The following is a 57671-nucleotide window of genomic DNA, read 5'->3' as shown; positions in this document are numbered from 1 at the left end:
CTCATGCTCAGAACGAAGGTCTGACCATTGCCGCTTCCAGTTATGTCTATGAAACGTTGGTCGCCTACGATAAAAATTTCGAGCTGGCGCCTGCCTTGGCGCTTTCCTGGCAGCAGGTCGACCCCACCACATGGCGCTTCAAGCTGCGAGAGGGGGTCAAGTTTCACGATGGCTCGCCTTTTGCTGCCGATGACGTTGTGTTTTCGTTGCGACGCGCCATGGCGCCCACTTCAAACTACAAGGCGTACGTCAATGGTGTGGCCGACGTTAAGCAAGTAGATGACAGCACGGTCGAGGTCATTACAGATGGCCCCAACCCTGTTCTGCTGCGCCAGCTCACCAATCTGTTCATAATGGATCGTGACTGGGCCCAGAAGAACAACGCCGATGCACCCCAGGATTTTGCCAAAAATGAAGAAACCTTTTCGGCACGTAACGCCAATGGCACCGGGCCATACAAATTAAAGTCGCGTGAAGTCGACGTTCGCACCGTGTATGTCGAAAACCCCGAATGGTGGGGTAAAGACGGCAAGGTGGGTAATGTTACCGAAATCGTCTATTCGCCCATTAAGCAAAATGCCACCCGAACAGCGGCACTTTTGTCCGGCGAGATCGATTTTGTGCTTGACCCTCCGGCGCAAGACCTCGCACGTATCCGTCAACAGGCCAAGGTCGTAGAGGGTAACGAGTACCGCACCATTTATCTGGGGCTTGACCAAAAAAGCCCCGAGCTCAAATATTCGTCTGTAAAGGGCAAAAACCCCTTTGCCGATGTGCGGGTGCGAGAAGCGCTGTATCGTGCGATTGATGTAAACGCCATCAAAAAAGCAGTTATGCGTGGCTCGTCTGCACCCACTGGCACCATGATTGCGCCGCAGGTACACGGCTGGTCCGAAGAGCTGGCCAAGCGCGTGCCGTATGACCCCGAAAAAGCCCGAAGCCTGCTCAAAGAGGCCGGGTACGAAAATAATATCGACTTTACCCTCGACTGCCCCAACAACCGTTATATCAATGACGAAGCCATTTGCCAGGCCGTGGTCGGTATGTGGGCCAAAGTGGGTGTCAAGGCAGCGCTAAACTCCATGCCGCGAGCCACCTACTTTCCTAAAGTGCAGTCTTACGATACCAGCGCCTATTTGTTTGGCTGGGGCGTGCCTACTTTCGACGCGCTGTACACCTTGCAAAGCCTTATCCACAGCAAGGGCCAAGGCGCCGATGGCTCGTTCAACTTTGGCAATTACAGCAACGCCGAGGCCGACAAGCTTATTCAGCAGATCAAGACCGAGGTTGATACGAATAAACGTGATGCGGCCATTCACAAGGTGCTTCAGATCCATGCCAGTGAGTTCGGCCATATTCCTTTGCATGATCAGGTTATCCCCTGGGCCATGCGCAAAAACGTAAATGTGGTGCACCGCGCTGACAACCGTCTTACCGCCGAATGGGTGGTTATTGATTAAGCAGGTGTTCTGCTGAAAACCTGTCGCACAGCCGGCTACAAGCCGGCTGTGCGCATTGTGATGATGCCACCCTATGTTGCCTTTTATATTACGTCGCGTCGCCCAGGCCGTGTTGGTCATGCTAACAGTCGCGCTGCTGGCTTTTGTGCTGTTTCGATATATCGGCGATCCGGTCACGATAATGCTGGGGCAAGACGCCACCGAGCAAGATCGCATTCAATTGCGTCACAGCTTGGGTCTGGATCAATCTGCGCCTGTGCAATTTGCCCGCTTTGTCGGTAATGCTGTGCAAGGTGATTTTGGCCTTTCCTTGCGTCAAGGGCAAAAAGTCTCTGAGCTGCTGCGCGAGCGCTTGCCGGCCACGGTTGAGTTGTCTTTGGCAGCTGCGCTGCTCGCCCTCGTTGTCGGCCTGCCACTGGGGGTTTACACCGCGCTGCGTCGCAAGGGCGCGGCCTCGCAAACCATACTGGCGCTGTCTTTGCTGGGGGTGTCGCTCCCCACTTTTCTTATAGGCATTCTGCTTATTCTTGTGTTTTCGGTCATGTTGGGCTGGTTACCCAGCTATGGGCGCGGTGACGTGGTGCGTATCGGGTGGTGGAGTACCGGCCTGCTAACTGCCAGCGGCTGGCAACACCTTATCTTGCCGGCGATCACGCTTTCTTTGTTCCAGCTTACGCTGGTGCTGCGCTTGGTACGCTCAGAAATGCTTGAGGTATTGCGTACCGACTACATCAAGTTTGCACGCGCTCGTGGCTTGCGCAAGCGCTCCATTCATTTTGGCCATGCGCTTAAAAATACGCTTGTTCCTGTCATCACGATTACCGGTCTGCAGCTTGGCGGCATTATTGCGTTTGCCATTGTTACCGAAACCGTGTTTCAGTGGCCCGGCATGGGGTTGTTATTCATACAGGCCGTGCAGTTTGCAGATGTCCCCGTCATGGCCGCTTATCTGTGCCTGATTGCCCTGGTGTTTGTCTGTATAAACCTTATCGTCGATCTGCTGTATTTTGTGGTTGACCCCAGATTGCGAGCCGGGCTGGGCCGGGCAGGGGGGCATTGACATGAAAGCCCTTATTCTGCGCTGGTGGGACAGCGACCTGGCATGGTCATGGCGGAATACGCCCGTCGCCTACTTATCTACTATTTTATTTGCGTTGTTGCTGGTCGGGGCGTTCGGAGCCCAATGGGTTGCACCGCATAATCCATTTGACCTTACCACTGTTGAACTCCTCGACGCCTTGTTGCCTCCTGGTTGGATGCAAGACGGGCAATGGAATTACCCTCTGGGTACGGATAGTCAGGGGCGTGATCTTTTTTCGGCATTATTGTATGGTACGCGGGTGTCTTTGCTTATTGGCTTGGCCTCGGTGGTTCTGGCCATGACGGTGGGTATTTTTGTGGGGCTGATTGCCGGATACGTGGGTGGCCGCCTTGATGCCTTTATTATGCGTGTCGCCGACGTGCAGCTATCCTTTCCGGCCATACTCATCGCCTTGCTTATTGACGGTGTTGCCCGTGCCGCAATGCCCCAGGGTATGCATGACATTCTTGCGTTTCCTGTGTTGATCGGGGCCATAGCGCTGGCGGGCTGGCCACAGTATGCCCGCACCGTGCGCGGCTCTGCCATGGTCGAAAAAAACCGTGAGTACGTGCAGGCTGCCAGAGTTATCGGTGTGGCGCCACCCGTCATCATGTTTCGTCATGTGTTGCCCAACGTCATGGGCCCGGTGCTGGTGCTGGGCACGGTGCATCTGGCAACAGCCATTATTACCGAGGCAACACTTTCGTTTCTTGGGGTGGGGGTACCTCCCACATCGCCTTCACTGGGCACACTCATACGCATAGGCAATGACTTTTTATTCTCGGGAGAGTGGTGGATCACGATATTCCCGGGTGCCATGCTGGTATTGCTGGTGCTCTCGGTCAACCTGCTGGGCGACTGGCTGCGCGACGCGCTAAACCCCAGGCTGAATTAGAGGGTGTCTCATGACCGAACTGCTTGAAGTAAAAAACCTGTGTGTGGAGTTTCCGACCCGGCGCGGGACCCTAAAAGCCTTGCATAACGTGTCTTTGTCGATTGCTCCGGGCGAGGTGCTTGGCGTGGTGGGCGAGTCAGGCGCGGGTAAGTCACTGACGGGCGCCGCCATTATCGGGCTGCTTGATCCACCGGGGCGTGTGTCAGGGGGGCAAATTCTGCTGGAGGGCAATCGCATCGATAACCTGCCTGATGAGCAGATGCGTCGCATTCGTGGGCGACAGATCGGGGCCATTTTTCAGGATCCGCTTACGTCGCTTAACCCTTTGTACACGGTGGGGCAACAACTGGTCGAAACCATTGCCACCCACTTGCCGCTTAACCGCGCCCAGGCGCAGCAACGCGCCATCGAACTGCTCGAAGCTACGGGCATACCTGCTGCGCGCGAGCGCATCAACCATTACCCCCATCAGTTTTCAGGTGGTATGCGTCAGCGTGTTGTGATCGCCCTGGCGCTTGCCGCCGAGCCCAGGCTGATCGTGGCCGATGAGCCCACAACGGCGCTGGATGTCTCCATACAGGCCCAGATCATCGACTTACTGAAAAATCTGTGCAAGTCGCAGGGGGCTTCTGTGCTGCTGATCACCCATGATATGGGCGTAATTGCCGAAACGGCCGATCGTGTGGCCGTCATGTATGCAGGCCGTATTGTCGAGATCGGGCCGGTTGCCGATGTCATCCAGCGCCCACAGCATCCCTACACGGCAGGTCTGATGGGGTCTATTCCGTCCATTGACCGACTCAGCGCACGTCTGGTGCAAATCGATGGCAGCATGCCGCGTTTAAATGCCATTCCACCAGGCTGTGCCTTTCATCCGCGCTGTTCCCAGCGCATGCTTCGCTGCGATCAGGAGCGCCCCGATCTGATGCCCGCCTCTACCAGTCAGGCCGCTTGTTGGCTGCATACGCCGGAGGTTATATGAAACCCCCTGCCCATACCCCTCTTATTCAGGTCAACCAGGCAGCTCGCTGGTTTGATGTATCTAGCCCATGGTTAGATCGTGTTATCCATCGACGACCCCGGTTACAGCTGAAGGCGGTGGACGGCGTAAGCTTTCATATTGATAAAGGCGAAACGCTGGCGCTGGTGGGTGAGTCAGGTTGCGGTAAATCGACGATAGCGCGCATGCTTGCGGGGCTGTATGGGCTGACGCAAGGCAGTATTAGTTTTGACGGCCAGCCCGTGCAAAACATGAGCCGCCAGCAGCGACAAGCCATGCGACGTCGTTTGCAGATGATTTTTCAAGACCCATACGCCAGCCTGAACCCACGCTGGCGGGTCGGACGCATTATCGCCGAGCCTTTGGCAACGCACACCCGTATGAGCAAGGAGGAACAGCGCAACAAGGTGGATGAGCTGTTGCTTCAGGTTGGGTTAAGCCCCGGCGATCAAAGCCGCTACCCGCACCAGTTTTCGGGTGGCCAGCGCCAGCGAATTTCGATTGCACGAGCTCTGGCGCTGGGCCCCGATTTTCTGGTCTGCGATGAGCCTACCTCGGCGCTGGACGTGTCAGTACAGGCCCAGGTACTTAACTTGATGAAAGACCTGCAGCGTCATTTGGGGCTGACGTATTTGTTTATTTCTCATAATCTGGCCGTGGTGCATCATGTGGCCGACCGCATTGGTGTCATGTATCTGGGCCGACTGGTTGAGGTTGCCACCCGCGATGAGCTGTTTGCCACGCCGCGGCATCCCTATACCCGCATGCTGCTGGGAGCTATTCCAGACCTGACCGGAGCGGGGCGCACACGGGTGCCTGTGGGCGGCGAGGTGCCTAACCCGCTCAACCCGCCATCAGGCTGTACTTTCCATCCGCGCTGTCCTCACGCCAATGAACGTTGTCGCCAGGAAGCGCCGCAGATGATTTCATATAGTCATAGCCAGGCCGCCTGCCATGCGCTGGAAGAAGGCAGGCTATAACAATCAGCTCACTGTTGTAGTGCCGCGCGCAGCGCTGCTGCAGACTCATTGAGCGCCTCGGGTGACGCCTGGACGGCGGGGCCAATGGTGAGGTGCTGTTCTGAGATATAAGCGGGCGAGGTAATGTCTGCCTTGGTGTGCATGGGCACGATGTGCGCATGGGCGTGGCTGATATCGGTGCCGGTAAACAAGAATGCGACCCGCTCAACGCCAAAGTGGGCTTTCATGGCCTTGGCAAGTTTCTGGCCAAGTTGCATAATTTCTGCGGCAAGTGACGCCGGCAGGTCATCAAAATAATCAAAATGCTCGCGAGGAATAATCAGCACATGACCGGGCCTGATGGGCCGGATGTCCAGAAACGCCACCAGGGTTTCGGTTTCGTAAACAATGGTTGCAGGTATGGTCTTTTCGGCAATGGAACAGAAAAGACACGAATGGGACGACGGCATGGTGCAGGGCTCCTGTGCATGTCCCACGGCGCCCTTGGGCGCCGTGAGCACATTAATAGTTATTGTTGCTATAGACGATATAGCATTATGTTGCTGTCATCGTCTAGCTGGGGGGCTGGGCACCAGGTTTTGGCTGCAGGGCTGACACCCTACATCGTGGGACAACGTGACACCATACATTGCTACACGCTTTGACCCCGCCCAACAAGTTGTCGCCATTTCTGGGCCCTGGTCTTGTTTCAGGACCCAGATTTCGTTTTAGGCCCTGAACTTGACCTGAAATGTTAACCGGATATGAACCGTTAGGCAGCTGCGCTGTTGCGTAATGCGGCGGCGCGTCGAGTAAATACCATGCCCCATGCCAGGCCTGCCACGGCGGCGATTGTCGAGGCTATCAGTACAGCAAGCTTTGCGGCACCCAGCAACGTGGCATCATCAAATGCCAGGTTGGCGATAAAGATAGACATGGTAAAGCCGATGCCAGCAAGCATGCCGACCAGCATCATGCCAGGCCATGTGACGCCGGGCGGCAGAGAGCACAAGCCCAGGCGCACTGCCAGCCAGCTTGCAGCCATGAGCCCTACTGGCTTGCCAAACACCAGGGCAATGATAATGCCGGCCATAACGCTTTGCGCTGCACCCGAACCCAGATCAAACCCGTCGAGCGTTACCCCCGCATTAGCCAGGGCAAACAGCGGCATGACCCCATATGCAACCCAGGGGTGCAGTGCCATCTGCACGCGTGTAACGGGTGCCAGCAACTCGCGCTGCGCTTTGCGCAAGGCTTTGAGCGGCTGGGCGATTTCTTCTGGCGATGTGTTGGTGGGTGACTCATCTTGCTTACTCAGGCCGGAGACGGCACCGCGCAGCATATCGAGTGGGCGTTCGCGGGTGTGACGCGGTACCACGGGCGTCATCAGGCCCAGCACCACGCCTGCCAGCGTCGGGTGTGCGCCAGTTTGCAGCATGCCTGTCCAGAGTATGGCTCCCGGTACGATGTAGGCCCATGCCGAGCCTATGCCCATACGTTGAAGGGTAAGCACCATAATGATGCCAACCGCCGCGACAATAAGGCCAGAAAAGTCGAGACCGCCCGAGTAGAAAACGGCAATGATCAGTACGGCGACAATGTCGTCAATAATGGCGACAGCAAGCAGGAAAATGCGCAAATTGCCCGGTATAGACTTGCCCAGCAGGGCCAGAACCCCTACGGCAAAGGCGATATCAGTGGCAGTAGGTACGGCCCAGCCCTGACGCTGCAGGGGTTCGCCGTTGAGCGCAACGTAGGCAAGGGCGGGTATTAATACACCACCCATGGCGGCTGCCAACGGTAACGATGCAAGTCGCAAGCTGGACAGCGCGCCTTCGTGTATTTCTCGGCGGATTTCCATACCCACAACAAGAAAAAACACCGTCATCAAGGCGTCGTTTACCCAGAAATGCAGCGACTGCGCGACCTGGAAGTCGCCAATGCCAAAAGATAGTGTGGTGTGCCAGATGGCGTGATAGCTGTCGGCGGCGGGCGAGTTGGCCCAGATTAGCGCAACTGCAGCGGCCAGCAATAAGGTGATGCCACTGACGGCTTCGATATGAAGAAAACGCTCTATGGCGGAGAAAGCGCGCTCGGTGACGGCTTGGGCGCGTGGAATAGATTGCCCGGACGAATGTCTGTGCATGGTCGACGTGTCTCCGCGCGGCGGCCCGACCTACGCTTTAACCTGCCGAGCCGCAACATGCAGCCCTAACACCCGGGGCGAAGTATACAAGCATAACCACGTGTTTCTGGTTGGGGAAAACCCGTATATAACGTATAAGAAATCACCAACATCTTGCCGTCAGCGCAGTGGTTCAGCCGTCTTTTAAACGTTGTGCAGCGTGATGCGAAATGGGTTGCACTCGTCCATATCGCGCACTTGTTGTAAATTGATGCCTCAATATGACGAAGCAATCAGGTTAGGAAATTATGTCCACTAAGCAAAATCAAAAATTCGAGGTTGCCACCCAACTGACCAAGCTGGGGCGCGATCCCGCAGAGCAGTTTGGGTTCGTCAATGCCCCGCTGTACAAAGGTTCTACAGTCATCTATAAGACTATGGATGATCTGGAACACAGACGCAGTAGGTTTACCTATGGCACAGCGGGCACGCCGACCATCGCTAATCTGGAAGACGCTTGGACGCAGCTGTCGGGCGCTGCCGGTACGGTGCTTGCACCTTCTGGGCTGGGTGCAGTGGTGCTGGCATTGCTAAGTACAACCAAGGCCGGTGATCACATTCTGATGCCTGATTCGGTCTATCGTCCAACCCGCAATTTCTGCAACGGCATGTTGGCCAGGTACGGTGTGCACACCACGTATTACGACCCCATGATGGGTGCCAAAATTGAAGGCCTGGTGCAGCCAGAAACTTCGACCATTTTTCTGGAGGCACCGGGATCCCAAACGCTTGAAGTGCAAGACGTGCCAGCCATTGTGGCTGTCGCCCGCAAACACGGCGTCAAGACCATTATCGACAATACTTGGGCAACGCCTGTTTTCTTCAAGGCGCATGAGCACGGCGTAGATCTTTCTGTTGAAGCGGGCACCAAATATCTGGGCGGTCATTCAGACATACTGCTGGGGCTGGTCTCTGCCAACGCTGAGAGCTGGCCAGCGCTGCGTGCCACGTATGACTCCATGGCCATGCTGCCGGGCGCTGATGACTGCGTGCTGGCCTTGCGCGGCATGCGCACCTTGCATCTGCGTCTGAAAGAGGCTGAACGTCGCGGGCTCGAGATGGCACAGTGGCTGCAGGCCAGGCCCGAGGTCAGTCGGGTACTTCACCCTGCATTCGAAAGTTGCCCAGGGCACGAAAACTGGAAGCGTGACTTCAAAGGTGCTTCGGGCCTGTTCTCCATCATCCTCAAGCCTGGCTATGGCCAGCAAGATCTGGCGAAAATGTTGGATGGCATGTCCATCTTCGGCATGGGGTTTTCGTGGGGTGGTTATGAAAGCCTGATCATTCCTTTTGACTGCGGGCAATACCGCACAGTCACTTCCTGGAAGCCCGAAGGGCTTGCATTGCGCCTGCAGATCGGGCTTGAAGATGTGGAAGATCTGAAGCAGGATCTCGAACAGGGCTTCGCGCGGCTCGGTTCGGCATAGCACCTACCGGTGCTGAGAGCGGCACGGCATAATTTGCCGTGCCCGAACCGTACTCGTACCCGCACGCCAGCTGAAGGCATCGGCATTTTCGAGCGCCGCGCAGCCTGGTGAGCGTCAGGCTTGATGGCGCGGCGTCCTAGACCTGCCCGATTAAAAGTCTTGGGTGGTCGCCAACAAGGCTTTTGCCTGTGTAAGCAAGCAACCCAGATCGCTGCCGATGGCAATAAACTTTGCTCCTGCTTCGTAATACGCCCGTGCGACTGAAGGGTTGGGGGCCAGTACACCCGCCATTTTTCCTGCTGCGGTAACTTGCTTGATTGCGGCAGCAATGCTTGCCCTAACGTCGGGGTGCTCAGGCTGGCCCAGCAGGCCCATGTCCGCAGACAAGTCTGCAGGGCCAAAAAACACGATATCTATTTCAGCCAAAGCAACAATAGATGGGATAGCCTGGATTGCTGCGGCGGTTTCTATCTGGATGGCGATGACGATTTCGTCGGCAGCGACCTTCAGATAGTTTGGGTAGTCACCGTAAAGGGCGGCTCGCCCTGCAGTTGAAACTCCGCGCACGCCATCCGGCGCGTAACGCGTCGCACGGATGATATCTCTTGCTTCGTCCGCATTCTGTACATACGGGAACAACAGGTTTTTGGCACCGGCATCCAGCAGCCTTTTGATGACAACACTATCGTTGCATGGCGGCCTGACGAAGCCGCAGGCGGCCGAGGAGTCTAAAACGCGTAGTTGATCAACGATATCACCCAAGCTGTTGGGCGCATGTTCCATGTCAAGCAGGAACCAATCGTAATCAATGGTTGAGAGCACTTCGACTGACGTGGCTGACGTCAGCGAGCACCATAATCCGATCAGCTTTTCGCCAGCAGCGACGCGGGCTTTAAATGTATTGGGTTTGCAGGGCATGGCTGGCCTTAATCAATCGATACGTTAGCGTCGGTGGCGATCTGTTTCCACTTCGCATCACTATCGGCGACATACTGCTTGAACTGCGCGACGGAGCCTGTGGTGACGTCGTCGCCCTGTTCTTCGAGCCGCTTTTTCATTTCAGGATTTTCCATAACCTTGGAAAATGCCGCATTTAGGCTTTCGATAACGGGTTCGGGCGTGCCCGCTGGGGCAAAAATACCTATCCAGCCTGACAGTTCAAAATCCTTGAGCCCGGCCTCAGCCATGGTGGGTAGATCAGGTAATGCTGAAGACCTTGTTTTCCCGGTGGTTGCGACGCCGATGAGTTTTCCCGCCTTAATCTGGCTTAATACATTGGGGATATTGGTAATGGAAAATGTCGCATCGCCAGACATCAGTGCCAAGGTTGCCTGTGAGCCGCCAGAATAGGGAATATGCTCAAAATCGGTATGCGTCTTGTTCTTGAAATACTCGCCTGCAAGATGAACAAGGGTGCCATTACCTGTAGAGGCATAGTTGTATTTTCCGGGGCTCGCCTTAAGAAAGGCTGTGAAATCGTCAAGCGATTTACCTTTGAACTCTTGGGATGTCACAAGCACGAACGGCGATGTCGTTAGCTGAATGACAGGCGCGAGGGCCGTGGCGGGATCGTATCCAAGGTTTTTGTAAACAGCGGGGGATATCGAGATAGGGCCAACGCCGGAAAGCAACAGCGTATAGCCGTCAGGCTTGGATTGTGACACAATGCGCCCGCCCAATGTTCCACCCGCGCCTGGCTTGTTTTCTACGATGAACTGCTGGCCTGTCTCTTTGCTCAAGCGCTCTGCAGCCAGCCTGGCTACTACGTCAAACGCGCCTCCCGGAACGAACGGAACCAGTATTGTCACGGTGCGCTCTGGAAACGTTTGTGCCTGCACACTTTGCATACAAAAAGGCACGCTGGAAGCCAGAATCAGTGAAATAACGTTTTTTAATGAAGGCACAGATGTCTCCGGAACAAGGTGTTTGTAATTGATTTTGTAGTTATATCATAAAAATCGATACGTAATGTTCCAGTTTTTGTGTCTATTTTGATTGCCTATGGGGTGTTTGCTAAGTACTGCCGTGCCTTCCAGGCCTTCCGCCTCTGCCATTCTTATTTTCATTGTTATGGTGGCCGTCTGTTTTTTACATCATGGCGAGGGTTGGTTTGTTCATGACTACCTCCGGCGGTATATCCGTAGGCATACCTTGGAGGGCTGGCTGGCATGTCTGTCGGCCTACTTCGGAGGTATACCCGCTGGGCATACCCGCCGTTCAAACTCCCTACAGAAGTATCTGGGGGAAAACAGGCCAGACGCTAAATATGGCAGCATCCAGGAAAAGAATATGTCGGCACACCTCGGCAGCCTGGCTCGGTGGCATACCCGCCGGAAATTAGGCAACATGAAAGCGTAAAGGTCAGTTTTTCGCCGGCCGCTTGTGGAGACGGAGGCCGGCGAAAACCTTATCAAGCCCGGTGGTAGATTCTTGCGCCTTTCTCGCGGAACTCTATGGATTTTTCCTGCATGCCATCCTGCAGGGCCTGCGCTTCGTCCAGCCCCTTTTTGTGTGCATACTCCCGAACGTCCTGGGTGATTTTCATGCTGCAGAAATGCGGGCCGCACATAGAGCAGAAATGCGCCACTTTCATGGAGTCTTTGGGCAAGGTTTCGTCGTGGAAGGCGCGCGCTGTGTCAGGGTCCAGGCCCAGATTGAACTGGTCCTCCCAGCGGAATTCAAATCGCGCCTTGGACAGCGCATTGTCGCGTATGGCCGCGCCCGGGTGCCCTTTGGCAAGGTCGGCGGCATGAGCGGCGATCTTATACGTGATGATGCCATCCTTGACGTCCTGCTTGTTGGGCAAGCCCAGATGCTCCTTGGGTGTGACATAGCACAGCATGGCGGTGCCATACCACCCGATAAGCGCGGCGCCTATGCCCGAGGTGATGTGGTCATACCCTGGCGCGATGTCCGTGGTCAGTGGTCCCAATGTATAGAAGGGCGCTTCGTGGCAGTGCTCAAGCTGCATGTCCATGTTTTCTTTGATCAGGTGCATGGGCACATGGCCAGGGCCTTCGATCATTACCTGCACATCGTGCTTCCACGCGACTTGGGTTAGTTCGCCCAGCGTCTTGAGTTCAGCGAACTGCGCTTCGTCATTCGCGTCATACCCGGAGCCCGGTCGCAGACCATCCCCCAGCGAGAAGCTTACGTCATAGGTTTTCATGATTTCGCATATCTCGTCGAAGCGTTCGTACAGAAAGCTTTCCCGATGATGCGCCAGGCACCACTTGGCCATAATGGAACCACCGCGCGAAACAATGCCCGTCATGCGATCAGCGGTCATGGGGATAAAGGGCAAGCGAACACCGGCATGAATGGTGAAGTAATCCACGCCCTGTTCCGCCTGCTCAATCAGGGTGTCGCGGAATATCTCCCAGGTCAGCTCTTCGGCCTTGCCGTCCACTTTTTCGAGTGCCTGGTAAATAGGCACAGTGCCAATGGGCACGGGTGAGTTGCGCAGTATCCATTCGCGTGTTTCATGTATGTTCTTGCCTGTCGACAGATCCATGACGGTGTCGCCGCCCCAGCGTATTGCCCAGGTCATTTTTTCTACTTCGTCACTGATGTTCGACCCCAGCGCGGAGTTGCCGATGTTGGCGTTGATCTTGACCAGGAAATTGCGGCCTATGGCCATGGGCTCGATTTCAGGATGATTGATGTTGGCGGGGATGATGGCCCGCCCGCGTGCAATTTCATCACGTACGAATTCAGGCGTGATAGATGCCGGAATGGCGGCGCCGAACGATTGCCCTGCATGCTGGCGCAGCAGGCGTTTGGCCAGCTTTTCACCGTCAGGCCCGCTGTGGCGCAAGGCTTCTACATATTCCTCGCGGCGCAGGTTCTCGCGCAGGGCGACAAACTCCATTTCCGGCGTAATGATGCCGCGGCGCGCGTAATGCATCTGCGAGACATTACAGCCGGGCTTGGCGCGACGAGGGGGGCGCACGCGCGGAAATCGCATGCTGTCCAGACTGCTGTCATGCTGGCGCATACGGCCGTAGTCGCTGCTGATGTCGCTCAGGACTTCGGTGTCGTTGCGTTCGGTAATCCAGGCTTCGCGCAAGGGGGCCACGCCCTTGCGCAAGTCTATGGTGGCGGCCGGGTCGGTATACGGACCGCTGGTGTCGTAGATTGTTAGCGGTGGATTCTTTTCACCGCCGAACATGGTCGGCGTGTCGTCCTGGGAAATTTCCCGAAACGGTACGCGCAGGTCGGGCCGCGAACCAGTTACATACACTTTGTGTGAGCAGGGAAGGGGGGTGATGGCAGCCGTGTCGACGGTGGCATCAAGGGCAGAAAAGGTGGAATTGGACTTCAAGGCGTGCTCCAAAAAACATTAATGGAGCCGATAGGGAATTGTCTCGTGACTATAGAAAATATGACGCAAGGTCGGCGGACGACGCAAGGTCAGTAGAGGAACGAGCACGCTCCCAGCATCGGCGTTATCCGTACTGGTACGAAGGGTTTTATCTCAACCCGCCGGACAAAGCCCGGTGAGTACCCCTGCGTGTTGCGTAGTATAGGTGATATATGCAGTCGTATCCTCTCGGATATAAAAGAGGCTTTTTTTATGCTTATGACCTGCAACGTGTATAGAAAAATACGTTTTTCTATACACGTCTTCTGTAAAATGTATAAAAAATTGGGTTTTCTATACATGTCGTCAGGCAAGGTGTTAAGCATGTCATCACTTCCCTCATTGTTCGCGCTCGATGTTGACCAGTTTGATACGCCACAAATCCTCAAGAAGCTGACGGCTGCCGGGCGAGCGCTAGCAGAACTGAAGGGGGTGGCTGCCTCCATTCCTAATCAGGGCATATTGATAAACGCGCTTGTGCTGCAAGAGGCAAAAGACAGCTCCGAGATCGAGAACATCGTCACCACGCACGATGAGCTGTTCAAGGACGAACTGGTGCTGGAAGACGCAATGCACCCAGCTACAAAGGAAGTGCTGCGCTATCGGCAGGCATTACGCTTGGGGTATTCTCGGGTGCGTGAAACCGGGCTGATCACCGCCAATGCAATCGCGGACATTCAGGCCGAACTGGAGCGCAACAGTGCTGGCTTTCGAAAATTGCCCGGCACGACATTGAAGAACCAGGACGGGCTGACGGTATACACTCCTCCGCAGGATCCGATCGAGATCGTCCAGTTAATGGGTGATCTCGAAAGATTCATCAACGAAGAGGACAGCTTCGCGGCCGACCCTCTGATAAAGATGGCATTGATCCACCATCAATTTGAGAGCATTCACCCCTTTTACGATGGAAACGGCCGTACAGGGCGGATTTTGAATGTGCTGTATCTCGTACAGCAGGGGTTGATGGACACCCCAGTCTTGTATTTGAGCAGCTATATCGTGAGAAACAAGGCCAATTATTATCGATTGCTTCAGCAAGTTCGCGAAGAAGGCGCCTGGGGGGACTGGGTGCTTTACATGCTTGAGGCCGTTGAACAGACTGCCGGGCATACGATGTCGACCATCCATGAAATCAAGCGCACACTCTTTGATTACAAGCATCGTATTCGTGCTGAGTTCAAGTTTTATAGTCAGGATCTCATCAACAACCTGTTCATGCATCCCTATACAAAAATCGACTACCTTCAGCGCGACCTTCAGGTGTCGCGACTGACAGCCACCAAATACCTCGACGCGCTCGCAGAGGGTGGGTTTCTGGTCAAACAGAAAGTCGGACGGAGCAGTTATTACGTGAATACGGCATTGACCAGCGTATTAACCCAATCGTTGCCGTGATCCTGTATTCGCGCCCAATTTGCGGCGCTGCTTGCACTCAGGGCAGTTTACCAACCGCCTTTTTGGCTTCGAGCAGCGTAATCAGTAGCTGATCACGCTTGGCCTTCAGGTCGGCATCGTCGTAAGACGACAGCTCTTCCTTGACCCCTTGTTCTATTTTTTTTCTGGTGGCTTCGTTCAGCGGCACATGCCCCAGATCTGCCCACCAGTCTTCGATGGGGGGGCCCAGGTGTTCGAGCGTATGCCCAATGCCGCCCACACCGCCAGAAAAATGCAGGTTGAGAAAAGGCCCCAGCAAGGCCCAGCGTAAGCCCGGGCCATGAGAAATCGCCACGTCAAGGTCGGCAACTGACACGACGCCCTGGTCAACCAGATAGCAGGCCTCCTTCCATAGCGCTGCCTGCAGCCGATTGGCGACGTGCCCTTTGACCTCCGCGCGTATATGTATGGGTTTTTTTCCTATGGCGGTATAAAACGCCATGGTGCGTGCGACGGTTTCTGCTGAGGTTTGCTTGCCAGCCACGACTTCGACCAACGGTATAAGGTGCGGTGGGTTAAAGGGGTGGCCCAGCACGATGCGCTCAGGGTGTTTGGCGCCCTGCTGCATGTCAGACATGAGCAGGCCCGAAGAGCTGGACGCAATAATGACGTGGTCGCGTGTGGCGGCTTCGATCTGTGCCACGATGTCGTGTTTGATGTCGAGGCGCTCCGGGCCGTTTTCCTGGATAAAGTCAGCGTCCGCAACGGCGTCTGCAATACTGCTGGCAAAACGCAGGTTTTCAAGCGAGGCACCAGGAGCCAGGCCTTGCTGTTGCAGGGCTGGCCAGAACGACTGCACCAGGCGACGCAGTTCAGCTTCGGCATCGGGTGCTGGGTCGGAGGCGGAAACATGCATGCCTCGTGCCAGAAAATAGGCAGCCCAGCTTGCACCGATAACGCCTGCGCCGATGATGGCCACACGTTGAATCGTGGGTTGTTGCTGACTCATTGTTGCTTTCCTTGAAGTGAACAGGTGGGCCGCAACCGGCCCGTCATGTATGGAATAAGGTGAACGGCGCCAGCATGACCCCATGACGGCGACTCAAACTACCGAAATCATAGGCCTCGGGGGGTAGCGCAGGCAAGCATGCACGTCTGGTCAGGCTGGCGTTACGAATGGCGACTGTTACGAAATGGGGCCGTGCAGTACGATAAACATTCCAATCTTTGTTCAAGCACAGGAGCAATCATGACGTACGAATTATGGTACTGGAATGGCATTCCGGGGCGCGGTGAGTTTGTCCGGCTGGCACTGGAAGCCGGTGGCATTGAGTACCGGGACTGTGCTCGCGAAAAGGGGGGCGAGACTTCTCTATTGCTGAACGACTTAAGAAAAAATCGCAAATACCCACCCTTTGCTCCGCCTTATCTAGTGGCAGACGATATGGTTGTTTCGCAGACGCCCGCCATTTTGCTTTTTCTCGGTGAGCGGCATGGACTGGCGCCCGAAGGTACCAAAGCGCGCATTTGGGTGCATCAACTACAGCTAACCATCGCCGACTTGGTGGTCGAAGCCCATGATACGCATCACCCTATTGCCTCGGGCATGTACTACGAAGAGCAGCGCGATGAAGCATTGCGTCGGGCACCTGATTTCCGCGAAAATCGCCTGCCCAAGTTTCTGGGCTATTTTGAAGCTGTGCTCACACAGCACGAGGGCTGGCTGGTTGAAGGCCACAAGTGGTCGTATGCCGATCTGTCGTTATTCCAGGTGCTTGATGGCTTGCAGTTCGCCTTTCCTCAGCGGATGTCGCACCTGGCACAACACTATCAGCGCGTTATGGCGCTGCATGAGCGGGTAGCAGCCTTGCCAGAGCTTCAGGGGTATTTGTCCAGTGATCGTCGGTTGCCGTTTGGCGATGGCTTGTTCCGCCACTATCCTGAACTTGATGCCGCATAGAGTCGCCCAACGCCCAATGCCGCTGCGTCAGCTCTGCCAGTTGAGCTGCCAGGCGGCTGAGTGGGCGTTTTGCAACCAAAGCATGCAGGACAGGGTTTTGGCGTCGGTCACGGCACCGTTTCGGCAGGCCTCAAGCAGCTCACTAATAGGCATGCTGTGAACTTCAAGAAACTCATCTTTGTCCAGTTGTTGCTGGCCGGCCACGAGGTCGCGTGCGAAGAAAATGTGGATGATTTCGGTGGAGTAGGCAATGGCAAGATGCAGCTTACCCGCGCACGCCCATTGTCTGGCTGTATAGCCGGTTTCTTCGAGCAGTTCGCGCTGGGCGCATGCCAGGGGGTCTTCGCCGGGGTCGAGTTTGCCCGCCGGAAACTCAGTCATCACTTGCCCGACAGGGTAGCGAAACTGACGTTCAAGCAACACGTGGCCGTCGTCCAGTAACGGGATAATAACCACGGCCCCAGGGTGCACAATATATTCTCGGCTAGACACCTGGCCATCGGGCAACCGCACTGTGTCGCGGCGTGCCTTGAGAAAGCCACCTTCAAAAAGTGTTTGGCTTTCAACAAGGGTTTCAGCAAGGTGAACGTCAGTAACCTGGGGTGTTTTCATAAGCGCACAAGGTGATAAGAAGCGGCGCCTGGCCCGGAGCCAGGGTGCCGCGTGTTGGTTCAGGGGCAGTGCGCAAGCGCCTGACTTGAACGCTTGCCAGAGCAGTTAGCTCAAGATTTTTTGCTGAATCAGATGCCTTCTGCATATGGATCGGGCCGCCGCGAGAAGCGTCGGGATATTTTCCAGATATGCGCCGGAGGCAGATTGGCAATAACGGTTTCGGTGCGTCGCGCCCGCAAACCCAGGCGATCAAGCAAGCGCCTGGGTACGGGGCAATTAGGCCCGTAGGTAAAGAGCAGCATGAAACCGCCCGGCCGTAGGTGTGAAAACACGCCCTGCAGAATATCAACCTGATGCCGTGCCGACATATTTAGCAACGGCAACCCGCAGATGGCAACACCGGCGCGCTCGTCCGGAAACAGGCGAAGTTGTGCCAGTTTTGTGGCGCTTATTTCATGCACCTGCGCACCCGGGAATTCATCGCGTAGCTGGTGCGCAAAGCGTTCACAGGTTTCTATAAGCACCAGGTTTTGGGGCAGAAAGCCCTGAGCCACGAGCGCTCGGGTAAAAGAGCCTGTGCCAGCGCCGAGTTCAAGACAGGGCCCATCAAGTGGGTCGGCTTCGCGGGTAATGGCTGTAGCCAGCCGTGCACTGGATGGCCAGATCGCCCCTATGCTTCGAGGGTTGGCGCGCCACGCCTGAAGGAAACTAACGCGTTCTGCCACCCAAGGCAGGTTTGCGGCGTGTGTGAGCGTAAAGTTCAGGAAACGGCTGGCAAGTTCTAGCGGGCGCGAAAGCACAGGGCTAAACCGAAGGCTGAATGATTCTCCGGTCGAGGCTTTGAGCGGCATGCGCGATCTCCTTAAGGGCTTAGCTGTTTGCCTACCTGCAAGCTTAGGAAGGTAAACGGCTCAAAATAAAAGCGTACTACGAAGTAGATGGCACGGGCATGTGTGTTACCCATGCTAACGTAAGAAAATGCCAGCCCAAAATGACTGCAGACAACTTAAATGATACGCCTGCGAGTATGCTTGTATGAAGCCGCATCTGGGCATGGAAATTGCCTGTAACTGCATTAAACCTCAGCTGAGGCAATCCTGACGCATTTTATGATGCAGTTTGGGAGCAAACTACAGATTGATGGGCAACAAATACAGGCGGCGTGGCTGGTTGGCTACGCTTGTTTAACAGCCGGTCTGAAAATCGGCGATTTTCGGAGTATTTACATGAACGACAAAACGCAGTCTGAAGACAGTAACGACTTTGATGATCACGATAAAGTCGATAGTGCGCAAGTAAAGGCCAGCTTTGATAACCTCGTTGAGAGCGCCGAAGACTTACTCAAAACAACGGCAAGCTACAGTGGTGCAGAGGTTCAGGCAGCACGCGACAAGCTACGCGTGCAGCTAGACCTGGCTGGCAGGCAACTGGACGATTATCGCGGCACCATTGAAGAGCGCCTTTGCAATACCGTAAAGTCGGGCGAGCGCTGCATACGCCAGCACCCCTGGAAGGCAGTGGGGATGGCCGCGTTGGCCGGCATGATCTGGGCCAAGTTCATGTCTGGTGGTGACGATAGACGGCTGTAAGTGGGTGACACGGTGCAGCATGGGCACCGAGCGCAATGTATTGCGGCGGCCGACGCTAGTATGTTTTTGATTACACGTTCGGCCTGCCGCTAGTGCCCTGTGCGGGCAAAGTGTGGCTTGTCGGGTACGGCCGTATAACGCTTGCCAGCAGCACGTTTTTACTTTTGCTGACGTTTCAGCAGGCAACGTGCCGAGCGGTATTTCCCCTATCTCAGGCAGGGGTGTATTGAAGGGCCTTCAAACCATTGTTCATGGGAAGGCGTTGCAGCGCGGTTGGTTGCGCGTCAGGCCAGGTTACGCTGTGCCCAGGTTTCGGCCTCGATCGCCATGTCCATCATCCGCTTGATAATTTGGATTTCAGATTTTCCCAAAGCCCGTTGCCGGTCTGAAAAGTCTGCCATGCTGGTGTCTGTGGGAAACCAGTCTCTTTCAGGCTGAAGCTCCAGGCCGTCTGCGTTTTTAATATTGCCATTGGGCAAGATGTACCAGGTGCTCATGTGTATTCCTTTCGTAACAAAGTGCAGTGCTTTGGCCGTTGGCGATGCAGCACGCGGCAATTAAACGCCTTTATAGGCCAACCCTAGCGCGAGGCCGGTCATGATAACGGCAATAATGCCATCAAGTATGCGCCATGCCCGGGGGTTGGAGAACAACGGCGCAAACAAGCGGGAGCCTGCGCCCAAAATGGCCAGCCACACAATGCTGGCCGTAAGCGCCCCGATGGCGAAACCGATGCGGGCCTCTTCGAAGCGATCGGCCAACGACCCGACCACCATCATATCGAGCCAGAAATGTGGGTTGAGCAGGCTAAACCCCACAGCGCCCAGAAGGGCACCTCGTCGCGATGGCACGGCTTGCCGAGCGGCGACCAGCCCGCTGGTATGTGTGACGGCGCGCCGTGCAGACTGAAACGCGTACCAGAGCAGAAAGCTTACGCCAAACCAGAGCATGAACTCGCTTAGGCCTGGCAGCCAGGCGGTGACAGCTTGCAAACCCCAAACACTGGCAAAGATAAAGACGGAGTCTATTAAAGCGCAAATCAGAATAACGCTGATGAGATGGGCGCGCATTAAGCCCTGCCGCAGTATGAAGGCGCTTTGCGCACCCACGACGGCGAACAGGCCCATGCCGGTGGCGACGCCGCTGGCCCAAGCTGAAAAAAGAGGGGGATAAGATACAAGCGAAAACATAATGACTCTGCAAACCAAAAAAAGCGCCATAGCCCTTCGCTATTAGCCCCAGCTATTCTGCCTTGGTCTTGATATAAAATACAGCTAAACCAAGTTAACCAACTTAAGAAAAGCTAATGATATGAACCTGGATCACGGAAACCTGCGTGCATTAGCGGCCGTCGTGCGTGAAGGCAGCTTCGAGCGGGCTGCTGCAGTGCTCAACGTAACGCCCTCGGCTGTTTCACAGCGCATCAAATTGCTTGAGGGGCGTATGGGAAGGCTGTTGGTGCAGCGTACTGTGCCTACGGCTGCAACGCCTGACGGCCAGATACTGGTGCATCTGGCCGAGCAAGCTGCACTGCTAGAGCATGACGCGCTGAGCCGACTGGGTTTTGATGAAGACATCCCGCAGGCCAGCATCGCGATCGCCGTCAATCATGACAGCCTCGAAACATGGTTTATGCAGGCGGCGGCGCTGTTTTCAGCACGTACTAATGCAACGCTCGATCTGCAGTCAGAAGATCAGGACCATACCGCCGCCTTACTTCGCAATGGCACCGTGTTGGGTGCGGTGACCACGCTGGGCGAGCCTGTGCAGGGGTGCCATGTTCATCGATTGGGCAGCATGCGCTATGTGGCAACCTGCTCGCCGGCGTTTCATGACAAGTATTTTGCTAAGGGCGTCAGTGCGCGCACGCTGGCTGAGGCACCAGTGCTGGTGTTCAATCGCAAAGATGCCATGCAGGCGCGTTTTGCGCTAAAAGTTATGGGAGAACAACCCTGGAGACCACCTGTATGGTGGTTACCCTCGTCAAGGGCGTTTGTGCGGGCCACACTTGATGGGCTGGGTTGGACCATGAACCCATTACCTATGGTTGAGCAAGAACTGAACGACGGCCTTCTGGTGCCGCTGCGCGCAAGAGCCTGGGAAGACGTGCCACTTTACTGGCAACACTGGCGCATAAACTCGCAAGCCATGAATGTTTTGAATCAGTCTGTGCTTGAGGCTTCAAAAAGCCTGATCCACAAGCGTTAAAATACAATGCTTAGCGGGGTGCTACATGTGCAGTATGGCAGCCGACGGTTGGGCGCACTCATGCGCCGACCGTCACGGCCATGTTCGGTCAGCGGCTACCAAAGCAGCCCCCGACCTGTAACATTAATCTTGGCGCTCAGTAACTTCGAGCAGATGGTAGCCAAACTGGGTTTTTACTGGGCCTTGTACAACACCAACGGGGGCGCTAAAGACCACTGCGTCGAACTCAGGTACCATTTGGCCGCGACCAAATGTACCAAGATTGCCACCGTCGCGGCTGGACGGGCAGCTTGAGTTTTCTTTGGCGACCTGGCCAAAGTCGGCGCCATTTTCAATAGCCGTTTTGAGTTCGTTGCACTTGGCTTCGTTGTCGACCAGAACGTGACGGGCTGAGGCTTGAGCCATAAACACTACTCCTTAATTAAATAATTTTTACCACACGCCTGAGTGTCAGCCCCGACCTTCAAGACGGGGCGAGCAAGGCAGCAATCTTCTGGAGCCGAATGCTCCGCTAATCAGTGGCATAAAAATCCCGACCATAAGGCCGGGATTCCTCACAGAATAACGTACTTTTAAAGCCTATGTATCACACCACTCTCGCTCAGCGCGTCATGCGCATTCTCGTGTGCGTCCTTGTTGCGGCATATACCGTCTGGGGAGCCATGGCAATGTGGTATCAACTGCCGGGGCCTTTGCCGGTTCGATGGGTCGTCATTTCTGCATGGTGTGCGCTGGGCGTTTATATTATTTACAGATCCCGTCCTACTCGCGCCGCACGTGTACACTCGGCACGCCTGTCTTGGCTGGCCTATGCCGCGATAGCGGGTGCGTTGCTGGCCTGGTGGAGCACCTTGGCCCCGTCGCATCAGCGTTTCTGGGCCGATGATGTGGCAAGAATGCTTGAATCAGATGTAAAGGGCAATATGGTGGAGTTGCGTAATGTGCGTAACTTTGACTGGCGTAGCGAAACTGACTACACCCCACGTTGGGAAACGCGTCACTATGACCTTGATACGCTGGCAAATGCCGATCTGTTTCTGTCGTACTGGATGGGGCCGAAGATTGCCCATACGTTGGTTTCTTTTGGTTTTGACGATGGCCAGCGCGTGGTGTTTTCGCTTGAAATTCGCAAAGAACAACAAGAAAGCTTTTCGGCAGTAGGCGGGTTTTTTCGGCAATTTGAAAAGGTTATTATCGCGGCAGACGAGCGCGATATTATCCGTGTTCGCAGCAATATTCGCGGCGAAGATGTATATGTTTACCGTCTCAGCCTAAGCCCAGAGCAGCTCAAGACACTGTTTATGGTGTACCTGACTGATGCTCAGGCGCTGTTGAACAAACCCAAATTTTACAACTCGCTAACCAGCAACTGCACCACGATTGTTTACGACGTAGCTCGTCACGTTGATCCGGGCCTGCCTTTTGATTACCGGCTGCTGCTGTCAGGCTATTTTGCAAATTATGCCTATGATCATGGCGGCCTGATTGGCGGCCATTCGTTTGCAAGCCTGCGTGAGGCGGGCCGTATTCACAGCCGCGCGGTGGCGGCTGGAGACGACGATGCATTTTCTGCGTTAATACGGCGCGGTGTTCCTGGTGTTTCGCCTGCTTAACTTAACTGGCCCGTTTTTAGCGTGCTAGCGCGTATTACTGCTCTTCTTTTACGTCTTTGTCAGTGCCGTTGTGCAGCGATCGCATGGGTGGTTGGTCGCGCTGGGCACGTTCGTTAACGATACGCATAGACAGTGGCACCACATACTGTTTGACCTTCCAGTTGCGGTAAGGGGCTTCGGTAGGCTTATTCTGCAGCATCTTGAACCTCATAGTGCGGCGTTAGACAGCCATGTTTTTTTACGGTCGCGCCAGTTGAAGTGGCGACTACAGCAAAGAACAGGCGATTAACAGTTGTGAACGACGACTTGTGCAAAGCCTCGTTAGTTGAAGCCAGCGCCGTATGATGACAGCCGTATATGTCAGTGGTGCTACAGCGCTGTGATACTTTTTCCATAATGGGGCCAGACCCTATTTCCGTCAATTAGCATTAACGATAGCTATCCTTAGAGATGTTCGTGTCCGTCGCGCTGATCGGGCATCAGTTAGTCAGTCAGTTAGAGATCCTCTGAACAAGCTCGAGGTCGAAAAAAAACAGCTTCAATTAAATCAATTGTTTACGACAGCGGGCGAGGCTGAAAACCGACTTATTCAGACCTTTCTTAGTCAAGCAATCAAGCAATTAAGCCATCAAACGGGTTCTCCGCTTTTCCCCTTCCGCTCAGTCTGGCCGTCCATATGGCTTTCTGTTTGCGACATTGGGTGTTCAGCTAAGGTCCGCTTCACGCTGCCGCCGTCAGGCCTAAGGCATTGCCGGTAAATGTGTATTTCTGATAGGTTGTGGTGTTCTGCAGGCATGGACGGGTATCTTTCGTCTGCTTAGCATGGATGTATGGCGCTTTTTGTGATTTTGATCCGAATTTGCCATACACAATAACTAGGAGACATACCCATGCAAACCAAATTCTGGAGCCGTACGATGGCTTCCCTTGCGTTCGCCGCCGGTGCAACGACAGCGTCCGCCCAAACCCTGTCTGGAGACGTGCTGCGCATTGGCGTGCTTACTGACATCTCAGGTGTATACGCTGACGTTTCCGGCAAGGGGGCCATTGAGGCCGTAAAGATGGCGGTGGAAGATTACGGCGGTACCATGTTCGGTAAACCTATCGATGTGGTTTACGCAGACCATCTCAATAAGCCCGATATCGGGGCGGCCAAGGCGCGCGAGTGGTTCGACACGGGAGATGTCGACATGATCACCGACCTGGCCAACTCAGGTGTTGCACTGGCGGTCGCGGGCATCGCCAAAGACAAGAAGCGGCACATTATTGTGAATAACCCGTCCAATGTCGGCCTGACCAACGAGATGTGCTCGCCCTATACCGTTCATTACACTTACGATGCCTATTCGCTGGCTCATGGCACAGGCCGCACGATTGCTGAGCAGCCGGGGGGCGATACCTGGTTTTTCCTGACGGTTGACTTCGCATTTGGCATAGGTCTTGAGCAGCAGGTCAGTGAGGTGGTTCGGGCAGCTAACGGACGTGTGGTCGGCGCGGCAAGGCATCCGCTCGGCACCACAGACTTCTCATCCTTTGCGTTGCAGGCACAAACTTCAGGCGCAAAAATCATTGGGCTGGCTTCTACGGGGCACGACACAGTCAATGCGATCAAGGCTGCCCGTGAGTTTGGGCTGACGCCGAATCAGAAGCTGGCCGCGTTGTTGTTGTGGATTAACGATGTGCATGCATTGGGGTTGGACGTTGCTCAGGGACTGCAGCTGACTAATGCCTGGTATTGGGACATGAATGATGGTTCGCGTGATTTTGCCAAGCGCTACTACGAGCGCATGCAAAGCATGCCCAATATGGCTCACGCGGGTGATTATTCATCGACCATGCACTACCTGAAAGCCGTCGAGGCAGCCGGTACCGATGATCCAGATGCCGTATCGGCAAAAATGCGCGAGATGCCTGTTAATGACTTCTTCGCCACCAACGGAGCCATCCGCGAAGACGGACGCATGGTACATGATATGTATCTGTGGGAAGTGAAGTCGCCAGAAGAGTCGGCCAAGCCATGGGATTACTTCAAGCTGATAAAAACCATACCCGCCGCCCAGGCCTTTGCGCCGCTATCTGACAGCAAATGCTATCTGGTCAAAAAGTGAGATCAAGCCTGATTGCATCTGGCGTCGTGCCGCATCGGTGGACGCCGGGCTTAGCCTCTGGGTTTGCTGCGGTACTCAGAAGGCCGAAAGCCCGTCAGACGCTTGAACGTATTGGAAAACGTAAAGGGGTTTATGTATCCGACGTTGCGGGCGACGACTTCAATTTTTTTGGATGTCGTGACAAGCTGATGGGCAGCCTGAGCAATACGCATGGTAGTCAGCTGCTTGCCCGGGCTGCGGCCGAAGTTTTTCCAGCACAGGCGACGAAGATGTTCAGGGCTCATATTGGCAAGGCCAGCCAGGTCGTCGAGCTTCCAGTCGCGGCCCAGGTCAGCCAGTACTGCGGTCCACATCTGATTCAGTCGCGGTTCGCGTTGCCAGGGGTCGACCATGCGTGCGACATAGCGTTCAATAAGGTCAACCCAGGCGGCGCAAGAGCCGGGATCGGCACTGATGCTCATCTCTTGCGCCAGACCCAGAATGGCATGCTGGAGTGGTTGGCCATCAAAGTGGGTGAGCCCCGGCGTCATGGCGCCGGCCAGCGATCGTGGCGAAGACGGCATGAAGCGCACCCAGCAAAGCTGCCATCGAACGTCAGGCAAGCAATGGAAGGCATGCAGTGCATGGGCGGGCGCAAAGCTGGCAATACCTGCGCTCTGCCTGTGCCAACGCCCGTCAAGCAAGGTTCTGCCTTCACCTCCCAGACATACTTGCAGAAACGAGCCGCTAAGGCGGGTGCGCACAATGGTGTAGGGCGCAGCAGCATCGATGACGGCTACATGGGCGATATGGCGCGAGGCCAGGGCTTCGCAATGCTCGGCACGCACCGTGGTAAGACGCGTGTCGTCACCATAGATGTGTGTTTCGGTTTGCAGGTTGGGAGTATTGATCATAAAAAGAAAGCCACCTGTAGTCACGCGCCAGTCTGTTTGCAGATTATAGAGGTGTGGGCAAGCCCGGCGGCCTGTATGCCGGGCCATGTACGTAAAGATGTCGACGGCGCAACGTTGTTGCGACGCGACCGATTATTTAACCAAGGTAGTTTCTCAGGAGCACGCTATGGCAGGGCATGACCGCCAGACATTAATGCAAAAATTTCAGGATATGGTTTCGCGAGGCGAGCCCATTATCGGTGGGGGAGCAGGCACTGGCATCTCTGCAAAATGTGAAGAGGCGGCGGGTATTGACCTGATCGTTATCTATAACTCTGGCCGCTACCGGATGGCCGGACGTGCGTCTTCGGCTGGGTTGCTGGCTTATGGCAATGCCAACGAGATCGTTGTTGAAATGGCGGGCGAAGTGCTGCCCGTTTGCAAACGAACGCCAGTGCTTGCGGGCGTTAATGGCACTGACCCCTTCATAATCATGCCGGTTTTCCTGAAGAAGCTGAAAGACATGGGCTTTTCGGGAGTGCAGAATTTTCCGACTGTGGGCATTATTGATGGCACGTTCCGCCAAAGCTTGGAAGAAACCGGCATCAACTATGCCACCGAAGTGGACATGATACGGCAGGCGCACGAGCTGGACCTGTTAACAACGCCTTATGTGTTCAGTGCAGAAGAAGCGGTAGAGATGACACGCGCAGGTGCGGATTTTATCGTGCCGCATATGGGTGTCACCGTGGGTGGGTCAATCGGCGCAAACACGTCGAAGTCGCTGGAAGAGTCAGTCAGGTTGATTGACGAATGGGGCGAGGCGGCCAGGCGCGTGCGCAAAGACGTGATCGTCATCGCGCACGGCGGGCCGATTTCCATGCCCGAAGATGTCGAGTATGTGCTTCGCCACAGCAAGCACTGCAATGGCTTTTACGGTGCCAGCAGCATGGAGCGTCTGCCAACAGAGATTGCCATAGAGAAACATGTCAGGCGGTACAAAGACATTACCAGATAAGGGCTTTAAGGCCACATTGATAACACGTTATAAGCCTCTCATAGCAAGGGGCAGGAGGAGACAGTATGGCTCGCGTATATGTCAGTGCAGTAATGGATGCAAGCCTGGAACAGGCCTGGGGCATGCTGCGCGATTTTGGTGATCTTGGAAACTACCATCCGTTTTTCGAGAAGTCATATATCGAAGATGAGTGGCCCGCCGATCGTGTCGGCTGTGTTCGCAATTTCAGGGTGCGGGAAGACGGCGGTATGTTGCGAGAGCGCCTGCTTGAACTATCAGACCGCGACTTTCGGTGCACCTATGAAATTATTCATATCGATGCGCCCTGGACCAACTACGTTGCGCAGATGCAGCTTTTTCCTGTCACCGAAAGTGGACAGTGCTTCGGGCAATGGTGGGCCGAGTTTGATGTGCCCGCTGAGCAGGAAGAAGAGGCGGTCAAGCGCGTAGCCGACACGTTCGGAATTTTCTTCCAGTGTGTGCAAGACCGTTTTGGATCTAAAACATGAAGAGGCGTGACAGCCACGTATGGGTTGTCGGCACCTTCGATACAAAAGCCGACGAGCTTTTCTACCTGGCAGGCCTAATTCGCGACGCCGGCTTGCCGGTCACGACCGTCGATGTCAGCACGCGCAGTCATGCTCATGAAGCGGATGTATCGGCGTCTGAGGTGGCGGGCTGGCATCCGAAAGGTGTGTCGGCCGTCATGGCGCATGGCGACCGAGGTCGGGCTGTTGCCGCCATGAGTACCGCTTTAACGCATTTGGTCAACGCAAAACAGGCCAGCGGCGCTATTGGCGGCATGATAGGCATAGGAGGCTCAGGTGGTGCCTCTCTTATTGCCCCTGCCATGCACAGCCTGCCTTTCGGCATGCCGAAACTGCTGGTGTCCACCGTTGCCTCGGGCAATGTTTCGCCTTACGTCGATATTTATGACGTGATGATGTTGTACCCGGTCACAGATCTGGCCGGGCTTAACCGCCTGTCGCGTCACATTTTGGCTAATGCTGCGCACGCCATGGTTGGCATGGTGTCGTATACGTTTTTGCCTGATCAGCATGATGATCTACCGGCTCTCGCTTTGACCATGTTTGGCGTTACCACCCCCTGCGTCCAGATGGTTGCTGCAGGCCTGCAGGATAGTTTCGATTGCCAGGTGTTCCATGCCAATGGTGCCGGCGGGCGTACGCTGGAGGCCTTGGCCCGGGCCGGCCTGCTGCGTGCCATTATTGACCTCACCACCACGGAAGTAGGTCAGCACCTTGCCGGTGGTGTGTGTGACGCAGGGCCGCAGCGGCTGGAAGCCGCGTCGGTGCTTGGGCTTCCGTGGATAGGTTCGCTGGGGGCGCTCGACATGATCAATTTCGGGCCGCGCGCAACAGTACCCCAAAAATTTGATCATCGACTTTTTCATGTTCACAATGCCCAGTTCACACTAATGCGCAGCACCGCTGAAGAACTGGAGCGGGCGGGGCGGGAGATCGCTCAAAAACTCAACCAGTCTCCGGGTATTGTGCGCCTGTTAATGCCTATGCATGGCCTGTCTGCCCTGGATGCACCAGGTCAGCCATTTCATGATCCCTTGGCGAATCAGGCGTTATTCGATGCCATCGGGCAGCACTTTGTGGAGACAGAAACCCATACGCTGGAGCGCGTGCAGGCGCATATTAATGACCCCGAATTCGCGGCGAACGTCATCAACCATGTGCAGGCTATGCGGTCAGTGTTTCTCTAGGTTTATTACCCAGACGGGTAGCTAGCGCCCACCCGTCTTGAGCTACAGCATCCAGTCGATAGGCAGCAATGAAAAAAACCACACGCTGGCGCGGCGCCAAAAGCTGGATTCAGGTTCGGTTTCATAACGCACGATCTCGTTGTGGTTGCGCTCCAGCCAGACCAGTTTTCCGTTTTCTGCAAGCCGTACTTCATAGGCGTGCTGCGGAACCTGTTCGGTAAAGGCTGCATCAATTCGCCCGGCCAGGGTCGGGCTGTCAATAATAAAGCCGAGCTCGGTGTTCAGGTTGGCCGAGCGTGGGTCAAAGTTAAATGATCCGACAAAAGCACGCGCATCATCTACAGCAAAGGTCTTGGCGTGCAGGCTGGAGCCCGAGCTGCCAAAACGCCCCACACCTTTTCCTGCTCGTGGCTGCATGGGCACGCTGCGCATCTCATACAGTGTTATGCCGGCTTTCAGTAAGTCTTTGCGCCATTTTGCATACCCAGCATGCACAACAGCCACATCGGTTGCGCTCAGCGAGTTTGTGAGAATGCGAATGTTCACGCCCTTATCGGCAAGCGCACGGAAGGCATCCACGCCTGTTGCCGTGGGCACAAAATAAGGGGATATGAGTTCTAGATTGTGTTGGGGGGAGCCCAGAATGGCCGCGAGCTGATGGGTGAGCAGGCCTTCGGGCGGCGCCTTGCCTAACGCCTTTGCAGGGTCATCGCTGACCATACGCGTGGGCGCCCATTCTAATGGTAGTGAGCGGTCCAGCAGCTGCTGAATAATTGGCAGCTCTCGCAGTGCCTTGATATAGCTTTCTGCAGCGGGCGATTTTTCTGCCTTCGACGCGTTAGCGGCCAGGTCGTCAAGCCTTGAGGCGCTGACCGCTGACACAAGCTGCTCTATGGGGTAGGCAGATTCACTAGCCCAGTAGCGGTCAAAGTCGGTGGAAACATCGGTGACGACGGGGCCAATGGCCATCACGTCAAGATCGGAAAACAGCACCCCGTTACTGGCACCAAAATACTCGTCGCCCACATTGCGGCCACCTATGATGGTGACCTGATTGTCGGCGGTGATTGATTTGTTGTGCATGCGCCGATTAAGACGCTTAAAGTCGGTTAAATACCCCAGCGGCTTGAAGCGTCTGAACACAAACGGGTTGAACAGGCGCACTTCGATATTTGGGTGTGTGGCAAGCGCGGCCAGGTCGTCATCCAGCCCGCTTATGCCGTTGTCATCCAGCAGCAGCCGCACCCGTACGCCTCGATCTGCTGCGGCGTGCAGGGCTTCAAGAAGCAGAATGCCGGTAGTGTCTTTGCGCCAGATGTAATACTGGACGTCGAGTGTCTGGTCTGCTGTAGCCGACAGCAGCATACGTGCTGCAAACGCGTCAAGGGCCTGTGGCAACGAAAAAATGCCGCTGGTGCCCGGATGGGACGCCACCTGAGGGGCAATTGCACGCCCCAGCCGGGTTTCTTCGGCAAGGGCTTTGGGCAGCGCGGTCGTGTTCACGCCGTGATCGAGCACCGGCAGCGAGCATCCACCCAGCGAGGCCATCATCACAAAAAAGGCCAACGGCTTTTTCAGGTTGTGAATGTGGCTTGCACCGTTGTGTAATATTGAACGAATGTCAGTGCAAAGCTGCATAAATGTTGTTGAGTAACCCACATTCATTAAACGTTTGAAATTTGCTTGCATCAATACCCAGTACGTCGGTTTACGATGCCGGAAATGGTCTGGCCCACGTGTAGCGCCGCGATCTTTGCGGCAATCTGCTTCATGGCCAGCGCAAGATTGGTAGCCCCCGAAATGTGTGGGGTAATGTGTATGCGTGCGTCACTCCAGAACGGATGGCTTTCAGGCAGTGGCTCTTGACGGAACACATCAAGCACGGCGCCTGCAAGCTGGCCCTGATCGAGAGCCGGCAGTAATGCGGTTTCATCAAGATGCTCCCCGCGACCAATATTAATGATGTAGCTGCCTCTAGGCATATGGCTGAAAGTTTGCGTGTTCAGGATGCCGGTCGTTTCGTCAGTAAGCGGCAGCACGTTAATAACAATGCGAGAAGCCTCTAGGAAATCGACAAACTGATCAGCGCCATGGTAACAATTGATGCCGTTGAGGTCGCGAGGCGAGCGTGCCCATCCGTTGGTCGGATAGCCCAGGCTGCTGAGCATACCCGCGATCTGCTGTCCGATCTTGCCCAGGCCCATCAGGCCTATGGGCCAGTCTGAAAAGTGCGCATAAGGTGCCGGTGCCCAGTCATTGTTAGCTTTTGCCATGGTGTAGCAGTCCATGCTCCGGGTGATGCGAGCCACCATGTACAGCACGTACTCCGCCATTTTGTTGCCGATCTCTTCGTCGTCGAGCCGCACAATGCTTACATGATCAGGCAATGAGCGCAGTTTCAGGATGGCATCTGCGCCCGCACCCACGTTAAATACCGCTTTGACACGGGTATGGTGTTGAAACAGCTGCTCAGGTGGTTGCCAGACGATCGCATAGTCTGCCTCGCCATCGCCGGACGGCGTCGTTTCGGTATCCCAGTGCTGTGCATTAAATTGCAGCCCTTGTGCTTTCAGGTGGTGTTCCCATTGCTGGGATCGGGCCCGAGTTGGGCTGTAAAAAATGATGTTCACTACGATGACCCTGCCTGTGTTGACCTGCTTTGCGTTCTTTTTTGATTGCCTGCTATGGTATCCGATTAACTGGCAAACCGGCCGCCATCGCGGCGACGTGCAGGCCCCCTGATACAACGTCGGCTGGTTCTTGTTTTTGGCCCGGGCGCTGCAAGGAAGCCTGAGCTTGAGTGCCGAGCATACGTTAATGCGCTGTGCAATAAAAATAAGGGCATCGTCCGCATCAGACGATTCTTACTTGAGGCCTGTGCCCAGCGAGAAGGGATGGGCTTGAATGCCGCGCATGGGTTAATGGGCTACACAATAAAAATCAGCGCATGGCCAGCTTGCTGGAGCTGGTGCACGCGCTGACAGCATAATCGGCTTACAGCCAGCCTGTTTGGTGTTGCGAACAGGCTGAGGGGCTATTGTGATGCCGACTGATGCAAAGATCGGGGCTGACTATTTTTTGTGTGCGTCATGAATCGCTTCTTTTGCATCGCCAACTTTACGCTGCGCGGTGCCGACGTTTTTTTCGACCTTGCCCTTAAGCTCAGTGCTGTGATCGCCGGTTACCTTGCCGACGGTTTCTTTGACGGCGCCTTTAACTTCTTTGCCCGCGCCCTTGATTTGGTCTTTATTCATGATGAGGCTTCCTGTTAAAGCATGGCATGACGACCCCAGGGTGGAGCCGTTGATTTGGCCATGTGAAGACCCTATAGCATTTTCTGTGCCCAGCACCGCGAGTCGGACGGTAATTGGCCCAAACGCTTAATGACGAGGCTGCGTTTTACCCACGCTTTAATCAGACCGCCCCGCCTTGCGGCAGGGCGGTGGTTGCTGCCCGATTGCTTAGTTGCTGGCAGCTGTAGCCATGGATGCGCGCTTGCGTGATGCCAGCCAGCGGCCTAACAAGACGATGACAAGTGCGCCCGTAACCTCGGCGGCAATTTTGACTGTACTGGTAGGCTCGCCAAAGCGTTCGACAATGGCGATATCGGTAATTAACATGCCGCCGGCGATCCAGCCCAATAGTGCCGCACCGAAGGTGACAACGAGCGGGAAGCGGTCAATAAGCTTGAGCACAAGCGTGCTGCCCCACACGATAATCGGCACACTGATGATTAGGCCAAAAGCGACCAGTGCGATCTGGTGGTCGGCGTGAGCGGCTTGTGCTGCACCTGCAATCGCGATGACATTGTCCAGGCTCATGACGAAGTCGGCGATGATAATGGTTTTGATCGCCGACATGATAGACGCACCGCCTTTGATATTGCCGTGCTCATCGTCTTCTGGAATAAGCAGCTTGACGCCGACCCAAAACAGCAACACTGCGCCCACGACCTTGAGGTAGGGGATGCTGAGCAGGGTGAGTGCAAAGGCGATAAGCACGACGCGCAGGCCAATGGCACCCGCAGTACCCCACAAAATGCCTTGCATACGTTGTTTTTGTGGCAAGTTGCGACAAGCCAGGGCAATAACGACCGCATTGTCGCCGCCCAGCAGGATGTCTATCAGTATGATCTGAAAGACGGCACTCCAACTTAGAGTTTGTAATAGTTCAAGCATTAGCCACCCTAAAAGTAAAAATAAAGCTTATTTATGGAAGTGGATCTGGCCGGCCGGTAAGCCCGCTTGAATGGCGTTTGTGTAAATGGGTATACAGAAAACGCTGAATAGCCCGGGCAAACGCAAAAATGGCCTGATCCCAAAGGACACAGGCCATATCACAAACGGAGTACGTACCTTGCCCTTGTTGGCAAGGTCTTGCTTGCAACACCGTGGTGTTGCCCGGGCACCGGGAGTTTGCGTTTAGTTTGCAAACGGCCGTATTGACGACGCCGCGGAAAGGTAAGCTACTCCCCTTGATGGACGTAAGTATATGCACCTGACCGGCGAAGTCAAGAAGTTTCGGCGTGCCGCAAAGCGGCACGCGTGGCTATACGCGCCGACTATGGACGCGACGGTTGATGTATAAGGCGATCAGTGTGCAGACTGACCCTGATAGCAAATAAAGGCTTATGGCCCCTAGCCCGAACTCAAGAGACAGGCCCAATGCAACCAGTGGGGCGAAGGCAGCACCAATTAGCCAGGCCAGGTCGGTGGTGAGTGCGGCGCCCGTGTAGCGACACCGCGGCATAAAGTTGGCAGTTGCCGTACCCGAAGCCTGACCATAAGAAAGCCCAAGCAGGGCAAAACCTACCAAAATAAAGGCGTCTTGCGCGACCGCGCCACCCGACAATAGCCAAGGCGATGCAATGGCGAAAATACCGATCAGTACGGCACTGAGCGCCAGAGTGATGCGTCGGCCCAGACGGTCGGCAATAAAGCCCGAGGCAAACATGGCGGCAATGCCCACCGCTGCTCCCACTAACTGGACGGTCAGTACGTCGGCCACGCCCTGGCTATTGTTCAGAACAATCCAGCTGAGCGGGAAAATGGTGACCAGATGGAAAAGCGCATAACTGGCCAGCGAAGCGAAAGCGCCGATGAAAAGGTTATAGCCCTGAGTCTGCAGCATTTCTAGCGTACCGATAGGCTTGAGTTCACGCTCTTCGAGCAGGCGAGTGTATTCACTGGCAAGTACCAGGCGCAGGCGGGCAAAAAGGCCTACAACATTGACGGCGAAGGCGACATAAAAGGGAAAGCGCCAGCCCCAGCTGAGAAAATCAGCGGTGGACAGTCGCGTATACAAATACAGAAACAACGCGCCGGCCACCAAGAAGCCCAGAGGCGCAGCCAGTTGCCCCAGCATGGAATACCATCCGCGTTTGCTGGATGGTGCGTTTAGCGCCAACAGCGAGGGCAGACCGTCCCAGGAACCGCCGTAGGCGACGCCTTGCAAACTGCGGAAGACGGCCAGCAGAGCGATGGCCAGGCCACCAGAGGATGCGTAAGAAGGCAGGAAGGCAATGCCAGCTGTGGCGGTACCTAGCAAAAACAGGGCAATCGTTAGCTTAATGCCTCGTCCCCAGCGCTTTTGTATGTGCATGAAGAGCGTTGTGCCAAAGGGCCGCAGCACAAATGCCAGTGCAAAGACCGCGAAGGCGTACATGGTGCCGGTTACCGCATCGGCAAAGGGAAAAAACACCTGCGGAAACACCAGCACCGAGGCAATGCCGTAGGTGAAAAAGTCAAAAAACTCTGAGGTACGGCCTATGATGACGCCCACGGCGATATCTCCGGGGGTAACGGCTTCATGGCCTGCTTGCTCACGCGAAACGCGTGCACGTTCGTCACGCCGGGCACGCGCGCCCGGAAGAGGGGAATGCAGGACTTGGTCAGTCATAGTGGTCGGTCCTTCTTGTGCGGCATTAATATGAAGTTTGAAGCATCTCACTACAGGAAATGCGGCGCTATTGGACAAAACCCGATATCGTTGCTGCGCTGCAGGGTAGGACAAAATGTCCAATTCCCATTGACGCTGTTCGAATTTATAGTACGCCCTTTCGTGCGACTACAGCATTTCCAGCGTCAGGGCCATGATTCGTATCAATGTTTTAAAACGTGTTTTTGTATTTGTTGTTGCATTTCTGTTGACAGGCTGCAACACAGTACTGCTCGATCCGTCAGGCGATATCGCCGTGCAGCAGCGCAACCTCATCTATGTGGCAACCGGCCTCATGCTTATTGTGATCGTGCCAGTCATCATTGCCACGGTTGTGTTCGCCTGGCGCTACCGCTCATCCAATACTGCGGCCCGCTACGACCCAGAGTGGCATCATTCCACCAAGCTTGAGCTGGTGATCTGGTCTGTACCGCTCATGATCATCATCGCCCTGGGTAGCGTTACCTGGGTCAGTACGCACTTGCTCGACCCGTACCGCCCTCTCGACCGAATCGACGCAAACCGTCCGGTGCCGCACGACATGCAGCCGCTTACGGTTGAGGTGGTGGCGCTAGACTGGAAATGGCTGTTTATTTACCCCGAGTACGGCATTGCCACGGTCAACGAAATGGCCGCGCCGGTTGACCGGCCCATACAGTTCAAAATTACCGCCTCCTCGGTCATGAATTCGTTCTTCATCCCCGCGCTGGCCGGGCAAATTTACGCCATGGCGGGCATGGAAACCAAACTGCATGCCGTCATCAACCGGGCGGGTGTGTACCAGGGTATTTCGTCCAACTACAGTGGCGCGGGTTTTTCGGGCATGAACTTCAAGTTCCACGGCCTTGACGATGCCGCGTTCGATCAGTGGGTCGCTCAAAACCGCCAGTCAGGCAGCACGCTTGACCGCAGCAGCTATCTGAAGCTTGAGCAGCCCAGTCAGAAAGAACCTGTGCGCCGCTACGCCAGCGTTGATCCGGGCCTGTACGACGCCATACTCAATCGCTGCGTGCAGCCCGGCACGGTTTGCATGCGCGACATCATGCATATAGACGCGCATGGCGGGGGTGGCCTCGACGGCTTGCGCAAGCCGGGTCTGCCTGTTGCGGGCGGGCCGGGTGCTTCCGGTCGGCTTTCCCTGTCTGGCGACTACATCGGCGAGCTGTGCTCATTCGGTGAGGCTGCCGCACTGGCCCGGGCCGCATCGGCTACGGGCATGTCTCTTTTCGTTCCGCGTTAAGGCCGGCGCGCGCCTGACGCAACGGTGCGCGGGCGGGGGTGTACCTCCCGCCGTCCGCGCTACTGCATTTTGCTAACCCATTGCCCTGTGGCAATACCTCTTGTAAAAAAACAATGGACCTGCAAAAACTGGTTTTCGGTCGGCTTGGCTGGGATGCAATCCCGCTGCACGAACCCATACTTGTCGCCACCTTTGCGGCCGTGGTGCTAGGTGGCCTCGCCGTGGCCTACCTGATCTCACGCTATCGGCTGTGGGGGTATTTGTGGAACGACTGGATCACCAGTATCGATCACAAGAAAATCGGCATTATGTACATGATTTTGGGCGTTGTCATGCTGTTGCGTGGCTTTGCCGACGCGCTCATGATGCGCATTCAGCAAGCCATTGCGTTTGGTGACGCCACGGGTTATTTGCCGCCACATCATTACGATCAAATTTTTACGGCGCACGGCGTCATCATGATCTTCTTCGTGGCCATGCCCATGGTTACAGGCCTCATGAACTATCTTGTGCCGCTGCAGATCGGCGCGCGCGACGTGGCGTTTCCGTTTCTCAATAACTTCAGTTTCTGGATGACCACCAGCGGTGCCGTTCTGGTCATGATGTCGCTGTTCGTTGGCGAGTTTGCCAAAACCGGCTGGCTGGCCTACCCACCGCTTTCTGGGCTCGAGTTCAGCCCTGACGTTGGCATGGACTACTACATCTGGGCCTTGCAGATAGCGGGGGTCGGTACCTTGCTGTCTGGCATCAACCTGGTCGTCACCATCGTAAAAATGCGCGCTCCAGGCATGACCATGATGAAGATGCCGGTGTTTACCTGGACGGCACTGTGCACCAACGTGCTCATTATTATTTCGTTTCCAGTGCTTACGGCGACCCTGGCGCTGCTGGGCATGGATCGTTACGTGGGTACCCAGTTCTTTACCAATGATCTGGGCGGCAACCCCATGATGTATGTAAACCTGATCTGGATCTGGGGTCACCCAGAGGTTTACATTCTTATTCTGCCGCTGTTCGGCGTGTTTTCAGAGATTGTGCCTACGTTCTGCCGCAAGCGGTTGTTTGGCTATGCCTCCATGGTGTATGCCACGGTCGTCATCACCGTGCTCTCCTACCTGGTGTGGCTGCATCACTTCTTTACGATGGGGTCGGGCGCAAGCGTCAATTCGTTCTTTGGCATAACCACCATGATTATCTCCATCCCCACAGGGGCCAAGATATTCAACTGGTTGTTCACCATGTATCGGGGCCGCATACGGTTTGAGCTTCCCATGATGTGGACGATGGCCTTCATGATTACTTTTGTTATCGGGGGCATGACGGGTGTGTTGCTGGCCGTGCCGCCCGCTGATTTTGTGCTGCACAATAGTCTCTTTCTGATTGCGCATTTTCACAACGTGATCATAGGCGGCGTCGTGTTCGGCCTGTTTGCTGCGATCAACTACTGGTATCCCAAGGCCTTTGGCTATCATCTTGACACCTATTGGGGCAAATGGTCGTTCTGGTTCTGGGTTGTGGGCTTTTACGTTGCCTTCATGCCGCTTTATGTGCTGGGCCTCATGGGCATTACGCGCCGGGTCAGCCATTTTGAGGATGTCTCATTGCAGATCTGGTTCCAGGTTGCCGCCTTTGGTGCCGTGCTTATCGCCCTGGGCATTGCGTGCTTTCTGGTCCAGCTGGTGGTCAGCTACCTGCGCCGTGATTCGCTACGCGATCATACGGGTGATCCCTGGAACGCCCGCACGCTTGAGTGGTCTACGTCGTCGCCCCCACCTGACTACAACTTTGCCTTTACCCCTAGGGTACACAGCCTTGATGCCTGGTGGCACATGAAGCAAATGGGCTTCAAGCGGCCAGAAACCGGCTTTATAGCCGTGCATATGCCCAAAAACACGGGTGCCGGTTTTATTATTGCGGCCCTGTGCACGGTATGCGGCTTTGCGCTCATCTGGCACATGTGGCCGCTGACCATTGTTTCGTTCGCGGCAGTAGTGGCTTATTCCATTTATCACACGTTCAACTACAAGCGTGACTTCCACATCCCCGCCGATGAGGTGGCCCGCGTAGAGGATGCGCGTACTTTGCAGCTTGCCCATCATGTCTGATACTCAATCGCTACATCAACCCGGTCTGGCTGGAGCAGGCGCCCGCCAGTCGGGCTCCGGGCCCATTCATGTGTCGCACCCGACTGCAGGTAGTTCCGCCAGTGCCATAGACGCACCCGAGTTCCTGGTCAAAGAAGCACATCACCCCCAGAACGGGACGCTGCTGGGGTTCTGGATCTACCTCATGAGCGACTGCCTGGTCTTTGCCGCGTTGTTCGCCGTGTACGCGGTGCAGGGGCGAAGCTATGCAGGTGGTCCGTCGGGGGCAGATCTGTTTGATCTGTCACTGGTGGCCGTCAATACAGCCATGCTGTTGCTGTCTTCCATTACCTATGGCTTTGCCGTGCTTAAAATGCAGCAGAACCACGTACGGGGCACCATAGGGTGGTTACTGATAACAGGCTTATTTGGCCTTGCATTTCTGGGGCTCGAACTGTACGAATTCCACCACCTCATTCATCTTGGGGCGGGGCCGCAGCGCAGCGCCTTTTTGTCGGCCTTCTTTACGCTGGTGGGTACGCACGGCCTGCACGTCACCTTCGGCATTATCTGGCTGATCACACTGGTGTTTCAAATTAAGCGCCATGGTCTCATCCCCGAGAATCGTCGCCGCGTCATGTGCTTGTCCATGTTCTGGCACTTTCTTGATGTCGTCTGGATCGGCGTATTTACCTTTGTTTATCTCATGGGGGTGCTGTAATGAGCACAATCCGGTCTGCTGAGCTTGTTAATGCCCACGATGCCGTGTCGGCGCATAATGGCGGCCATCATGGCCACGATGAACATGATCATCACGACGACGGGCATGCACCGAGTACGTTTCGCGGTTACATGACGGGGTTTGTTCTGGCGGTTATTCTTACCGCCATCCCGTTCTGGCTGGTCATGCAGGGTGTCATTCAGTCTGCCACCACGACGGCTCTGGTTATTTTGGGCTTGGGGGCGGTACAGATTGTCGTACACATGATTTATTTTCTGCACATGAACACACGTTCCGAGGGCGGGTGGACACTGCTGGCACTGATTTTTAGCGTTATTTTTGTGGTGATCATTCTCGCAGGCTCAATGTGGGTGATGTACCATATGAACACCAACATGATGCCGGGCTCGCACAACATGCACGGCATGTCGTAGAGAACCCGTCAGGTTCTCCTGGTTAATGCCACATTCTGTACGTACTCCGTTAACTAATACAGCCCACAGCACAAGCACCCCGGCGCATAAGACCTGGGTGCTTGTGCTGTGGGCTGTTATGGCGATTTTTGTCTTTTCTACATTTTTCGCCCTGGGGGTATGGCAGGTACAGCGCATGTACTGGAAGCAAAACCTCATTGCGCGTGTCAACTATCGCATTCATGCTCCGCCGGTGGCCGTGCCTGCCCCCGCGCAGTGGGCAGATATCACAGCACAAAAACACGAATATCTACGTGTGCGTCTGCAGGGGGTATTGCTTAATCAATACGAAACTTTTGTACAGGCCACCACTGACCTTGGCCCCGGGTATTGGGTGCTGACACCTCTGCGTCAGGCGGATGGCAGCCTGGTATTGATAAACCGGGGGTTTGTCTCGCCCGACCGCCGCGACCCGGCCAAACGTGGGGCGCCGCCACCGCAGGGAGAGGTCAGCATTACTGGCCTTTTGCGTTTAACTGAGCCGTCTGGCGGGTTTTTGCGTCACAATGACCCGCAGGCAGGGCGCTGGTATTCACGTGATGTGCAGGCAATCGCGACCCGGCATCATCTTGCTCCGATGGCACCTTATTTTGTCGATGAACAAGCCGCGCCCGGTGCTGCCCCTGTGGGAGAGATGCACGCGTTGCCGAAAATATGGCCTGTGGCCGGGCTCACGGTGGTGTCGTTTCGCGACACCCATCTCACTTACGCCATTACCTGGTTTGTGCTGGCGCTCATGGTGCTTGTGGGTGCAGGCTATGTGGCGCGCATCGAGCGTACAGGCCTGCGGCCTAAGCGCGCACGCCCAGATCAGCTCGAGGAGCCCTCATGACGGTGGCTTGGTCCAGAGGCCGCGAGGGCGTGGATACCACCAGCAATGATGCTTCCGGCCGCGACAACCTAAGGCAGCTGGTTCAGCTGCGCTGGATTGCCGTACTTGGGCAGGTTATGGCCATTTTTGTGGCGCAGGTTGGTTTTCGCCTGCCGCTGCCGCTTGAACACATGATTGTTGTAGTGGTCATGCTGGCCATGTTCAATGTGTTCAGCCTGGGGCGACTGTATTTGCGAACGCCAGTCAGACAGGCAGAGCTTTTTCTGGCGCTGTTTCTCGATGTGGGGGCGCTGACGGCTCAGCTTTACCTTAGCGGTGGCCCAACCAACCCCTTCATTTTTCTATTTCTGTTGCAGGTTGCGTTGGCTGCCATTTTGTTAAGGCCTGCCGCTACTTGGGCCATTTTTGCACTGACCACTGTGGCTTTTATAGGGCTGTCTCTCACCAGCCATCAGTTTGCCTTGCCGTTGGAGCTGGGCCGCGGGCTTTCCAGCCCGTTCATTTTGGGAATGCTGGTTTGTTTTGCGCTGTGCGCGCTGCTGCTGGTTATTTTTATTACCCGTATTACACAAAACCTGCGGCTGCGCGACGCCCGACTTGCCGATATGCGCCAGCGCACGGCCGCCGAAGAGCACATTGTGCACATGGGCTTGTTGGCCTCTGGCGCAGCGCATGAGCTGGGCTCGCCGCTGGCAACATTGGATATTATTTTGGGCGACTGGTCTCATGGCGAGCAGCTTGGTCGCGATCCAGAGCTGGCGCAAGACTTGCATGAAATGCAGGTTCAGGTGCGGCGCTGCAAGGCCATCGTTAGCGGTATTCTTATGTCTGCCGGTGAAATGCGTGGTGAAGAGCCCACCGAAACCACGGTTAATGACTTTATGGATAATCTCGTAAGGCAGTGGCGCGCATCGCACCCTTCGGGGCTGCTTCAGTATGAAAACCAGTTCGGCGAAAACGTACGTATTATTTCTGATCACGCGCTTAAACAAATGGTTTTCAACGTGCTTGATAACGCATACGAGGCATCGCCTGCCGGGCAGCGGCTGGTGGTAACTCACGAAGGTAACTCGCTGGTCATCACGGTAAGTGATCAGGGGCCAGGTTTTGCGCCATTGATACTGCCAGAGATCGGCAAGCCTTATCAATCTATCAAGGGCAGGCCAGGCGGTGGTTTGGGCCTTTTTCTTTCGTTAAATGTGGCGCGCAAGCTCAGCGGGAGTCTGGTTGCTGCCAATCTGCCTGGTCGGGGTGCGTGTGTAACCATCAGGTTGCCGCTGTCGGCCCTAACCCCCGAGGAGGCCTCTGATGACGAATAGTTTGGGTTCAGGGCGGTCGCCTGAGCCGCCTGCAGCCTCTATGGGCCACTCGGTAAAGGCTGAGCCCAGTGGTCGCTCGGGCGAGAAGGGCGGTCGGTTGTTGCTGGTGGTTGAAGACGATGCGGCGCTGTCGCGCACTTTGGTGCGTTCGTTCGAGCGTCGTGGCTATCGCGTGATCAGCGCTGACAGCTTTGAGGCTATGCAGGATTTGCTGTTACAGCAAACCCCTGATTTTGCAGTGGTCGATCTTAAGCTTAACGGCGAAGCGTCGGGGCTGGCATGCGTCAAGACTCTGCATGCCAATAGCCCAAAGACGCTTATTGTGGTGTTAACCGGGTTTGCCAGTATTGCCACCGCAGTCGAGGCGGTCAAGCTCGGTGCCTGCCACTATTTGGCCAAGCCGTCCAATACCGACGATATCGAGCGTGCTTTTGGCATGACGGAAGGCAACACCGATGTCGAACTGGCAGCGCGTCAGGCTTCGATCAAAACACTAGAATGGGAACGCATCCACGAGATGCTGGTGGCCACTGACTTCAATATTTCAGAGACGGCTCGCCGTTTGGGCATGCACCGCCGAACCCTGGCACGCAAGCTGGAGAAGCGGCGGGTGTAAGGTGCGGGTTAAACGGCTGCCGAAAAGAACGGTTCAGACGAGGGCAGATGACCAAAGGTAGGGCTGGCCATGGCTTGGGCTTAGCGTAGATTTTCCAAAGATAGAGCGGCGCATGACTCAGGCCCGTTTGATTGAGCTACGCCTCAAGAAATTGGCTTTTTATCCAGTTTTTGGGATGTTTTTCGTGGAGATACACCGTTTTTAGAATGCCATAATCCCTGCGTGCCTGCGTGCCTGCGTGCCTGCGTGCCTGCGTGCCTGCGGCAGAGGCAGAGGCAGGTCGACTCATGTTATGGCCGCCGATATTACGGCCCTGGAAAACTCAGGCCTGGCGTATGGTTTGCAGAATTTTTTCTGTCGCCAGACCAACGTCCAGAATATGCGCATCGTGCATGGCGGGCCCTGCAATCGTAAGACCGACCGGGGCCTCGCCATTGCGATGGCAAGGCAGTGACAGCGCGCACCCGTCAAAAAAGTTGATCATGGTGGGGTTACGCAAGATAAGCCCATTGGTGGCAAAGTAAGCATCGTCGGAAGTCTGCAGCTTAGCAATGGCAGGCGCAATAATGGGCGATGTGGGCATTAGCAACGCGTCATACTGGCGCATGCGATTGGTAAGCGAGGCGATCCAGGCACTTCGAATTTCAAGCAAGTCTATGTAATCGGCTGCCGACATGTCTTTGCCACGTGTAATGCGTGAAGCAACTCTAGGGTCGTAGAGATCAGCGTGTTGTTCAAGCAGTTTGCGGTGCCATGCCCACGCTTCGGAGCACACAAAACCACCTTGCCGGTTGATATACGCGAGCTGTTCAAACTCAGGGATATCCAGTTGGTGGACGACGGCGCCTTGCTCGCGCAATGCCTCTATGGCGCGATCGAATGCGGCGACCACCTGCTCGTCGGCGCCATCGAGCACCACCGACGAGGGCACGGCGAACCTTAGCTGACCCGGTTGGGGCGAGCTGGGTTCCCGGTAGGGCTCACCGGAAAGAATGCTGTCAACAATGGCGCAGCATTCTACGGAGGCAGACAACGGGCCAATGGAGTCTAGCGAAGTTGAAAGCGGTAGTGCACCGATTGCAGACACTCTGCGCGCCGTTGGCTTAAAGCCTGTTAAACCACAAAACGCAGAAGGTATACGTACGGACCCGCCCGTGTCAGTACCGATGGCGACGACTGACATACCATCGGCCACGGAGACACCGGCACCCGATGATGAACCGCCAGGAATGCGGCCGGTTGCGCGGTCCCAGGGGCTGCGAGGGGTGCCGTAATGGGGGTTGATGCCCAGACCCGAAAACGCAAACTCGGTCATGTTGGTTTTTCCGACGATGACAGCGCCCGCGTTGATCAGCCGTTGCACGATAACGGCATTTTGTGCGGCGGGGGGTGTGTCTTGTAGTACGACGGAACCTGCCAAGGTGACCTCGCCGGCCACGTCGAAAAGGTCTTTGACAGAAACGGGAAGGCCGTCGATGGGCGAGCGTGCCAAACCTGCGGCTCGTAGCGTGTCTGAAGCCTGTGCAGCGGCCAAGGCCTGCTCGCGGTACACGTGAGTAAATGCGTGCCCACCCTCGCCATCCGTTGCGTCGATGCGGGCCAGCGCGGCTTCAGTCAGTGCCGCAGACGTGGTTTCACCCGTGGTGAGCGAGGCGTGTAGTTGACGAATGGTAGGCAGCATGGTGGTACCTCAGGCGATTTCAGGAAGAATGTCTAATGTATAGCTGTGGGTCAGGCTGCGTTTGAGTACGGGATCAAACAACTCCATTTCGAACGACACAGCATGCCGTATGCTTCCCTGGGTGCCTACCGTGCCACAAGACATACCCCAGCCAGACGGTAGGCCCGAATCGCCAAAGTAGTCTTGCATAAGGTCTGCCGGCGGTTGCAGCTGGGACATAGGCCCTTCCTGATACTGCACTTTTTTATTATCTTCGGTTATCGACGAACGCAAAACCAGCTGATCCCAGTGGTCAGCTACATCGTCGAACAGCCATGCATCGCGCCCTACCGGCTTGACGCAAAGCTGTTTGGACAGCGCCACGCTGTGGGCTTCCAGTTTGCGGTCAGTGTGATCCGACACCAGGCTTACCAGCCACCTGTTCTGGTCGGCAAAAATAAATGCCTCGACCTCTCCAGACGACCCATCGCTCACGACCTGCACGCTTTCTTGCTGGCTGAGCTGGTTCGCTGCAACGCGGTAATACAAAGGCACGGCGCTTGGGCGCGGGATACCGAGTTCGGCCAGCTCTTGAATATGGTGCTCAATGGCTGCGCTGTCACGTCCTGCCCAACCCGCAATGACGAAATTTTCTATGTCGACCGCGACGGTCTCTTTGCTTTCAGGCGTTGCCGTGTGAAGCGTAAATTGAAGTTTCATGCCTGATTGTCTCCGACAAGTTAAAAGATTAGGCGGCTTAGCCGAAGTATTGCGGTAGCCACAGAGCCAGGCCAGGTGCGGCTACGAGCACTGCTACCATGACCAGCATCATGATGACGAAGGGCAAACTGCCTTTCATGACATCGTTCATGTTTCCGCTTTCGCGCAAACTCTGCACCACGAACAGGTTCAGGCCCACGGGCGGGGTAATAAGCGCCGCTTCGACCAGAATAATGATGATGATGCCCGACCATACCGGGTCAAAGCCCAGTGCAAACATGATGGGGGCAACAATGGGGATGGTGGTGATCATCATGGACAGCGTTTCCATGAAGCAGCCCAATATCAGGTAGAAAACCACGATGATCAATATCATGGTGAGCGGGGAAACGTTCAGGCCTGTGATCAGGTTGGTGATGGCGCTGGTCAGGCCCGTGCCCGACATAATGAAGTTGAGAAAGGCTGCGCCGATGACGATAAGCATAATCATGGCGGTGGACTTCATCGTGCCTTCAAAGACTTCTTTGAGCATGGTGATGGTCAGCCGCCGCGCAAATGCAGCAAGAATAAGCGCCCCGGTAACCCCTAGTGCGGCCGCTTCCGTTGGCGTGGCCACACCGGCATAAATAGACCCCACCACCAGCAAAAATATAAACAATGGTGGCAGCAGATCAATAAGGCTGGTCAGGCGTTGGGACCAACTGGCTTTTATGGTGCGGCCACCCCAGGCAGGCTTGAACGTGCAGGCCAAGACGATGGCCAGCATGAACAATATTGCCATCAACAGCCCAGGGATGATGCCAGCCAGGTATAGACGGGGTACGGACGTGTTGGTGAGCACCCCGTAAATAATCAGATTGATGGATGGCGGTATGAGTATGCCCAAAGTGCCGCCAGCAGCCAGGCTACCGAGAAACAGTGATTCGTTATACCCTTGCTTTTTGATTTGAGGGATGGCGACAGTGCCCACGGTAGCAGCGGTTGCCACGCTGGAGCCGGATGTGGCGGCAAACAATGCGCTGGCACCGATGTTGGCGTGCATAAGGCCACCCGGCAGCCAAGACAGCCAAAGTGACATGGCGTTATACATGCGTTCGGCCAGACCGGAGCGCAGCAGGATTTCACCCAGCATGACAAACAGTGGAATGGCCACCAACAGAAATTCAATGCTGGTCGCCCAGGCCACTTCGCCTATTGCGCGTGACAGCGGCAGCATTGAATACGCGCTGTCCAGCACCAACCCAAGCAAGCCTAGTGCGGCACCGACCGGAATACTTATACCCAGCAGCACCAACAACAAGATCATGAATGTTGAGATCATGAGGCGTCTCCCTTGACCAACCGTGCACCTTGCTGGGCTTCTTCGTGTGCCTCTTCAGAAGCCGTACGTACGCCGCACAGCTCTCGTATGGCGCGCAGGTCGCCTGTGACCAGTGCGACTGACGAGCGCAACAACATAAGTGCCAACACAATGCACAGCCAAACCAGCCCGGCCACCCAGATAAATTGCGGTATCCACAAAGGTGTGGCGGTGATGGAGTTGGCAGTTGAACCACGCTGCCAGGACGTCAGGGCAACATCACCCGCATAGCGTGTCAGGTAAGCGATAAATACTGCCAGACCCACCAGGGCGACCCAGTCGAGTATGGCACCCACCCGAGGTGGGAATATTTGATACAAGGCGTCGATACGGATGTTGGCGCGCTGCAGCGTGGCGAAGGACAATGCCCACGACACGCTGATGGCAAACGCATAGCCGGACAGCTCATCCGAACCGCCCAATGAAAAATGAAAGAACTTGCGCGCCAGTACATCGACCGTGATGTACAGGGCGCTGATCAGCGTCAGCCCACCGGCCGCCCAGATTGCTGCGCGGGAGAGCGAACTCGCCGCACGCAACAACCGGCTGAGCAAGGGAAAAGAGTGTTCGTTGTGGCTCATGGTGGCCTCCGGTTTGATGGCAGACGCTTAACTGTGCATTACCGTTATTTTTTGGCGGTAATGCCCAGCAGTTTGCCAACCGTTGCATTCCATTCTTTCACGCAGTCTGCAGAGCAGCGAGCCGCCCACTTAGGAACGACTGTGTCATCCGTGATTTTCTTCAGAAGCTCACGGTCAGCGGCGGTAGGCTCAACCAGTACCATCTTGCCTTTGACTGGCAGGTTGCAGGCTTCTGCACCAGTGTTGCAGTCATAGCCTTGTTGGGTTGCGGCAGCAGCGTCTTCCCAGATTTTGTCGGTCATGAGCGTGAAGTTTTTCTGAAGAAAGTCTTGCACCTTGGGATCGAGCTTGTTCCAGTAGTCGAGGTTGGCGGCGTGTATCTGCTGGTTCCAGTTGATGGGGAGGGCATAAAGATGTGTGCTGACCTCGTACCATTTGGCCGAGTAACCAGACATGGAGCCTGTAATGGCGCAATCAACCACGCCGTTTTGCAGTGCAGGGACGACCTCACCAAATGGGATTGTGACGGCGCTGCCACCCAGTGCCTGAACGAATTCGGCTGTAGTGCGGCTGCTTGTACGTACTTTTTTACCCTTGATGTCTGCCAGGCCGGTGATGTTGGCATTGCAGAAAAGCACTTGCCCTGGGTAGGTGGAAAAACCAAGTACCTTAATATTTTGCTTGTGATAATACTTTTCGTAGACCGGTGCGAACGCATCGGTTACTTCGCGCGCAATTTTGGCGGTGGGCGCGATGCCGGCCAGGTCGATAGCCTCATTAATGGGGTCATCGCTGGCAAAATAGGCGAGCGTGGCAGAGCCTATGGGAATCACTCCCTGACCAATCAGACGCAGTATTTCAGGGCCTTTCAGGCCCATTTCATTAAAGCCCTTGATCGTGGCAGTAACTTTGCCCTCAGACAATTCGGGAACGGTCTTGAGCCAGAAAGGTTGTTCGAAGTTTTGATAAGCCGTGAGGTTGCTAAGCCCGCCAACCACCTGAAGGTGAGTTTCGGGCAGCCCTGCAACTTTATCTTGGGCAACGGCGTTGGCACCGCACAGCAGGGCACTGGCGGCAAGTATGGACAAGAAAGGTTTGTTCATTATGTCTCTCCTAGAGGGTGTCCGGATGTGACCGGTTGTGTTTATAAGAGGTTAATCAACGGGTTAGTGAAAGCCCGTTGAGGTCTGGCGACGTATTAAACGTCTGATAAGCCTGCGGACGCTACAATATTGCGAGTTGGTTGTTGCTGATGTCGGTGATGAGCATATGACCCGGCGCATGGGTAATGCTGAACTCGGGCTTTACCTGGTTGATGATGGCCTGAGGCGTAACACCACAGGCCCAGAAAACGGGTATTTCATCGTCCTTTATGGTGACGGGGTCGCCATAATCTGGCTGCTGTATGTTCGCTATGCCAATAAGCGACGGGTCTCCGATGTGTACAGGTGCACCGTGTACGGCAGGAAATCGGCTGGTTATCTGAATGGCTCGTATGGCGTCAGCGGCCTTGAAGGGGCGCATGGAAACAACCATGGGGCCTTGCAGCAGCGGCGTGCCCGTTGTGGGAACGTTAGTGCGGTACATGGGCACATTACAGCCCTGGCTTATATGACGCAGCTCCAGCCCATCGGCAAGCAGCGCTTCTTCAAATGAAAAAGAGCAGCCGATGGCAAACGTAACAAGATCGTCGCGCCAGACATCGAGCAGGTCTTGCGGTTCGGACACAAGTTCGCCATGCCGCCATACCCGGTAGCGGGGTACGTCCGTGCGGATATCGATGTTGGCGCCCATGTCGGGCAATGCGATCTCACCAGGCGCCGTCACAGACAGCACAGGACACGGCTTGGGGTTGCGCTGACAAAACAGCAGAAACTCAGACGCCAATGCCTGAGGCAGAATCATCAGGTTTGCCTGTACACACCCTGGTGCCAGGCCTGCCGTCGGGCCGACATGTTTGCCCTGCCGGATTAACTGGCGACATCGTGCCGCCTCTGCAGCCTGTGTTTGGCTGCTGCTTTCATTGCGATCCATACACCTCCCCCTGACGCCAATGTGGCTGTGTAGCTATAGTGTCTATTCCAGCGCATGTGGCTAAGCTTGTCCAATTGTTAGTTTGAATGCTTTGCGATAAGAAATGCTTATGTCTCGATTGTATTGGTGTCGGTCGCTAGGGGGCTGCGTCTGCCGCAAGGCGCTTTGCCAGTGATTTACGGGCAATGCGCTGCGCCAGGCGCGCCACGGTTTGAACGGTATGGCTGTCTGGAGACTCCATCCAACAGGCGTAGAAACCCAGGGGATCAGGGGTTTTGTTTACGTCCAACAGACATAGCAGCCCCTCTCTGATCTCATTGACGATGACGGCGGGAGCGATAACGCTGGGGCCTATGCCGCGGCGTGTCATCTGAACAATGGTGCTGAGCGAAGCGCTGCCATACAGTCGGGGTGATTTCACCCCTGCTTCCAATAACAGGTTCTTGGCGGCCTGATAGGGCAGGCTCATGGATGGGTAGGTAATAACGGGGTACTTGCCCAGCTCCCTCACGGTCACGGGGCGTCCGTGCATTTTCAGGCCGGGGCTGGCGATCCAGGCCAGCTCATAGTCACAGAGATGCAGGTGGCGTTCGCGAGGGTCTTGCGAGGGTCCCACCAGCAAAGACAGGTCAAGCTGGTGTGAGGCAAGTTGTTCGCGCAGAACGTGAGTGGTATCGACTTGGATTTCAAGCGTCAGTGCAGGGTATTTATGATGTATTGCATCAATGAACTCATGCAGCCAAGTGTGCACCAGCGTTTCAGAACTGCCAAGCCTAAGCGTGCCGCGCACAGCGTCGGGGTTTTGTGCAACCTTGAGCATCTCGCTACGCAGCTCAAGCATGCGTTGTGCATGCGACAAAAGCTCCTGGCCTTTTTCGGTAAGCTTGATGCCACGGGCGCCACGCTCGAACAGCCTGACGCCCAGAGATGACTCAAGGCCGGCAATGCGCTGCGAGATGGAGGGCTGCGTCGTATTAAGCTTTTCGGCGGCAGCACGAAAGCTGCCGAGTTCGGCGACCCATACAAAAGCAATAATTTGCCTGAATTCCATCGTAATCGTTACCGTGTGCAGGCATGCCAGAGTGCGTTAACACTCATGAGGTTGGAGTATGGGCTCACGGAGGCGTCATGTCGTTGTTTACTTCGAAGTCACCGCTGCCCAGTTCGATGATGCCGTCTGTGGGTGTATTGCGACTTTCTTCTGCCGCACGGATGATCTGCTCACGTCCTTTTTCGAAAGCGTCGAGCAGGCCGCTTCCGGTATCGTCGTGTGCGCTAAATACCTGGCGCAGCGCTTCTTCAGAAATTTCATAAATACGCAGACTTTCACCTGTGCCCCACGAAAATCGAATATATCCTTCTTCGAACTTGGCGTTTGTTATTTTGGCAAAATCACCCATGATTTTCTCCTGAAGCGTGAACAGACCGGACGAACCGGCCCGCGATCGGGGGTGCCGATCTGTCTGACTCATGCAGTACACAGGTCACGTTCGTGAACGCTAGCCTCTCTTTTTAAACGCCGTTGCGCGAGACCTTGGGCATAGCAATTTAGACGCTGAGGCTGCTCTGGGTCATGATCGTGAGACCCTCCTGCCATCAAGCCGGAGTGCCTCACCAGACCATGGTAGTTCCGATTTTGCCCGGAAGTAACGTGGCCGTGAAAAAATATATTTTGGTGACGCTTGGGCGACGACTACACGTTAGGTATTGCCCGTTCGTGCCAATGCACGTTCCAGGAAGTCCAGACGATCCTGACCCCAGAATGGCTCACCTTCATACACATACCAGGGCGCGCCAAAAACCCGGCTTGCAATGGCTTCCTGGGTGTACTGCTCAAACAGCTGGCTGCCGCTGTCAAGGTTGGCATAGAGCTGTGCGCCGTCAAGCCCGCACTGGTTGCCGATTTCAATCAGTGTGTCGGCGTCGGCGATGTTGCGTTCCTGGGCCCAGATTGCGCGAAACAGCGCACCGGTCAGAGCCAGAGCAGGCGCCTTGTCTTCTTGCTTGATGGTGGCGGCGATCATGCGGGCCGCGATGGTTTCGTCGATGGGGAAATGTTGTGGGTGTACGTTCAGCGGCAGGCCGCGAAACTCAGACCAGCGCTTAAGTTCGACCAACCGGTATTCCTGGCGTTGGGCAGGCCGCTGTTTAAGTGGCAGGCCGCCTGAAACGGGGAATACTTGTGTGCCAAATGCACACGGACGTGGCAATACTTCTGCCTGATATTTTTCGGCCATGGCCATTAACTGGTCATGGCCAAGATACGCCCAAGGCGATTGTGGCGAAAAATAATAAGTTATGGTTTTCATTTGCGTCCTAGGTTGAGAAGACAGCCGTTGCTCAATCACGAAGTTGGCCATTCGGCTATTATGACTTGCTGATATATCACTATGAAGCGGTATAGCACTGGTATACATAGTTTAGCCAGCGTAACCGAAAAAATATTCTTATAAGCTTCACAAGGAGGAGCGAAAATGCTGAAACATTCAGTGTATGCGGTCGTAATGAGCATGGGCTTGTTGTTGCCCACCGTTACACAGGCGAGCGATGCTTGGCCGAATCAATCAATACGCTTTATCGTACCGTACCCACCGGGCGGCCCCACTGATCTGATGGCCAGGTTAATTGCCGAGCCGTTGAGCAAAAAGCTGGGCGTTAACGTTATTGTTGAAAACAAAGCGGGTGCAAGTGGAAACATCGGTTCGGCAGAAGTAGCTAAATCCAAGCCCAATGGAAACACCATTTTGCTCGCAGCCAGTGGCAACATGTCTGTTAATCAGACCTTGTTCAAAAACCTGCAGTACGATCCGATCAAAGATTTCGCTCCTATTATTCAAATATCAAAGTTTCCGTTGGTACTGGAAGTTAGCGAAAAAAACACGATTACGTCGGTGCAGGAATACATTGATTTTTCAAAGGCAAACCCTGAGTCTGTCACCTTTGGGTCTGCCGGCAATGGGTCGCCGCAGCATCTGGGGGGAGAATTATTCAAAAAAGTAACGGGTGCGTCCCTACAGCATGTTCCCTACAAAGGTGCCGGCCCGGCTTTGACGGATTTAATGGGTGGTCATATCACCAGTATGTTTGATATTCTGGGCAGCTCCATGCAGCACATACAAGGTGGTGTATTCAGACCATTGGCAGTAACCACCGCCAAGCGCTCAGCACAGCTACCAAATGTTCCGACCATGCAAGAGTCTGGTGTAGATGGCTTTGATTATTATGCTTGGCACGGCATTGTGGCCGCAGCGGGTACACCAGAACCCATTATCGTAAAGTACAACACGGCCCTGAACGAAATATTTCAGGATCCCGAGTTTGCCAAGAAATGGGAAGGCATAGGCAGCGAAGTGGTTGGTGGCACACCCGAGCAATTTATGCAGCTGGTAGTGTCCGAAGCCGACCGACTGGGAGTCCTGGTAAAAGAGCTAAACATTCAGCTTGATTAATAGGCGTAAAAACTAAGCGGTTCGCCCGTCTGAGCGCAAGGCCCCATTCTTTAGCGTGAGGCCTTGCCCGACAACTCTTATTTTGAATTTGATCAGGGATAGTTGAACGAACGTGGCCATTTTGCCTACTGCCCGCATCCCTGAGCGCGTCGATGACGGTGAGCAGTACCGTCCAAAGCTAGGCCTGGAAATGGAAATGGTGGTGGTTGATGCCGCCACAGGTGCCAGTTTGCCTGTACAGTCGTATTTTGACTCGCTAATGGCCATCAAGCGGGCGCGCGGTCAGGTGTGCGAGCCGGTTTTTATCGATCAGCGTTGTGTGGGCGCTCACACCCCGCTCGCAGAGTGTGGGCTGGACAATGGTTTTAACTTGCTTGAAACCGCTATGGCGCCTGTGGCAGGTGGGAAGGGCGGGTTGGACCGTCTGGCCGCCGTGGCATATCAGGAACTGGCCGATACGCAACAGGCGCTGAAAGCGGATGGGGCCTGCGTGCTGAACGCGTCGCAACACCCTGCTTGCCCACGGGATCAGCGCTGGTATGAAAGCGTGTGCGTTCCCCGCACTATTTATAACGAATTGCGGGGTTATAGAGGCTGGCATCATTGGGAGGGTATAGATGCCAAGGCCCAGAACGGCGCGAATACGTCGGTGCCGGTGGAACACGCGGTGCAGGCACTGAACGTGGCGGTTGCACTGGCGCCGGCAAGTATTGCATTATTTGCCAATAGCCCCCTGGAGTCGGGTGTGCCTGCCGGTTACAAAGAAAACCGCATGACACTCTGGGCCCGGGTTTTCGGGCCTGCGCGATTTCCGGGTGATCTGTTTTTGAGTACGTATCCGAAAAGAGCGTTTCATGACATGGCAGACTTTTTCAATTGGATGTTTGGTGGCGGTACGGTGACACGTGGTCTGCCCATGAACGCCTCGTACGATTACAAGGCTGCGCCAGTTGTTATTTTGGATGAGGCCCCCAGCTTGATGGTGTTTCTGCAGTCGCCGCAATGGCCGGGGCGACGCACCGATACGGGGCAGACAGTGTTACTGCAGCCCCATGCCCATCATGTCGAGTATTCACAAATTGGTCAGTTTCTGGACGCCCGCTTGCGCTATAGGCTAGACCGGCTTCCGGCACTGGAAGAAATTATGCAGGCCTGGCGGCAGGACGGCGGGCTGGAGTCTCTGTTTGCCGCCCATGGTGCGCAGACCTATATTGAGGCGCGGGCGCCTGGGGCAGTGTTTGCCGATGCGGCATTGATTGAAGAAGCAGGTACGGACGTTGCCTACAGTGTGCTGCTGTCGCCCTCTGCACTTCAGGCCGGCTTGCTGGCCAATCTGGACGAGGCCTGGCGACTGGTGATAGATCGCGGCTGGCAAACGCTTGGAAGCCTGCGTCTTCCTGCCATGCGTGCCGGCATGGAGGACGCACATGTTCGGGCTTTGTGCACAGACGTGCTGGCTGTGGCCAAAGCCGGGCTGGATAAAACCGAAGAGCACTGGCTTGCGTATCCTGATTTCGTTCTGGCCAGCGGGCGCAGTGCCGCCGACAGGCAGCTGGACACCTGGATGGCTGGCCGTGGCGCCGAGGCGCAGAAACTGGTCGCGCTGCAGGCCAGGCATGTGGCATTGCATCCTGCAGAGTTTGGGGCTATGCCCAACCAAAAGCACGTCTAATAGGGGTAGCCTACCAGCCGGCGGTGCAGTTGGAATGTGTTTAGACTTTTACGCCGCCAGGCAGAGTAGCCTCGCTTGCCCTATGGGCAGTCTGGCATCAGGCCCTCTAAACTGCCGCGGCTGAGGGGGGGTCGCCTGCGCCTGTGCCGCAATAGTCGTTAAGGGGCGATTTCATAAACTTCGTCAGCGGCGAGCAGAATGTCGACGGGCGGATCAAAACCGATGATGCGTGCGGTGCCCAGATTGAGTGCAATCTTGGGTGGGTCTACCCATAGCTGGCTGAGCTGTCTGGGTTTGGCACCATTAAATATGCGTGCGATGGTCTCGGCGTGAAATAGGCCCACATACGTTGTATCGGCCTGCGCCAGGCTCAGCAGTATGCCTTGCTCAACTTCTTTGGATCCTGCCATTGAAAAACTGGGTATCTTGGCTTTTTCGAAAATATGGGCAATTGATCTGACTGAGGTCAGGGTGACGCCGCGATGCGTGGTCACATAGACGGCTTCCACGTTCTGGTCGGCAAGCTGCTGGTAGCATTTTAATGCGTTGTCTATGGCTGCTTCGGTGGAGATGCTGCTCGATTGTGCATGGCAACGACGAATAGTGAAGTCAAGCTCGCGACCTACCTGTTCCACGGCGCTGACCGCCGCATACGTGCGGCCGGCTTCGCTGTCTTCATAAACAATGCCCAGTTCTTTGAACGGGACAATCTCGTGAAAAAGCCTTACCTGGCGCTGATAGCGTTCGGGCTCTATGCGTGTATGCAGATTGTCACGCCCACTGTCAGCGGCGCTGTCGGCAATCTTGGCCGCCAGCGGGTCGCTGGTCGAACCGACGATAGTGGGTACGGGTGGCCCGATCTGACGCATGTCCTGACCCGCCCAGGTGCCCATGGCAATGATCAGGTCAATGTCGTGTTTTTGCTCTATACGTTGAGCTATCGCTTGCCGCATGGGCGCGCGTTGCTCGGCATCGAAATTGCCGGGTTGCCACCAGGCGTCTTTAACCAGCTCCAGATACTTGCTTTGCGTATGCTGGCTTAGCCAGATCCATAGCTCGTGACCGCTTAGCCCTCGGGGCATGTCAGCGTCTAGTGTTAGCCAGCCCAGGCGTTGCAGGCCTTGAATGACTGCCGCTAGTGTTGCCGGGTATTCAGAGTACTCACCGCTTTCCACGTAGCCGATGCGCCAGCGTGAGCCGTCGGCTTTGTTTACAGGGGTGGTCTTGAAAACTTGCGCAGGTATGCCTGGTTCGCTCGTGGATACGTGCTGTGCTGCCAGAGTAGCCGTGCACAGCCCCATGAGGATGAAGATGATGGCAATAAGGCGTGAAATCATGGTGCGGCCCTTTTTGCTGCAATGACGGTGATGTCGTCCGATTGGTCTGTATCGTCGGCGAACCGGCGCACGTCGTCAATCAGGCCTTGCGTGGTTACTTGCACGGCAACCGGCACCTTGTGCGCCAGAAAGCTGAACAGTTTAGGTTCGCCATAGAGCTGGCCCGCAGGGTTTAGCGCTTCGGTGACACCGTCGGTGTAGCCCAATACGGTTTCTCCCAACTCAAGAACGGTAGAGAAATGACGGTAAGGTATGCCTTCTTGCACACCACAGGCGGGGCCGCTGCGGCCTTCTAACATGCGTAACTCGCCGTCAGCCTGCAAAATACACATTGGCGGGTGCCCGCCATTGGCCCACGTTAGCTCGCCCGTATCCAGGTCGATAACGGCCAGCACCAGCGTTACAAACATCATGTTGGGGTTGTTTTCCGACAGGCGGTTGTTGACGCGCTCCATAAGCAAGGCAGGGTCTGTTTCGTCTTCGGCACAGGCTCTGATCAGGGTGCGCGTTACCGCCATGAATAGGGCCGCCGGAACGCCCTTGTCAGATACGTCGCCAATGACGAAGCACAGCTTTCCGTTGTTGAGCAGAAAGTAATCGTAGAGATCACCGCCCACTTCTTTTGCGGGCAGCATGGTGGCGTATAAGTCTATTTTTTCCAGAATGTCTGGGGGTAGTGGTACGGGCAGCAGCCCCATCTGGATGTCGCGGGCGATATTCAGTTCGCTTTCGAGGCGTTCGCGGCTAGAGGTTTCGCGCAGTAGGTGGGCGATGTTTTCGCGCAGCTTCTTGTCCATAAAGATAAACGTCGAAGCCAGTCTGCCCACCTCGTCTGGCTGCCTGTTCGGCAACTGGGCGATATGGCTGGGGATGTCAGCCGCAGCACTTAAGTCTTGCTCAGGCAGCTTGCGCGCAAAGAGGGTTAACTGCTGCAGTGGGCGCGTAATGCGCGCCGATAGAAGCCACGCGACAATCAATGAGATCAGCAGTATCCCAAGAAAGTATATGCTCAGCCTTTTGAGTAATTGGGTAGCTGGCCGAGTCAGATCATCGTTGGGAACGGCCGCGACAATGGTCCAGCCCAGCGGCTTAAAGTGGGCGGCGCTGATTTGCCAGACGTTTTGACTGGCCTGACTGTCGAAGGGAAACTTGGCGATTTCGCCGCGAGCGGAAATAGTGCGCAGCATGTCGAGCAGGGTCTGCCCACTGTTCGAGTCTCGATCGCTCAGCAGGCCAGCTTGTCGCTCGGGCAGGGGGGAAACCAGCTGGCCGTCATTCTCAACAATAAAGGCAAAACCTGAATCGGCCAGACGTAGCGAAACCAAAGCCTCTCTGACGGCGGTCTCCATTTCCGTGCGCCTGCGTTCGAACTGGTTGGAAATATCGAGCGCGTTGTCTGTAATGGCGAAAATCCAGTCCCATGGCTCGAAGTACGAGAAATAGGCGTAGCGCAGTTCGTCTTTGTTGTCGGCTCCGGGCCAGCGATAGATGGCAAAACTCTGGCCGGTGGTGCGGGCCTCCTGGTATGCCGACGCAGCGAGCGGATGCCCCTTGAAGTCTTGCAGGCCCGACAAATTCATGCCCAATAGATCGGGGCTGCCACTGGCGATGACATTGAGCTTGTGATCGAAGATAAAGCTGAATCGCTGATCACTTAGCGGTAGCGTGTTGATCCAGTGCTTGGCAAGCTCGCGGGCCTGGTCTGCGCTGAGCTGCCCGTTCGCAACCTGTTCTGCATACATGTTCAACACGGATCGTATGGTAGCGCCCAGCTGCACCAGATGGGTACGGCCGTTGCGCACCGTGCTGATCTTGTCGGAGAGCAAGGCGCCCCAGCGCGCCTCACTATCGCGCATGAGCAGGTTGAGCACGTTCGTGACGGCCTGCTGCTCGCTGGCGATGACGCTGCGGGTAACGTTGCGCTGTGTGACCAGCATGACGGTGACAGCGCCCAGCAGCAGCGTCATACCAACCAGCAGGAAGATTTTGCTGCGCAGCGATGTCAATCGCATAAGTAGCGGCTCACGCTGGGAAGTTGTGGTGGCAAGGCCGACCGTAAAGTATGCATTTGAATTTGATTGTAAATTACTATTGCATGGGTGGCCCCGTTCGTTTTAAGGGCAATAGCGTTCACCTGCGTGGCTAAGCACGGCCTAAAGAACAACAAAGTATGAAGAGGCATTACGCAAAACACGATGACAGCGGATCACGAACCAGCCCTTAAACAACCACGCCGCAGGCCGTTGCGTGACGTGCTGTTAGCTTGCATGGTAGTGCTTTTGCTGGCGCAGGGGCTAATTGGTGCACTCAGCCTTTCAGCCTTAAATCGTCTGACCACTGACAATACCGCTGAACGCATTGAACTGCTGGCCCGGCGAACATCGTCTCAAATCCAGACCGGCATGGCGCTGGGTAAACCCCTGGCCCAGTTCTTCGGGCTGTCTTCATTGCTGGATCAGCTTAAAGAGCAGGTTCCTGATTTTGCTGCGGCCAGCGTTTTGCTGATCAACGGCCAGGAGCTGGCGTCGGTGGGTGAGCCGGCCAATTCCGACCTTCTGCTGCAGGCGCTGTCGTCGGGGCGCATCGGGAGCAACGACGTGTCGCGCCTGTCTTCGGGGGCGGTCAGCTTGTCTGACGCGCAGGGCATACGTGTTGCGGTCCCGTTAATGCAGCCCGATGGTGTGCTTGCCGGAGCCGTGGTATTGCGGGTCGAACCCACGGATATGCAGCAAGGCAGCCTGCTGCGCGACAACATTCTGGTGCTGGGGCTGTCAACGCTGGTGGCAGCCTTGTTGCTGGCATTGACCTTTCGTTATGCCATGCCACTGCATCAGTTGGCGGCAGCAAGCAAAGCGCGCCTGCTGATCCCGCTGGTCATTCTGATGCTGGCGCAGGGCGCTTATGCCGCCTACACCATCCATACATTTCGTGATGTCTGGGTAGGGGTTACGCAAGACAACACCCTAATTTTAGGGAGTGCCTTGCAGCACGATCTGAACCGTGTATTGGGGTATGGTGTTGCGCCGACTTCGCTGCGCGGTGTAGAACAGCCTATGTCGCGTTTGGCAGCCTCCTTTCCGTTTATTTCGGAGCTGCGTCTGCTCGATGGGCAGGGCAAGCTGTTGAATCGCGCCAATGCGCAGGGGGCCATGGTGCTGCACGACGCGCAAGCGC

54 protein-coding genes (2 of these 54 only partly in view) are annotated in these 57671 nt (G+C 55.5%); 25 read left to right on the top strand and 29 right to left on the bottom strand.

Annotated features, from left to right (window positions below):
• The 5 genes from FQ179_RS12105 to FQ179_RS12085 all read left to right on the top strand — a co-directional run.
• Window positions 1-1460: the 3' portion of an ABC transporter substrate-binding protein gene (locus tag FQ179_RS12105; protein WP_149397527.1), read on the top strand. 112 nt of this gene lie to the left of the window's left edge; 1460 of the gene's 1572 nt are visible here — the last part of the coding sequence; its start codon lies beyond the left edge, outside the window; the stop codon is at window positions 1458-1460.
• Between the two features lie 73 nt (window positions 1461-1533).
• Complete coding sequence (locus FQ179_RS12100; protein WP_149397526.1) at window positions 1534-2520, top strand: ABC transporter permease; 987 nt, start codon at window positions 1534-1536, stop codon at window positions 2518-2520.
• 1 nt (window position 2521) lies between these two features.
• On the top strand, window positions 2522-3436 hold the full coding sequence (locus tag FQ179_RS12095) for an ABC transporter permease (RefSeq protein ID WP_149397525.1): 915 nt from the start codon (window positions 2522-2524) through the stop codon (window positions 3434-3436).
• A 10-nt stretch (window positions 3437-3446) separates the two neighbouring features.
• Window positions 3447-4418 carry an ABC transporter ATP-binding protein gene (locus tag FQ179_RS12090; RefSeq protein ID WP_149397524.1) on the top strand — a complete coding sequence of 324 codons (972 nt, stop codon included), beginning with the start codon at window positions 3447-3449 and terminating at the stop codon, window positions 4416-4418.
• Window positions 4415-5416 carry an ABC transporter ATP-binding protein gene (locus FQ179_RS12085; protein WP_149397523.1) on the top strand — a complete coding sequence of 334 codons (1002 nt, stop codon included), beginning with the start codon at window positions 4415-4417 and terminating at the stop codon, window positions 5414-5416. Before FQ179_RS12090 ends, FQ179_RS12085 begins: the two co-directional genes overlap by 4 nt.
• Window positions 5417-5424: 8 nt before the next feature.
• On the opposite strand, the gene FQ179_RS12080 is transcribed toward FQ179_RS12085, so the two are convergent.
• Entirely contained in the window at window positions 5425-5865 is a 441-nt protein-coding gene (locus tag FQ179_RS12080; protein ID WP_149397522.1) for an HIT family protein, read from the bottom strand.
• A 302-nt stretch (window positions 5866-6167) separates the two neighbouring features.
• On the bottom strand, window positions 6168-7541 hold the full coding sequence (nhaA, locus tag FQ179_RS12075; RefSeq protein ID WP_149397521.1) for a Na+/H+ antiporter NhaA: 1374 nt from the start codon (window positions 7539-7541) through the stop codon (window positions 6168-6170).
• 287 nt (window positions 7542-7828) lie between these two features.
• On the opposite strand from nhaA, the gene metC reads away from it, so the two are divergent.
• Window positions 7829-9007, top strand: coding sequence for a cystathionine beta-lyase (metC, locus tag FQ179_RS12070; RefSeq protein ID WP_149397520.1), 1179 nt, complete (start codon window positions 7829-7831; stop codon window positions 9005-9007).
• A gap of 150 nt (window positions 9008-9157) precedes the next feature.
• Here the strand turns inward: metC and FQ179_RS12065 are convergent, their stop codons facing one another.
• From FQ179_RS12065 to thiC, 3 genes are all read right to left on the bottom strand, one after another.
• Window positions 9158-9925: an HpcH/HpaI aldolase/citrate lyase family protein gene (locus FQ179_RS12065; RefSeq protein WP_149397519.1), complete on the bottom strand. Its 768-nt coding sequence runs from the start codon at window positions 9923-9925 to the stop codon at window positions 9158-9160.
• Window positions 9926-9933: 8 nt separating this feature from the next.
• Entirely contained in the window at window positions 9934-10911 is a 978-nt protein-coding gene (locus FQ179_RS12060; protein ID WP_149397518.1) for a tripartite tricarboxylate transporter substrate binding protein, read from the bottom strand.
• A gap of 506 nt (window positions 10912-11417) precedes the next feature.
• The gene (thiC, locus tag FQ179_RS12055; protein WP_149397517.1) at window positions 11418-13331 is read right to left on the bottom strand and encodes a phosphomethylpyrimidine synthase ThiC; all 1914 of its coding nucleotides are present in this window, start codon (window positions 13329-13331) and stop codon (window positions 11418-11420) included.
• Between the two features lie 339 nt (window positions 13332-13670).
• Here thiC and FQ179_RS12050 point away from each other — a divergent pair, with 339 nt between their 5' ends.
• The gene (locus FQ179_RS12050; RefSeq protein WP_255474965.1) at window positions 13671-14768 is read left to right on the top strand and encodes a Fic family protein; all 1098 of its coding nucleotides are present in this window, start codon (window positions 13671-13673) and stop codon (window positions 14766-14768) included.
• Window positions 14769-14805: 37 nt separating this feature from the next.
• On the opposite strand, the gene FQ179_RS12045 is transcribed toward FQ179_RS12050, so the two are convergent.
• Window positions 14806-15756, bottom strand: coding sequence for a 3-hydroxyacyl-CoA dehydrogenase NAD-binding domain-containing protein (locus tag FQ179_RS12045; RefSeq protein ID WP_149397516.1), 951 nt, complete (start codon window positions 15754-15756; stop codon window positions 14806-14808).
• A gap of 240 nt (window positions 15757-15996) precedes the next feature.
• Here FQ179_RS12045 and FQ179_RS12040 point away from each other — a divergent pair, with 240 nt between their 5' ends.
• A complete protein-coding gene (locus tag FQ179_RS12040; protein WP_149397515.1) occupies window positions 15997-16707 on the top strand; it encodes a glutathione S-transferase in 711 nt (236 codons plus the stop codon).
• Between the two features lie 27 nt (window positions 16708-16734).
• On the opposite strand, the gene FQ179_RS12035 is transcribed toward FQ179_RS12040, so the two are convergent.
• Window positions 16735-17319: an NUDIX domain-containing protein gene (locus tag FQ179_RS12035; RefSeq protein WP_149397514.1), complete on the bottom strand. Its 585-nt coding sequence runs from the start codon at window positions 17317-17319 to the stop codon at window positions 16735-16737.
• Between the two features lie 128 nt (window positions 17320-17447).
• Window positions 17448-18170: a class I SAM-dependent methyltransferase gene (locus tag FQ179_RS12030; protein ID WP_149397513.1), complete on the bottom strand. Its 723-nt coding sequence runs from the start codon at window positions 18168-18170 to the stop codon at window positions 17448-17450.
• A 375-nt stretch (window positions 18171-18545) separates the two neighbouring features.
• On the opposite strand from FQ179_RS12030, the gene FQ179_RS12025 reads away from it, so the two are divergent.
• Window positions 18546-18908, top strand: coding sequence for a YqjD family protein (locus FQ179_RS12025; protein WP_149397512.1), 363 nt, complete (start codon window positions 18546-18548; stop codon window positions 18906-18908).
• Between the two features lie 284 nt (window positions 18909-19192).
• Here FQ179_RS12025 and FQ179_RS12020 read toward each other — a convergent pair whose 3' ends face one another.
• Window positions 19193-19405: a hypothetical protein gene (locus FQ179_RS12020; RefSeq protein WP_149397511.1), complete on the bottom strand. Its 213-nt coding sequence runs from the start codon at window positions 19403-19405 to the stop codon at window positions 19193-19195.
• Between the two features lie 60 nt (window positions 19406-19465).
• A complete protein-coding gene (locus tag FQ179_RS12015) occupies window positions 19466-20098 on the bottom strand; it encodes a LysE/ArgO family amino acid transporter (RefSeq protein ID WP_149397510.1) in 633 nt (210 codons plus the stop codon).
• A gap of 121 nt (window positions 20099-20219) precedes the next feature.
• Between FQ179_RS12015 and FQ179_RS12010 the strand changes: the two genes are divergently transcribed.
• A complete protein-coding gene (locus FQ179_RS12010; RefSeq protein ID WP_149397509.1) occupies window positions 20220-21116 on the top strand; it encodes a LysR family transcriptional regulator ArgP in 897 nt (298 codons plus the stop codon).
• A 123-nt stretch (window positions 21117-21239) separates the two neighbouring features.
• Here FQ179_RS12010 and FQ179_RS12005 read toward each other — a convergent pair whose 3' ends face one another.
• Complete coding sequence (locus tag FQ179_RS12005; protein ID WP_149397508.1) at window positions 21240-21521, bottom strand: peptidylprolyl isomerase; 282 nt, start codon at window positions 21519-21521, stop codon at window positions 21240-21242.
• 176 nt (window positions 21522-21697) lie between these two features.
• Here FQ179_RS12005 and FQ179_RS12000 point away from each other — a divergent pair, with 176 nt between their 5' ends.
• Window positions 21698-22729, top strand: coding sequence for a DUF4105 domain-containing protein (locus tag FQ179_RS12000; protein ID WP_370459865.1), 1032 nt, complete (start codon window positions 21698-21700; stop codon window positions 22727-22729).
• A gap of 34 nt (window positions 22730-22763) precedes the next feature.
• Here the strand turns inward: FQ179_RS12000 and FQ179_RS22315 are convergent, their stop codons facing one another.
• Window positions 22764-22928, bottom strand: a complete 165-nt coding sequence (locus tag FQ179_RS22315; protein ID WP_180119750.1) for a hypothetical protein — start codon at window positions 22926-22928, stop codon at window positions 22764-22766.
• A gap of 691 nt (window positions 22929-23619) precedes the next feature.
• On the opposite strand from FQ179_RS22315, the gene FQ179_RS11995 reads away from it, so the two are divergent.
• Window positions 23620-24837, top strand: a complete 1218-nt coding sequence (locus tag FQ179_RS11995) for an ABC transporter substrate-binding protein (protein ID WP_149397507.1) — start codon at window positions 23620-23622, stop codon at window positions 24835-24837.
• Between the two features lie 50 nt (window positions 24838-24887).
• Here FQ179_RS11995 and FQ179_RS11990 read toward each other — a convergent pair whose 3' ends face one another.
• Window positions 24888-25730 (bottom strand): AraC family transcriptional regulator, encoded by an 843-nt coding sequence (locus FQ179_RS11990; RefSeq protein WP_188074594.1) that lies wholly within the window; start codon window positions 25728-25730, stop codon window positions 24888-24890.
• A gap of 166 nt (window positions 25731-25896) precedes the next feature.
• Between FQ179_RS11990 and FQ179_RS11985 the strand changes: the two genes are divergently transcribed.
• The 3 genes from FQ179_RS11985 to FQ179_RS11975 all read left to right on the top strand — a co-directional run bounded on the left by FQ179_RS11985 (window position 25897) and on the right by FQ179_RS11975 (window position 28462).
• On the top strand, window positions 25897-26727 hold the full coding sequence (locus tag FQ179_RS11985) for a phosphoenolpyruvate hydrolase family protein (protein ID WP_149397506.1): 831 nt from the start codon (window positions 25897-25899) through the stop codon (window positions 26725-26727).
• A gap of 65 nt (window positions 26728-26792) precedes the next feature.
• Window positions 26793-27236, top strand: a complete 444-nt coding sequence (locus tag FQ179_RS11980; protein ID WP_149397505.1) for an SRPBCC family protein — start codon at window positions 26793-26795, stop codon at window positions 27234-27236.
• The gene (locus FQ179_RS11975) at window positions 27233-28462 is read left to right on the top strand and encodes a Tm-1-like ATP-binding domain-containing protein (RefSeq protein ID WP_149397504.1); all 1230 of its coding nucleotides are present in this window, start codon (window positions 27233-27235) and stop codon (window positions 28460-28462) included. Before FQ179_RS11980 ends, FQ179_RS11975 begins: the two co-directional genes overlap by 4 nt.
• 42 nt (window positions 28463-28504) lie before the next feature.
• Here the strand turns inward: FQ179_RS11975 and FQ179_RS11970 are convergent, their stop codons facing one another.
• From FQ179_RS11970 to FQ179_RS11950, 5 genes are all read right to left on the bottom strand, one after another.
• Window positions 28505-30013: a phospholipase D family protein gene (locus FQ179_RS11970; protein WP_149397708.1), complete on the bottom strand. Its 1509-nt coding sequence runs from the start codon at window positions 30011-30013 to the stop codon at window positions 28505-28507.
• Window positions 30014-30150: 137 nt separating this feature from the next.
• Window positions 30151-31092: a glyoxylate/hydroxypyruvate reductase A gene (locus FQ179_RS11965; protein WP_149397503.1), complete on the bottom strand. Its 942-nt coding sequence runs from the start codon at window positions 31090-31092 to the stop codon at window positions 30151-30153.
• Window positions 31093-31533: 441 nt separating this feature from the next.
• Entirely contained in the window at window positions 31534-31716 is a 183-nt protein-coding gene (locus FQ179_RS11960; RefSeq protein WP_149397502.1) for a CsbD family protein, read from the bottom strand.
• Between the two features lie 207 nt (window positions 31717-31923).
• Entirely contained in the window at window positions 31924-32640 is a 717-nt protein-coding gene (locus tag FQ179_RS11955; RefSeq protein WP_149397501.1) for a TerC family protein, read from the bottom strand.
• Window positions 32641-33010: 370 nt separating this feature from the next.
• Complete coding sequence (locus tag FQ179_RS11950) at window positions 33011-34360, bottom strand: MFS transporter (RefSeq protein WP_149397500.1); 1350 nt, start codon at window positions 34358-34360, stop codon at window positions 33011-33013.
• Window positions 34361-34553: 193 nt separating this feature from the next.
• Between FQ179_RS11950 and cyoA the strand changes: the two genes are divergently transcribed.
• The 7 genes from cyoA (at window position 34554) to FQ179_RS11915 (ending at window position 41684) form a co-directional block, all read left to right on the top strand.
• Window positions 34554-35639, top strand: coding sequence for a ubiquinol oxidase subunit II (gene cyoA / locus FQ179_RS11945; protein WP_149397499.1), 1086 nt, complete (start codon window positions 34554-34556; stop codon window positions 35637-35639).
• A gap of 113 nt (window positions 35640-35752) precedes the next feature.
• Window positions 35753-37744, top strand: coding sequence for a cytochrome o ubiquinol oxidase subunit I (gene cyoB, locus FQ179_RS11940; protein ID WP_149397498.1), 1992 nt, complete (start codon window positions 35753-35755; stop codon window positions 37742-37744).
• 70 nt (window positions 37745-37814) lie between these two features.
• A complete protein-coding gene (gene cyoC, locus FQ179_RS11935; protein WP_370459873.1) occupies window positions 37815-38444 on the top strand; it encodes a cytochrome o ubiquinol oxidase subunit III in 630 nt (209 codons plus the stop codon).
• Window positions 38444-38878: a cytochrome o ubiquinol oxidase subunit IV gene (gene cyoD / locus FQ179_RS11930; protein WP_149397496.1), complete on the top strand. Its 435-nt coding sequence runs from the start codon at window positions 38444-38446 to the stop codon at window positions 38876-38878. Before cyoC ends, cyoD begins: the two co-directional genes overlap by 1 nt.
• A gap of 118 nt (window positions 38879-38996) precedes the next feature.
• Window positions 38997-39749, top strand: a complete 753-nt coding sequence (locus FQ179_RS11925) for an SURF1 family protein (RefSeq protein ID WP_255474964.1) — start codon at window positions 38997-38999, stop codon at window positions 39747-39749.
• Entirely contained in the window at window positions 39746-41068 is a 1323-nt protein-coding gene (locus tag FQ179_RS11920; RefSeq protein ID WP_149397494.1) for a HAMP domain-containing sensor histidine kinase, read from the top strand. Before FQ179_RS11925 ends, FQ179_RS11920 begins: the two co-directional genes overlap by 4 nt.
• A gap of 40 nt (window positions 41069-41108) precedes the next feature.
• Window positions 41109-41684 carry a response regulator transcription factor gene (locus FQ179_RS11915; RefSeq protein WP_149397707.1) on the top strand — a complete coding sequence of 192 codons (576 nt, stop codon included), beginning with the start codon at window positions 41109-41111 and terminating at the stop codon, window positions 41682-41684.
• Between the two features lie 322 nt (window positions 41685-42006).
• On the opposite strand, the gene FQ179_RS11910 is transcribed toward FQ179_RS11915, so the two are convergent.
• The 9 genes from FQ179_RS11910 to FQ179_RS11870 form a co-directional block, all read right to left on the bottom strand.
• Entirely contained in the window at window positions 42007-43365 is a 1359-nt protein-coding gene (locus tag FQ179_RS11910; protein WP_149397493.1) for an amidase, read from the bottom strand.
• Between the two features lie 9 nt (window positions 43366-43374).
• Window positions 43375-44064, bottom strand: coding sequence for a DUF2848 domain-containing protein (locus tag FQ179_RS11905; RefSeq protein ID WP_149397492.1), 690 nt, complete (start codon window positions 44062-44064; stop codon window positions 43375-43377).
• Window positions 44065-44101: 37 nt separating this feature from the next.
• Entirely contained in the window at window positions 44102-45385 is a 1284-nt protein-coding gene (locus FQ179_RS11900; protein WP_149397491.1) for a TRAP transporter large permease, read from the bottom strand.
• Entirely contained in the window at window positions 45382-46005 is a 624-nt protein-coding gene (locus FQ179_RS11895; protein ID WP_149397490.1) for a TRAP transporter small permease subunit, read from the bottom strand. Before FQ179_RS11895 ends, FQ179_RS11900 begins: the two co-directional genes overlap by 4 nt.
• A gap of 44 nt (window positions 46006-46049) precedes the next feature.
• Window positions 46050-47108 carry a TRAP transporter substrate-binding protein gene (locus FQ179_RS11890; protein WP_149397489.1) on the bottom strand — a complete coding sequence of 353 codons (1059 nt, stop codon included), beginning with the start codon at window positions 47106-47108 and terminating at the stop codon, window positions 46050-46052.
• 121 nt (window positions 47109-47229) lie between these two features.
• Entirely contained in the window at window positions 47230-48039 is an 810-nt protein-coding gene (locus tag FQ179_RS11885; RefSeq protein WP_149397488.1) for a putative hydro-lyase, read from the bottom strand.
• Between the two features lie 136 nt (window positions 48040-48175).
• Complete coding sequence (locus FQ179_RS11880) at window positions 48176-49090, bottom strand: LysR family transcriptional regulator (RefSeq protein WP_149397487.1); 915 nt, start codon at window positions 49088-49090, stop codon at window positions 48176-48178.
• Window positions 49091-49154: 64 nt separating this feature from the next.
• Entirely contained in the window at window positions 49155-49439 is a 285-nt protein-coding gene (locus FQ179_RS11875; protein ID WP_149397486.1) for a DUF1488 family protein, read from the bottom strand.
• Between the two features lie 300 nt (window positions 49440-49739).
• Complete coding sequence (locus tag FQ179_RS11870) at window positions 49740-50348, bottom strand: 2-hydroxychromene-2-carboxylate isomerase (protein WP_149397485.1); 609 nt, start codon at window positions 50346-50348, stop codon at window positions 49740-49742.
• Window positions 50349-50543: 195 nt separating this feature from the next.
• Here FQ179_RS11870 and FQ179_RS11865 point away from each other — a divergent pair, with 195 nt between their 5' ends.
• Together FQ179_RS11865 and FQ179_RS11860 are read left to right on the top strand one after the other, a co-directional pair.
• Window positions 50544-51488 (top strand): Bug family tripartite tricarboxylate transporter substrate binding protein, encoded by a 945-nt coding sequence (locus FQ179_RS11865; RefSeq protein WP_370459872.1) that lies wholly within the window; start codon window positions 50544-50546, stop codon window positions 51486-51488.
• A 112-nt stretch (window positions 51489-51600) separates the two neighbouring features.
• Window positions 51601-53160, top strand: coding sequence for a glutamate-cysteine ligase family protein (locus FQ179_RS11860; protein ID WP_255474963.1), 1560 nt, complete (start codon window positions 51601-51603; stop codon window positions 53158-53160).
• Window positions 53161-53318: 158 nt separating this feature from the next.
• Here the strand turns inward: FQ179_RS11860 and FQ179_RS11855 are convergent, their stop codons facing one another.
• Window positions 53319-54497, bottom strand: coding sequence for an ABC transporter substrate-binding protein (locus FQ179_RS11855; RefSeq protein WP_149397483.1), 1179 nt, complete (start codon window positions 54495-54497; stop codon window positions 53319-53321).
• Window positions 54494-56509, bottom strand: coding sequence for a SpoIIE family protein phosphatase (locus FQ179_RS11850; RefSeq protein WP_149397482.1), 2016 nt, complete (start codon window positions 56507-56509; stop codon window positions 54494-54496). The genes FQ179_RS11855 and FQ179_RS11850 overlap by 4 nt, the downstream gene beginning before the upstream one ends.
• Window positions 56510-56692: 183 nt before the next feature.
• On the opposite strand from FQ179_RS11850, the gene FQ179_RS11845 reads away from it, so the two are divergent.
• Window positions 56693-57671 carry the 5' portion of an MFS transporter gene (locus FQ179_RS11845; RefSeq protein ID WP_149397481.1) on the top strand. 1463 nt of this gene lie beyond the right edge of the window, so the window shows 979 of its 2442 coding nt (coding positions 1-979); its start codon is at window positions 56693-56695; the stop codon falls past the right edge of the window.

The organism is Pusillimonas sp. ANT_WB101 (assembly GCF_008369125.1).
Taxonomy (GTDB): Bacteria; Pseudomonadota; Gammaproteobacteria; order Burkholderiales; family Burkholderiaceae_B; genus Allopusillimonas.
Note: the sequence above shows the minus strand (reverse complement) of the source record. Positions and strands in the feature narration are given on the sequence as shown.

Excerpts from the sequence above, each read along its gene's own strand:
- FQ179_RS12010 (WP_149397509.1), top strand. The coding sequence starts at position 20,220 with ATGAACCTGGATCACGGAAACCTGCGTGCATTAGCGGCCGTCGTGCGT.
- FQ179_RS12005 (WP_149397508.1), bottom strand. The coding sequence starts at position 21,521 with ATGGCTCAAGCCTCAGCCCGTCACGTTCTGGTCGACAACGAAGCCAAG.
- FQ179_RS11985 (WP_149397506.1), top strand. The coding sequence starts at position 25,897 with ATGGCAGGGCATGACCGCCAGACATTAATGCAAAAATTTCAGGATATG.
- nhaA (WP_149397521.1), bottom strand. The coding sequence starts at position 7,541 with ATGCACAGACATTCGTCCGGGCAATCTATTCCACGCGCCCAAGCCGTC.
- FQ179_RS11870 (WP_149397485.1), bottom strand. The coding sequence starts at position 50,348 with ATGAAAACCATAACTTATTATTTTTCGCCACAATCGCCTTGGGCGTAT.
- FQ179_RS11960 (WP_149397502.1), bottom strand. The coding sequence starts at position 31,716 with ATGAATAAAGACCAAATCAAGGGCGCGGGCAAAGAAGTTAAAGGCGCC.
- metC (WP_149397520.1), top strand. The coding sequence starts at position 7,829 with ATGTCCACTAAGCAAAATCAAAAATTCGAGGTTGCCACCCAACTGACC.
- FQ179_RS12085 (WP_149397523.1), top strand. The coding sequence starts at position 4,415 with ATGAAACCCCCTGCCCATACCCCTCTTATTCAGGTCAACCAGGCAGCT.
- FQ179_RS12040 (WP_149397515.1), top strand. The coding sequence starts at position 15,997 with ATGACGTACGAATTATGGTACTGGAATGGCATTCCGGGGCGCGGTGAG.
- FQ179_RS11875 (WP_149397486.1), bottom strand. The coding sequence starts at position 49,439 with ATGGGTGATTTTGCCAAAATAACAAACGCCAAGTTCGAAGAAGGATAT.
- FQ179_RS11880 (WP_149397487.1), bottom strand. The coding sequence starts at position 49,090 with ATGGAATTCAGGCAAATTATTGCTTTTGTATGGGTCGCCGAACTCGGC.
- FQ179_RS11885 (WP_149397488.1), bottom strand. The coding sequence starts at position 48,039 with ATGGATCGCAATGAAAGCAGCAGCCAAACACAGGCTGCAGAGGCGGCA.
- FQ179_RS11850 (WP_149397482.1), bottom strand. The coding sequence starts at position 56,509 with ATGCGATTGACATCGCTGCGCAGCAAAATCTTCCTGCTGGTTGGTATG.
- cyoD (WP_149397496.1), top strand. The coding sequence starts at position 38,444 with ATGAGCACAATCCGGTCTGCTGAGCTTGTTAATGCCCACGATGCCGTG.
- FQ179_RS12090 (WP_149397524.1), top strand. The coding sequence starts at position 3,447 with ATGACCGAACTGCTTGAAGTAAAAAACCTGTGTGTGGAGTTTCCGACC.
- FQ179_RS11900 (WP_149397491.1), bottom strand. The coding sequence starts at position 45,385 with ATGATCTCAACATTCATGATCTTGTTGTTGGTGCTGCTGGGTATAAGT.
- FQ179_RS11975 (WP_149397504.1), top strand. The coding sequence starts at position 27,233 with ATGAAGAGGCGTGACAGCCACGTATGGGTTGTCGGCACCTTCGATACA.
- FQ179_RS12030 (WP_149397513.1), bottom strand. The coding sequence starts at position 18,170 with ATGCCGCTCAAAGCCTCGACCGGAGAATCATTCAGCCTTCGGTTTAGC.
- FQ179_RS12100 (WP_149397526.1), top strand. The coding sequence starts at position 1,534 with ATGTTGCCTTTTATATTACGTCGCGTCGCCCAGGCCGTGTTGGTCATG.
- cyoB (WP_149397498.1), top strand. The coding sequence starts at position 35,753 with ATGGACCTGCAAAAACTGGTTTTCGGTCGGCTTGGCTGGGATGCAATC.
- FQ179_RS12025 (WP_149397512.1), top strand. The coding sequence starts at position 18,546 with ATGAACGACAAAACGCAGTCTGAAGACAGTAACGACTTTGATGATCAC.
- FQ179_RS11920 (WP_149397494.1), top strand. The coding sequence starts at position 39,746 with ATGACGGTGGCTTGGTCCAGAGGCCGCGAGGGCGTGGATACCACCAGC.
- FQ179_RS12095 (WP_149397525.1), top strand. The coding sequence starts at position 2,522 with ATGAAAGCCCTTATTCTGCGCTGGTGGGACAGCGACCTGGCATGGTCA.
- FQ179_RS11925 (WP_255474964.1), top strand. The coding sequence starts at position 38,997 with ATGGCGATTTTTGTCTTTTCTACATTTTTCGCCCTGGGGGTATGGCAG.
- FQ179_RS12035 (WP_149397514.1), bottom strand. The coding sequence starts at position 17,319 with ATGAAAACACCCCAGGTTACTGACGTTCACCTTGCTGAAACCCTTGTT.
- FQ179_RS22315 (WP_180119750.1), bottom strand. The coding sequence starts at position 22,928 with ATGCTGCAGAATAAGCCTACCGAAGCCCCTTACCGCAACTGGAAGGTC.
- FQ179_RS11855 (WP_149397483.1), bottom strand. The coding sequence starts at position 54,497 with ATGATTTCACGCCTTATTGCCATCATCTTCATCCTCATGGGGCTGTGC.
- FQ179_RS11915 (WP_149397707.1), top strand. The coding sequence starts at position 41,109 with ATGGGCCACTCGGTAAAGGCTGAGCCCAGTGGTCGCTCGGGCGAGAAG.
- FQ179_RS12065 (WP_149397519.1), bottom strand. The coding sequence starts at position 9,925 with ATGCCCTGCAAACCCAATACATTTAAAGCCCGCGTCGCTGCTGGCGAA.
- FQ179_RS11905 (WP_149397492.1), bottom strand. The coding sequence starts at position 44,064 with ATGAAACTTCAATTTACGCTTCACACGGCAACGCCTGAAAGCAAAGAG.
- FQ179_RS12045 (WP_149397516.1), bottom strand. The coding sequence starts at position 15,756 with ATGAGTCAGCAACAACCCACGATTCAACGTGTGGCCATCATCGGCGCA.
- FQ179_RS11910 (WP_149397493.1), bottom strand. The coding sequence starts at position 43,365 with ATGCTGCCTACCATTCGTCAACTACACGCCTCGCTCACCACGGGTGAA.
- FQ179_RS11890 (WP_149397489.1), bottom strand. The coding sequence starts at position 47,108 with ATGAACAAACCTTTCTTGTCCATACTTGCCGCCAGTGCCCTGCTGTGC.
- cyoA (WP_149397499.1), top strand. The coding sequence starts at position 34,554 with ATGATTCGTATCAATGTTTTAAAACGTGTTTTTGTATTTGTTGTTGCA.
- FQ179_RS11995 (WP_149397507.1), top strand. The coding sequence starts at position 23,620 with ATGCAAACCAAATTCTGGAGCCGTACGATGGCTTCCCTTGCGTTCGCC.
- FQ179_RS11950 (WP_149397500.1), bottom strand. The coding sequence starts at position 34,360 with ATGACTGACCAAGTCCTGCATTCCCCTCTTCCGGGCGCGCGTGCCCGG.
- FQ179_RS12000 (WP_370459865.1), top strand. The coding sequence starts at position 21,698 with ATGTATCACACCACTCTCGCTCAGCGCGTCATGCGCATTCTCGTGTGC.
- FQ179_RS11980 (WP_149397505.1), top strand. The coding sequence starts at position 26,793 with ATGGCTCGCGTATATGTCAGTGCAGTAATGGATGCAAGCCTGGAACAG.
- FQ179_RS11865 (WP_370459872.1), top strand. The coding sequence starts at position 50,544 with ATGAGCATGGGCTTGTTGTTGCCCACCGTTACACAGGCGAGCGATGCT.
- FQ179_RS12080 (WP_149397522.1), bottom strand. The coding sequence starts at position 5,865 with ATGCCGTCGTCCCATTCGTGTCTTTTCTGTTCCATTGCCGAAAAGACC.
- FQ179_RS11990 (WP_188074594.1), bottom strand. The coding sequence starts at position 25,730 with ATGATCAATACTCCCAACCTGCAAACCGAAACACACATCTATGGTGAC.
- FQ179_RS11970 (WP_149397708.1), bottom strand. The coding sequence starts at position 30,013 with ATGATGGCCTCGCTGGGTGGATGCTCGCTGCCGGTGCTCGATCACGGC.
- FQ179_RS12015 (WP_149397510.1), bottom strand. The coding sequence starts at position 20,098 with ATGTTTTCGCTTGTATCTTATCCCCCTCTTTTTTCAGCTTGGGCCAGC.
- FQ179_RS11895 (WP_149397490.1), bottom strand. The coding sequence starts at position 46,005 with ATGAGCCACAACGAACACTCTTTTCCCTTGCTCAGCCGGTTGTTGCGT.
- FQ179_RS12020 (WP_149397511.1), bottom strand. The coding sequence starts at position 19,405 with ATGAGCACCTGGTACATCTTGCCCAATGGCAATATTAAAAACGCAGAC.
- FQ179_RS11955 (WP_149397501.1), bottom strand. The coding sequence starts at position 32,640 with ATGCTTGAACTATTACAAACTCTAAGTTGGAGTGCCGTCTTTCAGATC.
- FQ179_RS12050 (WP_255474965.1), top strand. The coding sequence starts at position 13,671 with ATGTCGTCAGGCAAGGTGTTAAGCATGTCATCACTTCCCTCATTGTTC.